This window comes from Dactylosporangium cerinum, assembly GCF_042653625.1.
GTDB classification, from domain to species: domain Bacteria; phylum Actinomycetota; class Actinomycetes; order Mycobacteriales; family Micromonosporaceae; genus Dactylosporangium; species Dactylosporangium cerinum.
In genome coordinates, this window is the sequence record NZ_JBHSIU010000009.1 from 1 (window position 1) to 57,671 (window position 57,671).

Annotated in this window: 42 protein-coding genes, 1 tRNA gene and 2 pseudogenes (1 of these 45 running past the window's edge); 20 read left to right on the forward strand and 25 right to left on the reverse strand. The window is 72.6% G+C overall.

The window, feature by feature from the left end; translation table 11 throughout:
* Positions 1-74: 74 nt before the first annotated feature.
* The gene (locus ACFPIJ_RS05180; protein WP_380113449.1) at positions 75-2,366 is read right to left on the reverse strand and encodes a S8 family serine peptidase; all 2,292 of its coding nucleotides are present in this window, start codon (positions 2,364-2,366) and stop codon (positions 75-77) included.
* A gap of 130 nt (positions 2,367-2,496) precedes the next feature.
* On the opposite strand from ACFPIJ_RS05180, the gene ACFPIJ_RS05185 reads away from it, so the two are divergent.
* Positions 2,497-4,089, forward strand: coding sequence for a phytoene desaturase family protein (locus ACFPIJ_RS05185; RefSeq protein WP_380113450.1), 1,593 nt, complete (start codon positions 2,497-2,499; stop codon positions 4,087-4,089).
* Here ACFPIJ_RS05185 and ACFPIJ_RS05190 read toward each other — a convergent pair.
* Entirely contained in the window at positions 4,086-4,523 is a 438-nt protein-coding gene (locus ACFPIJ_RS05190; protein WP_380113451.1) for an SRPBCC family protein, read from the reverse strand. The two genes, ACFPIJ_RS05185 and ACFPIJ_RS05190, sit on opposite strands and share 4 nt — an antisense overlap.
* A 9-nt stretch (positions 4,524-4,532) precedes the next feature.
* Here ACFPIJ_RS05190 and ACFPIJ_RS05195 point away from each other — a divergent pair, with 9 nt between their 5' ends.
* Positions 4,533-6,413 carry a glycerol-3-phosphate dehydrogenase/oxidase gene (locus tag ACFPIJ_RS05195; RefSeq protein WP_380113452.1) on the forward strand — a complete coding sequence of 627 codons (1,881 nt, stop codon included), beginning with the start codon at positions 4,533-4,535 and terminating at the stop codon, positions 6,411-6,413.
* A gap of 32 nt (positions 6,414-6,445) precedes the next feature.
* Here the strand turns inward: ACFPIJ_RS05195 and ACFPIJ_RS05200 are convergent, their stop codons facing one another.
* Positions 6,446-7,927: a S8 family serine peptidase gene (locus tag ACFPIJ_RS05200; protein ID WP_380113453.1), complete on the reverse strand. Its 1,482-nt coding sequence runs from the start codon at positions 7,925-7,927 to the stop codon at positions 6,446-6,448.
* 223 nt (positions 7,928-8,150) lie between these two features.
* On the opposite strand from ACFPIJ_RS05200, the gene ACFPIJ_RS05205 reads away from it, so the two are divergent.
* Together ACFPIJ_RS05205 and ACFPIJ_RS05210 are read left to right on the forward strand one after the other, a co-directional pair.
* Entirely contained in the window at positions 8,151-11,285 is a 3,135-nt protein-coding gene (locus ACFPIJ_RS05205; RefSeq protein WP_380113652.1) for a diguanylate cyclase, read from the forward strand.
* Positions 11,269-11,880, forward strand: coding sequence for an HD domain-containing protein (locus ACFPIJ_RS05210; protein WP_380113454.1), 612 nt, complete (start codon positions 11,269-11,271; stop codon positions 11,878-11,880). Before ACFPIJ_RS05205 ends, ACFPIJ_RS05210 begins: the two co-directional genes overlap by 17 nt.
* Here the strand turns inward: ACFPIJ_RS05210 and bfr are convergent.
* The 3 genes from bfr to ACFPIJ_RS05225 all read right to left on the reverse strand — a co-directional run bounded on the left by bfr (position 11,855) and on the right by ACFPIJ_RS05225 (position 12,910).
* Entirely contained in the window at positions 11,855-12,337 is a 483-nt protein-coding gene (bfr, locus tag ACFPIJ_RS05215) for a bacterioferritin (RefSeq protein WP_380113455.1), read from the reverse strand. The genes ACFPIJ_RS05210 and bfr overlap by 26 nt on opposite strands.
* 21 nt (positions 12,338-12,358) lie before the next feature.
* Complete coding sequence (locus ACFPIJ_RS05220) at positions 12,359-12,547, reverse strand: (2Fe-2S)-binding protein (protein WP_380113456.1); 189 nt, start codon at positions 12,545-12,547, stop codon at positions 12,359-12,361.
* A gap of 72 nt (positions 12,548-12,619) precedes the next feature.
* On the reverse strand, positions 12,620-12,910 hold the full coding sequence (locus ACFPIJ_RS05225) for a DUF4031 domain-containing protein (protein ID WP_380113457.1): 291 nt from the start codon (positions 12,908-12,910) through the stop codon (positions 12,620-12,622).
* 19 nt (positions 12,911-12,929) lie between these two features.
* Here ACFPIJ_RS05225 and ACFPIJ_RS05230 point away from each other — a divergent pair, with 19 nt between their 5' ends.
* Positions 12,930-14,333 (forward strand): FAD-binding oxidoreductase, encoded by a 1,404-nt coding sequence (locus tag ACFPIJ_RS05230; protein WP_380113458.1) that lies wholly within the window; start codon positions 12,930-12,932, stop codon positions 14,331-14,333.
* A 242-nt stretch (positions 14,334-14,575) separates the two neighbouring features.
* Here the strand turns inward: ACFPIJ_RS05230 and ACFPIJ_RS05235 are convergent, their stop codons facing one another.
* From ACFPIJ_RS05235 to ACFPIJ_RS05250, 4 genes are all read right to left on the reverse strand, one after another.
* Positions 14,576-15,184, reverse strand: coding sequence for a hypothetical protein (locus ACFPIJ_RS05235; protein WP_380113459.1), 609 nt, complete (start codon positions 15,182-15,184; stop codon positions 14,576-14,578).
* 116 nt (positions 15,185-15,300) lie between these two features.
* Positions 15,301-15,374, reverse strand: a tRNA-Pro gene (locus ACFPIJ_RS05240).
* Between the two features lie 61 nt (positions 15,375-15,435).
* The gene (locus ACFPIJ_RS05245) at positions 15,436-16,605 is read right to left on the reverse strand and encodes an alpha/beta hydrolase family protein (RefSeq protein ID WP_380113460.1); all 1,170 of its coding nucleotides are present in this window, start codon (positions 16,603-16,605) and stop codon (positions 15,436-15,438) included.
* Positions 16,602-17,495, reverse strand: a complete 894-nt coding sequence (locus ACFPIJ_RS05250) for a metallophosphoesterase (protein WP_380113461.1) — start codon at positions 17,493-17,495, stop codon at positions 16,602-16,604. The genes ACFPIJ_RS05245 and ACFPIJ_RS05250 overlap by 4 nt, the downstream gene beginning before the upstream one ends.
* 124 nt (positions 17,496-17,619) lie before the next feature.
* Here ACFPIJ_RS05250 and ACFPIJ_RS05255 point away from each other — a divergent pair, with 124 nt between their 5' ends.
* A complete protein-coding gene (locus tag ACFPIJ_RS05255; protein WP_380113463.1) occupies positions 17,620-18,078 on the forward strand; it encodes a GatB/YqeY domain-containing protein in 459 nt (152 codons plus the stop codon).
* 78 nt (positions 18,079-18,156) lie between these two features.
* Here the strand turns inward: ACFPIJ_RS05255 and ACFPIJ_RS05260 are convergent, their stop codons facing one another.
* Positions 18,157-20,598 carry a transglycosylase domain-containing protein gene (locus ACFPIJ_RS05260; RefSeq protein WP_380113464.1) on the reverse strand — a complete coding sequence of 814 codons (2,442 nt, stop codon included), beginning with the start codon at positions 20,596-20,598 and terminating at the stop codon, positions 18,157-18,159.
* 432 nt (positions 20,599-21,030) lie between these two features.
* On the opposite strand from ACFPIJ_RS05260, the gene ACFPIJ_RS05265 reads away from it, so the two are divergent.
* Entirely contained in the window at positions 21,031-21,339 is a 309-nt protein-coding gene (locus tag ACFPIJ_RS05265; RefSeq protein WP_380113465.1) for a WhiB family transcriptional regulator, read from the forward strand.
* A gap of 31 nt (positions 21,340-21,370) precedes the next feature.
* Here ACFPIJ_RS05265 and bagB read toward each other — a convergent pair whose 3' ends face one another.
* From bagB to ACFPIJ_RS05280, 3 genes are read right to left on the reverse strand one after another with little or no spacing between them, the layout of a single operon-like run.
* Entirely contained in the window at positions 21,371-22,492 is a 1,122-nt protein-coding gene (gene bagB / locus ACFPIJ_RS05270) for an ArsA family ATPase (RefSeq protein WP_380113466.1), read from the reverse strand.
* 28 nt (positions 22,493-22,520) lie between these two features.
* The gene (gene bagA, locus ACFPIJ_RS05275) at positions 22,521-23,498 is read right to left on the reverse strand and encodes an ATPase BagA (protein WP_380113467.1); all 978 of its coding nucleotides are present in this window, start codon (positions 23,496-23,498) and stop codon (positions 22,521-22,523) included.
* A 29-nt stretch (positions 23,499-23,527) separates the two neighbouring features.
* Positions 23,528-24,532: an Rv0361 family membrane protein gene (locus tag ACFPIJ_RS05280; RefSeq protein WP_380113468.1), complete on the reverse strand. Its 1,005-nt coding sequence runs from the start codon at positions 24,530-24,532 to the stop codon at positions 23,528-23,530.
* Between the two features lie 145 nt (positions 24,533-24,677).
* On the opposite strand from ACFPIJ_RS05280, the gene ACFPIJ_RS05285 reads away from it, so the two are divergent.
* The 5 genes from ACFPIJ_RS05285 to ACFPIJ_RS05305 all read left to right on the forward strand — a co-directional run bounded on the left by ACFPIJ_RS05285 (position 24,678) and on the right by ACFPIJ_RS05305 (position 31,369).
* A complete protein-coding gene (locus ACFPIJ_RS05285; protein ID WP_380113469.1) occupies positions 24,678-24,836 on the forward strand; it encodes a DUF4177 domain-containing protein in 159 nt (52 codons plus the stop codon).
* Position 24,837: 1 nt separating this feature from the next.
* Positions 24,838-25,299, forward strand: coding sequence for a RidA family protein (locus ACFPIJ_RS05290; protein ID WP_380113470.1), 462 nt, complete (start codon positions 24,838-24,840; stop codon positions 25,297-25,299).
* A gap of 86 nt (positions 25,300-25,385) precedes the next feature.
* Positions 25,386-26,171, forward strand: coding sequence for an MBL fold metallo-hydrolase (locus tag ACFPIJ_RS05295; protein ID WP_380113471.1), 786 nt, complete (start codon positions 25,386-25,388; stop codon positions 26,169-26,171).
* Positions 26,168-29,734, forward strand: a complete 3,567-nt coding sequence (locus ACFPIJ_RS05300) for an adenylate/guanylate cyclase domain-containing protein (protein WP_380113472.1) — start codon at positions 26,168-26,170, stop codon at positions 29,732-29,734. The genes ACFPIJ_RS05295 and ACFPIJ_RS05300 overlap by 4 nt, the downstream gene beginning before the upstream one ends.
* A gap of 36 nt (positions 29,735-29,770) precedes the next feature.
* The gene (locus ACFPIJ_RS05305) at positions 29,771-31,369 is read left to right on the forward strand and encodes a serine/threonine-protein kinase (protein ID WP_380113473.1); all 1,599 of its coding nucleotides are present in this window, start codon (positions 29,771-29,773) and stop codon (positions 31,367-31,369) included.
* Here ACFPIJ_RS05305 and ACFPIJ_RS05310 read toward each other — a convergent pair.
* The 8 genes and pseudogenes from ACFPIJ_RS05310 to ACFPIJ_RS05345 form a co-directional block, all read right to left on the reverse strand.
* Entirely contained in the window at positions 31,323-32,483 is a 1,161-nt protein-coding gene (locus ACFPIJ_RS05310; protein WP_380113475.1) for an acyl-CoA dehydrogenase family protein, read from the reverse strand. The genes ACFPIJ_RS05305 and ACFPIJ_RS05310 overlap by 47 nt on opposite strands.
* A 23-nt stretch (positions 32,484-32,506) precedes the next feature.
* Positions 32,507-34,528, reverse strand: coding sequence for an ATP-binding protein (locus ACFPIJ_RS05315; RefSeq protein WP_380113476.1), 2,022 nt, complete (start codon positions 34,526-34,528; stop codon positions 32,507-32,509).
* Positions 34,529-34,542: 14 nt separating this feature from the next.
* Entirely contained in the window at positions 34,543-36,123 is a 1,581-nt protein-coding gene (locus tag ACFPIJ_RS05320; protein WP_380113477.1) for an acyl-CoA carboxylase subunit beta, read from the reverse strand.
* Positions 36,124-36,127: 4 nt separating this feature from the next.
* A complete protein-coding gene (locus ACFPIJ_RS05325; RefSeq protein WP_380113478.1) occupies positions 36,128-37,228 on the reverse strand; it encodes an acyl-CoA dehydrogenase family protein in 1,101 nt (366 codons plus the stop codon).
* Between the two features lie 173 nt (positions 37,229-37,401).
* Positions 37,402-38,936, reverse strand: a pseudogene (locus tag ACFPIJ_RS05330) (acyclic terpene utilization AtuA family protein); the annotation flags it as partial.
* On the reverse strand, positions 38,933-39,742 hold the full coding sequence (locus tag ACFPIJ_RS05335) for a TIGR03084 family metal-binding protein (protein ID WP_380113479.1): 810 nt from the start codon (positions 39,740-39,742) through the stop codon (positions 38,933-38,935). The pseudogene ACFPIJ_RS05330 and the gene ACFPIJ_RS05335, both read right to left, overlap by 4 nt.
* Before the next feature lies 1 nt (position 39,743).
* Positions 39,744-40,337, reverse strand: coding sequence for a TetR/AcrR family transcriptional regulator (locus ACFPIJ_RS05340; RefSeq protein WP_380113480.1), 594 nt, complete (start codon positions 40,335-40,337; stop codon positions 39,744-39,746).
* 111 nt (positions 40,338-40,448) lie between these two features.
* Positions 40,449-41,126, reverse strand: coding sequence for a Crp/Fnr family transcriptional regulator (locus ACFPIJ_RS05345; protein WP_033363643.1), 678 nt, complete (start codon positions 41,124-41,126; stop codon positions 40,449-40,451).
* A gap of 1,822 nt (positions 41,127-42,948) precedes the next feature.
* Between ACFPIJ_RS05345 and ACFPIJ_RS05350 the strand changes: the two genes are divergently transcribed.
* The 5 genes from ACFPIJ_RS05350 to ACFPIJ_RS05370 all read left to right on the forward strand — a co-directional run bounded on the left by ACFPIJ_RS05350 (position 42,949) and on the right by ACFPIJ_RS05370 (position 47,386).
* Positions 42,949-44,145, forward strand: a complete 1,197-nt coding sequence (locus ACFPIJ_RS05350) for a CapA family protein (protein WP_380113653.1) — start codon at positions 42,949-42,951, stop codon at positions 44,143-44,145.
* Between the two features lie 107 nt (positions 44,146-44,252).
* Complete coding sequence (gene nth / locus ACFPIJ_RS05355; protein WP_380113654.1) at positions 44,253-44,936, forward strand: endonuclease III; 684 nt, start codon at positions 44,253-44,255, stop codon at positions 44,934-44,936.
* On the forward strand, positions 44,933-45,547 hold the full coding sequence (locus tag ACFPIJ_RS05360) for a TlpA family protein disulfide reductase (RefSeq protein ID WP_380113481.1): 615 nt from the start codon (positions 44,933-44,935) through the stop codon (positions 45,545-45,547). The genes nth and ACFPIJ_RS05360 overlap by 4 nt, the downstream gene beginning before the upstream one ends.
* Positions 45,544-46,197, forward strand: coding sequence for an NUDIX hydrolase (locus tag ACFPIJ_RS05365; protein ID WP_380113483.1), 654 nt, complete (start codon positions 45,544-45,546; stop codon positions 46,195-46,197). The genes ACFPIJ_RS05360 and ACFPIJ_RS05365 overlap by 4 nt, the downstream gene beginning before the upstream one ends.
* A gap of 4 nt (positions 46,198-46,201) precedes the next feature.
* Positions 46,202-47,386, forward strand: coding sequence for a MarP family serine protease (locus tag ACFPIJ_RS05370; RefSeq protein WP_380113485.1), 1,185 nt, complete (start codon positions 46,202-46,204; stop codon positions 47,384-47,386).
* Positions 47,387-47,396: 10 nt separating this feature from the next.
* Here the strand turns inward: ACFPIJ_RS05370 and mycP are convergent, their stop codons facing one another.
* Positions 47,397-48,698: a type VII secretion-associated serine protease mycosin gene (mycP, locus tag ACFPIJ_RS05375; RefSeq protein ID WP_380113487.1), complete on the reverse strand. Its 1,302-nt coding sequence runs from the start codon at positions 48,696-48,698 to the stop codon at positions 47,397-47,399.
* Positions 48,699-49,715: 1,017 nt separating this feature from the next.
* Positions 49,716-51,050, reverse strand: a complete 1,335-nt coding sequence (eccD, locus tag ACFPIJ_RS05380) for a type VII secretion integral membrane protein EccD (protein WP_380113489.1) — start codon at positions 51,048-51,050, stop codon at positions 49,716-49,718.
* 131 nt (positions 51,051-51,181) lie between these two features.
* On the opposite strand from eccD, the gene eccCa reads away from it, so the two are divergent.
* Positions 51,182-55,141 carry a type VII secretion protein EccCa gene (gene eccCa / locus ACFPIJ_RS05385; protein ID WP_380113491.1) on the forward strand — a complete coding sequence of 1,320 codons (3,960 nt, stop codon included), beginning with the start codon at positions 51,182-51,184 and terminating at the stop codon, positions 55,139-55,141.
* Between the two features lie 4 nt (positions 55,142-55,145).
* Here the strand turns inward: eccCa and ACFPIJ_RS05390 are convergent, their stop codons facing one another.
* A complete protein-coding gene (locus tag ACFPIJ_RS05390) occupies positions 55,146-55,685 on the reverse strand; it encodes an inorganic diphosphatase (RefSeq protein ID WP_380113492.1) in 540 nt (179 codons plus the stop codon).
* A 79-nt stretch (positions 55,686-55,764) separates the two neighbouring features.
* On the opposite strand from ACFPIJ_RS05390, the gene dacB reads away from it, so the two are divergent.
* Together dacB and ACFPIJ_RS05400 are read left to right on the forward strand one after the other, a co-directional pair.
* A complete protein-coding gene (dacB, locus tag ACFPIJ_RS05395) occupies positions 55,765-57,162 on the forward strand; it encodes a D-alanyl-D-alanine carboxypeptidase/D-alanyl-D-alanine endopeptidase (protein WP_380113493.1) in 1,398 nt (465 codons plus the stop codon).
* 74 nt (positions 57,163-57,236) lie between these two features.
* Positions 57,237-57,671: pseudogene (locus tag ACFPIJ_RS05400) on the forward strand (zinc-dependent metalloprotease); its annotated part runs 609 nt beyond the window's last position; the annotation flags it as partial.

Consider the following 57,671-nt stretch of genomic DNA (forward strand, 5'->3'; position numbering starts at 1 on the left):
GCTGGGCCTGGGAGGTCGCGCAGTCACTGGATCGGGACGGCGCCGGCTGCTGGGTGGCGGTGAAGTGGCTGGGGTCAGGAGGCCGGCTTGGTGGCGACGGCGGTGGCGGCTGTGACGGCGGCCAAGGCGTCGACGAGGCCGGCGCCCGCGGTGTCTGTGGGGCCGCAGGGGGAGCCGGAGGCGTCGACCGGCTGGGTGGTGCGGAGCAGGAGTTGGCGGGTCTGCTCGATGTGGCCGATGAGAGCGGGGTTGGCGGCCCACATGAGGGCGACGACGCCCGCGACGTGGGGAGTGGCCATGGAGGTGCCGCTCAGGGCGCCGTAGCCGCCGCCGGGCAGGGCGGAGACGATGGCGGAGCCGGGGGCCATGAGGTCGGGCTTGGGCACGTTGCCGGGGGCGGGGCCGCGGCTGGAGAAGGAGGCGACCTTCGAGGTCCTGGTCACGGCGCCGATGGTGAAGGTGGCGGGGTAGTTGGCCGGGGGGTCGGTGACGGTGGCGCAGTCCGGGCCGGTGTTGCCGGCGGCGGCGACGAAGAAGATGCCGGCGGCGGCGAAGACGTCGACGGCCTGCTGCAGGGACCGGGTGTCGCAGCCCTCGACGGCCGGGCAGCCCCACGAGTTGGTGAGGACCTGCGGGGCGCGGTCGGGGCGGCCGGCGTGCATGGGGTCGGTGCCGGCGGGATAGGGGGCGAGCATGAACTGCAGGCAGCTCACGTAGTTGGCCATGCTGCCCAGGTTGCGGGGGAGGTTGGCGCAGGCCACCCACAGCGCGCCGGGCGCGACGCCGACGCCCGCGCCGACCGCGGTGGCGAGGGTGTGGGTGCCGTGGCCGTTGGGGTCCACTGGGACGCTGGTGTGGTCGAGCGGGTCGAGCCAGGAGTCGTCGGCGCCGCGGAACGTGGCCTGCAGCGCGGGGTGGGTGCCGTCGACGCCGGAGTCGGAGCTGCCGACGACGATGCCGCGGCCGGTCGTGAACTGGGACCAGACCTGGTCGGCCTTGATGAGCGTCAGGTTCCACGGCGGGGCGGTGGGGGCCGGCAACGTGCCCTCCTCCTCCGGTCCCGGCGTGACGGGCAGCGGGCGCAGGACCGGGTTGAGCAGGACCCGGTCGACGTCGGCGCGGCCCTCCAGCCACTGGCGGGCGAGCGGGCCGGCGTTCACCTCGATGCCGTTGACCAGGTAGAACGGTGTGAACTTGAGGTCCTTGGCGCGCAGCGCGCCGCGCAGGGAGGCCTGGGAGCGCTCGGCGGTGCCGACCAGCCGCTCATAGGTCAGCCGGATGCGGGTGGTGCGGTCGGGCTCGTCGCGCAGGCCGCTCAGGTCGGCCTGCTCCTTCATGATCACGAAGAGGTGCTCGCCGTGGAGGCCCGGCTGGCCGAGGGCCGTGTAGACGATCGCGCCGCCGGCCGCGACGACGGCCGCGGTGAGCGCGGCGAAGCGGGGCCGCCACGGGTCCCGGCCGGTCGCCGGCACGACGGCGGTCGCCGCCAGCAGCGCCAGGACCAGGCCGGCCAGGGCGCCGATCAGCGCCCAGAACGCGACGTCGTGGAAGCCCAGCAGCAGCGTCGTCTCGTCCGGGTCGACCAGGGCGAGCGGGCCGAACAGGGCGGGCGCCAGCAGGGCCGGGACCGCCGGGCGGCCCCGGCGCGCCAGCGCGGCCACCGCGAATGCCAGCGGCGGGACCGCCACCAGCGCGAGCAACTGCACCGCGGGCTCGCCGACGCCGGCGACGAAGGTGACCAGGCCGACGCCCGCGGTCAGGCCGCCGACCGCGGTGCCGGCCCACGTGTTGCGCAGCGGGCCGCCGAGCGCGGCGAGCGCCGAGACCGGGCGGGCCGCGAGCCAGGCGACCGCCAGCGCGGCGAACGGGGCGACGAGCGTCTCCACCAGACCGCCGAACGCGCCGACCCACAGCCACGGCAGCAGCGCGACCAGCCCGATCGCCAGGGACAGCCACAGCAGCCAGCCGTCGGACCGCTCGGCCCGCCCGCGGACGGCGCGCCACACGGACGCGGCGATCGCGGCGGTCACGGCGAGCGCCGCCAGGTAGACCTCGTGATAGGTGTCGGGGATCAGGCGGAGCGTGCCGAGCAGGCCGCCGAGCAGGGCGGTGATCGCCCACTGCAGGCCGGCGGTCCGGGCGAACGGCAGCGGGGACAGCCGCGCGAGCAGCAGCGCCGGCCCGGCGACGAGGACCGCGACCAGCCAGCCCGCCACCGGCCAGAACCATCGGGGCAGGCCCGATCCGAGCGCCACCAGGCCCTGACCGACCAGCCAGCCCCCGCCGTGGACCGCGACGGTGACCGCCACCGCCCACAGACCGAGGACGATGGTCAATGCCAGCGCCAACCCTCGTGATCGAGCCATGGCCGCACTCTACGACCCGCCTCTGACAGTTTCGGATGAGTCGGCGAGCGGTTCCGGATGCGCCGCCAAACAAACCCCGGATGCGCCGCCAAACAAACCCCGGATGCGCCGGCAGGGCAGACTGAGGGGCATGACGGAGACGGTGGACGCGGTGGTCATCGGTGCCGGGCACAACGGTCTGGTCGCCGCCAACATGCTCGCCGACGCGGGCTGGGACGTCGCCGTCCTGGAGGGCACCGAGCACCTGGGCGGCGCGGTCCGCTCGGCGGAGATCACCGCACCGGGGTTCCTCAGCGACCTGTGCAGCGCGTTCTATCCGCTCAGCGCCGGCTCGCCGCCACTGCGGGCGCTCGACCTGGAGGCGCACGGACTGCGGTGGACGCACGCGCCCGAGGTCGTCGCGCACCTGTTCCCGGACGGGCGGTCCGCCGTGCTCAGCCGTGAACTGGACCTCACCGCGGAGTCGCTCGAGCGGTTCGCGCCGGGTGACGGTCAGCGTTGGCGGGAGGTGTACGCCCAATGGCACCGACTCTCCGCCGACCTGCTCGATTCGCTGCTCACCCCGTTTCCCCCGATCCGGGCGGGCGTGAAGCTGGCCGCGCGGGCGGGGCTCGGCGACGCGTTGCGGCTCGGCCGCAGGTTCCTGGTCCCGGCCGGGGTCCTGGGCGAGGAGCTCTTCCAGGGCGACGGCGCCCGGCTGCTGCTCACCGGCCTGGCCCTGCACACCGACCTGGCCCCGGACGACGCGGCGAGCGGTGGGTTCGGCTGGCTGCTCGCGATGCTCGGCCAGCAGCACGGCTTCCCCGTGCCGGTCGGCGGCGCGCAGCAGATCACCGACGCCCTGGTCCGGCGGCTCGGGTCGAGGGGCACCGTCCGCACCGGCGCGATGGTCGAGCGGGTGATCGTCGCCGGCGGGCGTGCCCTGGGCGTCCGGTGCGCCGACGGCCGGTTCGTCCGCGCCCGGAGGGCGGTCCTGGCCGATGTGCCGGCGCCCACCCTGTACCAAACCTTGATCTTGAAAGATCACCTGCCCGCCCGGCTGTTGCGTGACCTGGAGGGGTTCCGCTGGGACAACGCCACGCTGAAGATCGACTGGGCGCTGTCCAGGCCGGCGCCGTGGCTGTCGTCCGACGTCGCCGGTGCCGGGACGATCCACCTTGGCGCCGACCCGCAGCGCTACGCCGCCGACCTGGCCGTCGGCCGGGCGCCGGAGGACCCGTTCCTGCTCGTCGGGCAGATGACCACGGCCGATCCGACCCGGTCACCGGCCGGGACGGAGACGCTGTGGGCCTACACACACCTGCCGCGCCCCGCGAAGCCCGGCGAGGTCGACGCGGAGATGGTCCGCACGCAGGTCGAACGGGTCGAGGACGCGATGCGCCGGCACGCCCCGGGCTTCGCCGACCTGGTGCTCGCCCGGCACGTCAGCGGGCCCGCCGAGCTGGTCGCGAAGAACCCGAGCCTGGTCGACGGGGCGATCAACGGGGGCACGGCGGCGGCGTACCAGCAGCTCATCTGGCGGCCCGTGACCGGCCTCGGGCGCGCCGACACGCCGGTCGACCGGCTGTTCCTGGCGAGTTCCAGCGCGCACCCGGGCGGCGGGGTGCACGGCGCCGCCGGCGCGAACGCGGCCCGCGCCGCGCTGGCCCGGCACCGCCCGCTGCTCGGCGAGGTCTACGCCGCCGGTGTCGGAAAGGCGATGAACGCCGTCTACAGAGGCTAGGCCCGCCGCTCCGCAAGGTCGGCGAGCCGGGCCAGGGCCTCGGTGTTGCGGTAGTGCAGCAGGATGTCGCCGACCTTGTTGCGCACCCCGATCAGCGGCCCGTCGGTGAACTGCTCCTGCATGCTCACCCGGGTCGCCTGGTCGTCCAGCGGGTCGAGCGTGAGGCGCACCTCCCCGGCGCCGAGCGGCCACAGCTGCACCTTGAGCAGCAGCATCCGGTCCGGCTCGCACTCCAGCGACTCGCTGCGGTCCTTGATCGACATAGGCCACGGGCCGGCCTTGTGATGCAGCCGCGAACCGGGCGACGGCCAGGACGGGTCGACGTCGCGGACGTGCGCGGTGCCGACGACCCAGTCGCTGTACGTCCATCCGTCGGCGAGGACGGCGAAGACCCGGTCGGCGGGCGCGCTGACGATACGTTCGGTGATGGACACGATGATGTGATGCCCAATGACAGGCGCGGCTACCGTAGTGAGGTGCGCCGTGAACCCTCCACGTCCCGATTCGAGGCCAGCCGCCTGTCGCCCGGTCGCCGGGCGCAGGACGTCGCCAGGCTGCGCCGCGAGCGTTTCGACGTCCTGATCATCGGCGGCGGTGTCACCGGCGCCGGAGCGGCGCTGGACGCCGCGTCCCGCGGACTGTCCGTCGCCCTCGTCGAGGCCCGTGACCTGGCCTCGGGGACCTCCAGCCGGTCCTCGAAGCTGATCCACGGCGGGCTGCGATACCTGGAGCAGCTCGAGTTCGGCCTGGTCGCCGAGGCGCTCCAGGAGCGCGGCCTGCTCGCCACCCGGCTCGCCCCGCACCTGGTCCGGCCGGTGCCGATCCTCGTGCCGCTGCCCGCCCACCGTGGCCTGACCGGCGCCGTCCACCGCGTCTGGCAGCGGGCCTATTACGGCGCCGGCGTCGGGCTCTACGACGCGTTCGCCACCGCCGCCCAGCTGCGCGGGTCCGCGCCGCGCGGGATGCCGCTGCACCGGCACCTGTCCCGCGCCGAGACCCACCGGCGCTTCCCGTCGCTGCGCGAGGACGCGATCAGCGGCGCCATCCAGTACTTCGACGGCCAGGTCGACGACGCCCGGCTGGTCGCGACCCTCGCCCGCACCGCCGCCAGCCTCGGCGCGGCGATCGTGCCCAGCGCCCGCGCGGTCGGCCTGCTCCGCGACGCGCGGGAGGTCACCGGGGTGCGGGTCCGCGACCTGGAGTCCCGGGAGGAGTTCGAGGTCCACGCCCGCACGGTCGTCGCCGCCACCGGGGTGTGGATGGACGACATCGCCGGCCTGCTGTCCAACGGCGGCCCCCGCGAGTCGGCGGGGATGCAGGTGCGCGCCAGCAAGGGCGTCCACCTGGTGGTGCCGCGTTCCGCGATCACCGGCGAGGCCGGGCTGATCCTGCGCACCCAGACCTCCGTCCTGTTCGTCATCCCGTGGGGCGGGCACTGGATCATCGGCACCACCGACACCGACTGGCACCTGGACCGCGGGCACCCGGCGGCGTCGGCGACCGACATCTCCTACCTGCTGGGGCAGGTCAACGAGGTGCTGGACCGGCCGCTGTCCACCGACGACATCGAAGGCGTCTACGCCGGCCTGCGCCCGCTGCTGTCCCGCGAGGCCCGCCAGCGGCAGCCGCACAGCCGCGACGAGCAGACCTCGGCGCTGTCCCGCACCCACGCCGTCGTCGAACCGATGCTCGGGCTCATGCTGATCGCGGGCGGCAAGTACACCACCTACCGGGTGATGGCGGCCGACGTCATCGACCGGGTCGCGCACCGCCTGGGCGGCCTGCGCCGGCACGGTGGCCTGGTGCCCGCCTCGCGCACCGCCGACCTGCCGCTGCTCGGCGCCGACGGCTACCACTCGCTGTGGACCAACCGCGCCGACCTGGCCCGCCGGCACGGGATCTCGGTCGGCGTCCTGGAGCACCTGCTGGAGCGGTACGGCTCACTCGCCTTCGACGTGCTGTCCCTGGACCCCGCGCTGCGCCGGCCGTTGCCGGGTGCCCCCGAGTACCTGGCAGCGGAGGTGGCCTACGCCGCCCTCGCCGAGGGTGCCCTGCACCTGGAGGACGTGCTGACCCGCCGGACCCGGATCTCGTTCGAGACCGACCACCGCGGCGCCGCCTCGGCCGCCGAGACGGCGGCGGTCATGGGAGCGGTGCTGGGCTGGGACGCGGCGACCAGGGCCCGGGAGATCGAGCACTACCTGGCCCGGGTGGCGGCGGAGCAGGAGTCGCAGCGCATGCCGGACGACCTGACCGCCGACGCCGCCCGGCTCGGCGTGCCGGACGTGCGCGGCTTCCAATCGGACCGCACCGCCATCGCGTGACGGTGCGGCCGACTGACAAAACGAACGGAAACCTACTTCCACTTCTTCGCGGACCAGGTGCTGGAGCTCCAGTAGTGCCCGCTCCAGTAGTGCCCGGACCAGGCCCCCCCGGACCAGTAGTGCCCGGACCAGGTGTCGTCGTACCAGGCCTCGTCGGCCCAGCTCTCCCCGGACCAGGCCGCCGACGCCCACGTCTTCGACGCCCACGAGGTGCCGGTCCAGGCGTCGCCGGCCATCCGGCGGCCCATCCAGACGCCGCCGTTCCACGCCGTGCCGTTGCGCGTCTCCTGCGCCCAGACCGCCGGGTTGAACCCGCCGAAGATGTCGAACTCGCCGACGAGCTGCTGGTTGTCGTGCACGACGTGGTTGCTGCCGCGGGCGGACTCGAGCGAGCCGACGCCCGCCGACGTGCCGGCGCCCTGGACGGTGGTCGGGGTGGCGGCCTTCACCGCCGCGGCGAGGTTGAGCTCGCCGACGCCGCCGGCCAGGGGCGTCGCGGTGCTCTTCAGCAGGGCCTTGACCTGGTCGGGGGTGAGGGTGGGGCGCTTCTGCAGGAGCAGGGCCAGGCCACCCGAGACCACCGCCGCGGCCTGGGAGCTGCCGCTGCCGCGGAAGAACTTGTCGCCGACACGGGCCCCGGGGTAGTTCTGGTCGAGGTAGGAGCCCGGGTCGCGCAGCGACACGATCTGCTCGCCGGGTGCGAGCAGGTCCAGGTTGCGCGTGGTGCCGCGGGAGTTGAACGTCGACGCGGTGTCGTCGGTGTTGGTGACGGTGTTGTTCACCGCGGCGGAGCCGACGGACAGCACGGACGGGTCGTTGGCCGGGTTGGTGAGCGTGGCGACGGTGCCGGTGTTGCCGCCCGCGGCGACGACGACGATGCCGTTGCGCCAGGCGTTCTCGACCGCGTAGTTCAGCGGGTCGTAGAAGGTGGACTGGGTGCTGTCAGTACCGTAGGCCAGGGTGATGATCCGGATCGGGCTGGCCTTGTCGTCGTTGCGGTGCTGGACGACCCAGTCGATGCCGGCGATCACCTGCGAGACGTCCACGGCGCCGCCGGACGCGCCGACCTTGATCGAGGTCAGCTTCGCCTTGGGGGCGATGCCGCAGAAGCCGGTGGCGGTGTCGTTGCCGACGATGATGCCGGCGAGATGCGTGCCGTGGCCGAACGTGTCGAGGTAGCGCAGGTTGGCCGACTGGGACTCGAACGAGAGGTCCGGGCCGTTGACGATCTGCGCCGCGGGCAGGCCGGACACGTTGACGACGCCGGTGTCGATGAGCGCGACGCCGACCCCGCCGCCGTCGCCGCCGCCGACCTGTGAGGAGTAGGCGTTGCCGAGGTTCGTGGCGGTGAGGCCGGAGCCGCCCGCGTTGGACCAGGCGTCGGCGTGCCACAGCCGGGAACCCTGATCGTGTGCGTAGGCAACCGTCGGTGCTGAAACCGCCGATCCTGCAACAACTGGCGCTATGAGACCGAGCGCTACGGCACCTGCGACGACAGTCCTGTGAGCTGCCACCAGTGCTCCTTCCTGGGGTCCGGCCCGATCGGTACCGGCTCACCAAACATGCAGGACCGTTTACAGATAGTCACGCCCCGGCGACGCAACGGCACCTTCGGTGGCGACGAATGGCCACCGGGTGGACACCGGACGGCCAAAACCCGCTGAACACCTCATCGGCGACCTCGGTAGGCCGATCAGTTTGACAATGAACGTGCAGGGCGGTCCGGCACCGGTGACGATGGATCCAGTCACCGGTGCTCATTCGCGTGCCGCTCTGGACGTCGCTCTGCACGACGTCGCGGGGTGCAGCCTGCTGCTGTTCGACGTCGACCACTTCAAAACGGTCAACGACGCCTTCGGCCACCTCCGCGGCGACCTGCTGCTGCGCCAGCTCGCCGACCGCATCGCCGAGCTCATCCGCACCGACGACGTGCTGTTCCGCTACGGCGGCGACGAGTTCGTGCTGCTGCTGCCGAACACCGGCGCCGACGAGGCGCTGCGCCTCGCGATCCGACTGACGGACGAGATCCGGGCCAGGGAGTTCGCCGGGACCCCGCCGCTGCACCTGTCGATCAGCCTCGGCGTGGCCACCAGCCCCGTCGACGGCACGGACGGCGAGACCCTGATCGCGGCCGCGGACCGGCGCAACTACCTCGCCAAGCGCCGCGGGCGCGGGCAGGCGGTCGGCGACGACGTCGAGGCGTCCGCCGCCGCCGGATCCTCCCGCCTCTGGGAGCGGGACGCGGCGTTGAGCGCCACGCAGGAGTTCCTCACCCGGGTCGCCGCCGGCGGCCACGCCGCCCTGCGGATCGTCGGGCCGCCCGGTGCCGGGCACACGCGGTTCCTCCGTGAGGTCGCACAGATCGCCCGGTTGCGCGGTTTTCCGGCGGTACTGGCGGCAGACCGCGCGCCCGGCTGCATCCTCCTCGTCGACGTCGGCGACCCGCTGCCGGAGCTGGGTGACGCCGCCGCGATCGTCTACGCCACCACGAGCGTGCACGACGACGACCCGCGCCGCACGGGCCTGCGGGAAGCCGTCGTCGAGCTGACCCCCTGGTCCCCGGCGACGCTGCGGATCTGGCTGCGCATCGCGCTCGCCGGCGAACCCAGCACCGCCCTGGTCGACCGCCTCGTCGAGCGCTCCGGTGGGCTGCCGGCCCGGGCCGAGGCCGAGCTCGGGCGGCTCCGGGCGCAGGGCGAGCTGATCGGCTCGGCGGACGGCACCTGGACCGTCAAACCACAGCAGGCCAGACGACGGCGCAGCCGGCTGCCCGTACCCATGACCAGACTTGTCGGAAGGGACCGGGAGACGGCCAAGGTCGCCGCCCTGGTCCGGGACGGGCGCCTGGTCACCCTGGTCGGACCGGGCGGCATCGGCAAGACCCGGCTGTCCCTGGCCGCCGCGACCGTGCTCGCCGACGAATTCCCCGGCGGCGCCGTGTTCGTGCCCCTCGCCGACAGCACCGACGCCGAGCTGATGACCGCCGCCCTGGCCAGGGCGCTGCACGTCAGCGAACTGCCTGACCAGCACCTGTTCGACACCGTCCTGGACCAGCTCACCGACGCCGAGCTGCTGCTGGTGCTGGACAACTTCGAGCAGGTCGTCGACGACGGCGCGGCCCTGGTCAGTGACCTGCTGGCGGCGGCGCCGGGGGTCCGGGCGCTGGTCACCAGCCGGGAGCGGCTGTCGCTCTACGGCGAGCAGGTGTACCAGGTGCCGACGCTCGCCGACTCGCCCGCGGTGACGTTGTTCGAGCAGCGGGCCCGGGCCGTCGACGCCGACTTCGAGATCACCATCGACACGGCGCTGCCGGTCGCGGCGCTGTGCCGCCGCCTCGACGGCCTGCCCCTCGCGATCGAGCTGGCCGCCGCCCGCATCGACCGGTGGACCCCGGACGAGCTGCTCAACCACCTCACCGAGCACCTCGACCGGGACCTCGACTCGCTCGGCGGCGCCGGACCGCGGGACCTGCCGGCCCGCCAGCAGACCCTCCGCGGGGCGATCGACTGGAGCTTCGTCCTGCTCGACGCCGAGGAGCAGCGGCTGCTGACGGAGCTGTCGGTGTTCGCCGGCGGCTGGACGGCCGCGGCGGGGCTCGCGGTGACCCTGCCCGGCGGCGACCTGGACCTGCTGGTGAAGCGGCTGTCGGCGCTCGTCGACAAGCACCTCGTGGTCCGCGACGAGGACGACGGGCGATACCGCCTGCTGTCGACGATCCGCTCCTACGCCCGGCACCGGCTCGGCGACGCGGTCGAGCCCCTCGACCGGCACGCGGACTTCTACGCGGCGTTCGCGGAGGCGTCGGCGGTCGGGCTGTCCGGCCCGGAGCAGGTCGAGTGGACCGGCCGGATCGAGACGGACTACCAGAACGTCCGGGCCGCCTTCGCCCACGCCGATGTCGCCACCAAGACGCGGATCTGCCTGGGACTGTGGCGGTACTGGCGCAACGGCGCCCACATCAACGAGGGCCGGGACTGGCTCTCGGCACTGCTGTCCGCCCCCGGACTGGAGGACGGCGCCCTCGCCCGGCTGCTGCACGCCGCCGCGATCCTCGCCGCGACCCAGGACGAGCACGAGGAGGCGCTGCGCTTCGGCGCCTCGGCCCTGGAGAAGGCGACGGCGGCCGGCGACCGCGCGACGGTCGGCCACGCGCACAACGCGATGGGGATCGCGGCGATCGGCGGCGGCGACCACGCGGCCGCCACCGGGCACTTCGGGCACAGCCTGGCGATCTGGCGGGAGCTGGACGTGCCGCAGGGCGTTGCCGCGTCGCTCGGCAACCTCAGCAAGGTGTCACTGTCGCAGGGCGAGATCGCCGGGGCCGAGCGGTACGCCACCGAATGCCTGGCACTGGAGCGCGCCGCCGGCAACACGCGGGGCATCCAGCTCGCCCTGGAGTGCCTCGGCCAGATCATGCTCGCCCGGGGCGACGTCGCCGCGGCCCGCGAGGCGCTCGACGAGAGCCTCACGCTCAGCCGGCAGATCGGCGACGCGTTCGGCGCCGCGATGGCCCAGCACCAGCTGGGTCTCGCCGCCCGTCTGGAAGGCGACCGGGTCGAGGCGCTGCGGCTGCTGGTGACCGCGCTCACCACCCGGCACGAGGTCGGCGACCGGCTCGACCTGGCGATCTCCCTGGACGTGGTCGCGGCGCTGGTCGCGGCCGACGACCCGGCGCACGCGGCGCGGCTGATCGGCGCGGCGGACGGACTGCGGGCCAGGCACCGGCTGGCCGAACCACCGGACGCGCAGACGTTGCGCGCGGTGACCCTGCCGCTGCTGCTGGACCATCAGCGGGACCGGGCGGCGGGCCGGGCGGTGAGCATCGAGCACATCGTCGAGGCCCTACAGTCGTCCTATGGTGTCGTTGGTTGACTGGCAGCGCCTGTTTCCCGCGGACTCTCTGATCGGGGCCGATCTGATCGTGCGGTGGTCCGAGCCGCACCGGCGATATCACACCCTCGATCACCTGACGGTCATGCTGGGCGTGATCGACGAGCACGCCGAGGTCGCCGACGACCCGCTCGCGGTCCGGCTGGCGGCGTGGTTCCACGACGCGATCTACGAGCCGAACACGGCCGACAACGAGGAACGCAGCGCGGTCCTGGCGATTTCCGTGCTGCCCGGGTTGGGGGTTCCGGCCGACCGGGTGGCCGAGGTGGCCCGGCTCGTGCGCCTGACGGCGGGGCACGCGGTCGAGCCCGGCGACCGCAACGGCGCGCTGCTCGCGGACGCGGATCTCGCGATTCTCGCCGCGCCGCCGGCGGACTATGCCCGGTACGCGGCGGCGGTGCGCGAGGAGTACGCCGCCGTGCCCGAGGACGCCTTCCGGGCCGGACGGGCGCAGATCCTCGGGACCTTCCTGGCCGAGCCGGACCTGTTCCGGGCGGTGCCGGCGCGGGCGGAGTGGACCGCCCGCGCGCACGACAACCTGCGGACCGAGATCACGACGCTTCTGGGTGCTCCGTGACGTTCTGCAGGTACAGCGGCTCACCGAGCTTCTCGATGAGACCCAGCTGCGTCTCGAGGTAGTCGACGTGGTGCTCCTCGTCCTCGAGGATCGACTCGAAGATGTTGGCGGACGTGACGTCGCCGATCGAGCGCATGTACTCGATGCCGCGGTGCAGCCGGTCGACGGCCTCGACCTCGACCTGCATGTCGCACTTGAACTGCTCCGGGACGGTCTCGCCGATGCGGATCGGGAAGAGCCGCTGGTAGTTGGGCAGACCCTCCAGGAACAGGATCCGGTCGGTCAGCACCTCGGCGTGCTTCATCTCGTCGATCGACTCGTGCCGGGTGTATTTGGCCAGGACCGTATATCCCCAGTTCTCCTGCATCTTCGCGTGTAGGAAGTACTGGTTGATCGCCGTGAGCTCGGCGGTCAGCTGTTCGTTGAGAAATTCAATGACTCGTGCATCCCCCTGCATGTGGGCAGGGTAGCCGCTTTTCTAGGCCAAAGCGGGCAATACCGCATTAGGCACCTCGGCTTCAATCAGGTCAGCCACCCGATCGAGGCATGTGCCGCACCCGGTGCCGGCGCCACACTCGTCACCGACGGCGTCCTCGGAGTGCGCGCCGGCGCGGATGACCCGCCGGATCTCGCACTCCCGTACCCGGGCGCAGATGCAGACATACACGTTTGTGCTCCTCGCTTAGCCTTACCTAAGCAAGGGTCGCCTAAGTTACCTCTGAAAACAACCCCTGAGCAGCTATTTCACAGCCCTGGATGGGCGCGCTGATTCGGACAAATGACGTGGTCGGCGCAGGCCGGCAGCTTTCAGGCGCGCCACGATCTCCTTGCCGGTCACCAGGCTCGCACCCAGCCAGATGGCGGTCTGCACCCGATGCGCCGGCACGTCGTAGTGATCCCGCTCGAACGCGCGCCGCGGCACGCCCAGCAACTCCGCGAACACGTGCAGCTCTGTCACCGAGACGTCGCTGATCAGATGGGACCAGAGGCGGCCGTGCGCCGGCCACCGCGGCGTGTCGATGTAGAGCACGCCTACTAGCCTGCCAAACATGGATCTCAACTCGGATCTCATTCATGAGCTGCGCGCCGCGCTGCCCCACGAGGGCGGTGTGCTCACCGACCCGGACCTTTTGGTTTCGTATGAGCACGACGAGGCCGACCTCTGCGCGTACGGCACCCCCGCGGTCGTCGTGCGCCCCCGCACCACCGGCCAGGTCTCCGCCGTGCTCCGCGCCGCGAGCCGGTTCCGCGTCCCCGTCATCCCACAGGGCGCCCGCTCCGGCCTGGCCGGCGGCGCCAACGCCATCGACGGTGCGATCGTGCTGTCCCTGGTCGCCATGAACGAGATCGTCGACATCGACGCGGCCAACCGCATCGCCGTCGTCCAGCCCGGTGTCGTCAACGCCCAGCTGCGCCGCGCGGTGGCCGCCAAGGGCCTCTACTATCCGCCCGACCCCGGCTCCTGGGAGCAGTCGACCATCGGCGGCAACGTCTCCACCGACGCCGGCGGCATGTGCTGCGTCAAGTACGGCGTCACCAGCGACCACGTCATCGGCCTGGAGGTCGTCCTCGCCAGCGGCGAGGTCCTCAACTGCGGCCGCCGCACCGCGAAGGGCGTCGCCGGCTACGACCTGACCAGCCTCTTCGTCGGCTCCGAAGGCACGCTCGGCGTCATCACCGAGATCACGGTCAAGCTGCGCCCCGCGCCGGCCTCCTCCCTCACCCTCGTCGCCGTCTTCGACACGCTCCCCGCGGCGGGCGCCGCGGTCGAGTCGATCATCACGGCCGGCATGCAGCCGAGCATGCTCGAGGTCATCGACCGGGTCACCCTCAGCGCCATCGAGGCGTTCCGCCCCATGGGCCTGCCCACGACCGCCGCCGCCCTCCTCATCGCCGCCGTCGACTCCGGCACCAGGGCACCGGACGACCTCGCCGCGATCGCCGCCCTCTGCCGGCAGGCCCAGGCCGCCGACATCCACGTCGCCACCGACGCCACCGAGGCCGATGCGCTGCTCACCGCCCGGCGCCTGGCCCACCCCGCGATGGAGCAGTTCGCCGCGCAGCTCTTCCCCGCCGGCGGCGGCATCATGGTCGACGACGTCGCGGTGCCCCGCACCCGCCTGGTCGAGCTCATCGAAGGCATCGAGGGCATCGCCTCCGCCCATGGCGTCGTGGTCGCCACCGTCGGCCACGCCGGCGACGGCAACCTCCACCCGATCATCGTCATCGACCGCTCCGACCCCACCAGCCTGGCCCGGGGTCAGAAGGTCTTCGACGCCATCATGTCCCTCGGCCTGTCCCTCGGCGGCACGTCCACCGGCGAACACGGGGTCGGCCTGCTCAAACGCGACTGGCTGGCGCGCGAGATCGGCCCCACCGGGCTGAAGGCGCACCGCTCGATCAAGGCCGCCTTCGACCCCGACAACATCCTCAACCCCGGCAAAATCTTCTGAAGCTGTCCTGTTACCCGCCGGTGGCTTCGCCATAGCTCGCTGCCCCACCGCTTCGCGGCGGGTCCCGCCGGGGGATTCTCACCCCGGACCCCCAATGCTCGCTGCGCTCGCACAGCCGCGCGTTCCGCGCTGGCTGGGATGGCGCATACGCGCCCGTCCCGTGGCCGGCCGCCGTCTCCCGCGTCGCGTCCCGCGATCCTGCGGCCCGCCGGGTCCGGTGGCCGGCAAGCGTCGTTTGCCGGCTACGACGAGTTGTTGGTCCAGGTGTACCAGCCGCCGCCCAAGTGGTGGAACGACGGCCGCACCAGCCAGCCGGTGTTGAGTTCTGCGGTTGGGCCGCCGGGCAGGTAGGCGAAGCCGGCGAGGTCGAGGAAGGTGCCTTGATCTTCGAGGAAGATCGCGCCGCCGGGCACCCAGGAGGCGCCTTCGATGATGTAGCTGCCCAGATAGCGAGGCACGGTGAAATCCTGCTGCGCACTGCCCGGTGGTGGAATCGGGTGTCCGGCAATGACGGCGGCGAACGCGTCCCGGTTGGCCGCCCACCGCAGCTTCAGCGGTGTGCCGGTGCAGAACAGGACCATGGTCAGCCCGCCGACGACCGGTCCGACCAGGAACCATCTCCGCCACCTGCCGGTGGCACCGGCGACGTAGAGGATCAAGGCGAGCCAGCCGCAGGCGACGACCACGGATGCGAAGCCGCTGACCACCAGCAGTGAGACGTGCCAGCCCGGGTAGCTCGAGGACCAGAGCACGGCACCTGCCACCGCAACGACGACCAGGTGGAATGCGCAGATCCACGAGGCCCGGATCAACCGCCAGCCAGGTCCATCCAGCGCGGTGTCGGCCGACATGGTGACATCCTGCACCTCGATCGGGCTCGGACTGCGGGCGTGCACTGAATCTTCACACCGGTCCCAGAGACGGAGCAGGGCCGGTCTTCCGTGTGGAAGACCGGCCCTGGACGCTGTCGGGGTAGCCGGATTTGAACCGACGGCCTCTTCGTCCCGAACGAAGCGCGCTACCAAGCTGCGCTATACCCCGAGCGTGCCGGGTAATCGTAGCCCACGCCCGGCAGCGCTCCAACTCGGCATCCCCTGTGGCGTCAGAGGGACTTGAGGAAGGTGCTCACCGTCGACTCGTAGGCGGCGGGATCGAGGTTCCAGCTGCGGCAGTGGCCGCCCTCACGGGTCTCGACGAGCTGGATGGACGGCGAGGTCGCGGCCAGGGCGACGGTCGGCTGCGGGGCGACGGTGCGGTCGTCGTGGTCGACGTAGAGCAGGGTCGGCACGTCGAGGGCGACGTCGCGGTAGTCGAGGTCCGCGGCGCGCACGCCGAGGCGGTGCTGGATCAGCTTGAGAGCGGTCCAGGTCCACAGGGGCGGCACGTTGAGCTGGCGGGCGTTCATCCGCAGGGTCGCGGACCAGTCGACGACGGGGCAGTCCAGGACGATGCCGCTGACGAAGCCGCCGTGGTCCCAAGAGCGCATGAGGTTGAGGATCGCGGCGCCGCCCATGGACCAGCCGACCAGGATGACCTGGCGGGCGCCGGCGGCCCGGGCGTAGTCGACGGCGGACAGGACGTCGCGCCATTCGGTGTGGCCGAGGTGGAAGCGGGCGTCGGGGCTGGGGAACGCCTCGGGGTCGTTGCGGTAGGTGACGACGAGGGTGTTGTGACCGGACGCGGCGAGGGTGGGCAGGATGCGCAGGGCCTCGCCGCGGGGCGCCCCCCGGCCGTGGACGGCGATGATCCAGGTGTCGTCGGCGGGGCCGCTGGTCGGCGGGACGAGCCACGCCGGGCAGTCGCCGAGCTCGGCGGGGACGAGCACCTCCTCGAAGGGCAGGCCCCGGGCGGACAGCGGGTCGCCTTCGAAGACATACCCGGTGGTGTACCCCTTGAGCCCGCTCGTCAGCGTGCCGCGGGTGAGGCTGGCGATCTCGCGGGTCACGCTCGTGCGGTCCGTGGCGATGACTGGGCCGAGGACGGCGTGACCCGAGGGCCACACGAAGGCGAGCGGCATCGAGCGGGCCGTGTCGGGGGTGCGGGTCAGGGTGACCCGGTTGCCGGCGTGGGCGCGGACCCGCACCGGATAGGCCCGCATGGCGTTGGCGTTGAGGACCTGCCCGGCGAGGAACCAACCGGCGCCCGCGGTGCCGGTCGGCAGCAGCACGGCGAGCCCGGCGGCGCCGGCCACCCCCGCGTACGCGGCCCGGCGCGGCCACTTCCGGGCGGTCGCGGGTGGTGCCAACGCCGCAGGAGCAGACGCGGCGGTCATCGCGGGACGAGGGTCAGGATCGACGCCTCCGGCGGGCAGGCGAACCGGACCGGCGCGGTCGGGTGGGTGCCGAGGCCCGCGGAGACGTGCAGGAACGCCGAGGAGAACGGCCAGCGGTGCAGCCCCTTCGCCATGCGCCGGTCGAGGCCGCAGTTGGTGACCAGGGCCCCGAAGAACGGCAGCGCGACCTGGCCGCCGTGGGTGTGGCCGGCCAGCAGCAGGTCGAAGCCGTCGTCGGCCATGCGGTCCAGGACCTTTGGCTCGGGGGAGTGGGTGAGGCCGATGCGCACGTCGACGTCGGCCGAGGCCGGGCCGGCGACGCTGTCGTAGTCGTCGCGGCCGACGTGCGGGTCGTCGACGCCGACCAGCTCGACCGTGCGGCCGCCGGCCTTGACCGTGGTGCGGGCGTTGTTGAGGTCGGCCCAGCCGGAGCCGGTGAGCACGTCGCGCAGCTCCTCGGTGGGCAGGACGGCACCCTGCACGTAGGGCTTGTCGCGGTTGAAATACCCGAACGGGTTCTTCAGCACGGGTCCGCGGTAGTCGTTGCTGCCGAACACGAAGGCGCCGGGGCGGTCCAGCAGCGGCGTCAGCGCCCGCACGACGGCCGGCACCGCGTCCACGTGGGCCATGTTGTCGCCGGTGACGACGACGAGGTCCGGGTCGGTGCCGGCGAGCTCCGCGATCCAGCGCTGCTTGCGGTGCTGGCCCGGGGTGAGATGGAAGTCGCTGAGGTGCAGGATCCGCAGCGGCTCGGCGTCGGGGGCGAGCACCGGCACGTCGAACCTGCGCAGGGTGAACATGTTGCGCTCGACGAGCGAGGCGTAGGCAAACGCGGCAGCACCGGCCGCGGCGGTACCGGCAGCGAGTCGCCGGACAGTCTTCGAGCGCATGAGCAAAGCGTACCGGGATGGCTGTTTCCAGCTCCCCTGGCTGCGCCCGAGGTTCCGTGGGGGTTCCCACTCGAGCCTTCCCGCCTTCTACAACCGAATATGACCAAAGTCCCGCAGATAGACTTTGTTCATGTTGAAGGAGCGTCTGGAGTCCGACTTGCGCGAGGCGATGAAGGCCCGCGACGAGTTGGTGACCTCGACCCTGCGGATGGCGATCACCGCGGTGCGCAACGCCGAGGTCGCCGGCAAGGCCGCCCGCGAGCTGTCCGACGAGGAGATCCTCTCGGTGCTCACCAAGGAGGCGAAGAAGCGGCGTGAGGCCGCCGAGGCGTTCGCCGGTGCCGGGCGGGAGGCCCAGGCGGCGAAGGAGCGCGCCGAGGAGGAGGTGCTCGCCGGTTACCTGCCGGCCCAGCTCTCCGACGAGGAGGTCGCCGGCATCGTCCGCGACGCGCTCGCCGCGGCCGGCCTGAGCGGGATGGGGAGCATGGGGCAGGCGATGAAGGCCGCGCAGGCCGCCGTCGCCGGCCGGGCCGAGGGGGGCCGGGTGGCCGCCGCGGTCCGCGCCCAGCTGGCGAAGGGCTGACCACCGGAAACCCTCAGCCGAAGACCACAGCGGCCGCCCCGGACATCCGGGGCCGCCGCTTTCGTTGTGTGGTGCGGGTCAGCAGACCCAGGGCAGCGGGCAGTCCGCGTCGTCGCGGATGCCGTCGCCGGTGCCCGGGTCATTGCCCAGGTACGGCGGCGCCGGTGCGCCCGGGCCCTTGCTGATGATCAGCGCGACCGGCCCGCCCTTGACCGTGGCGCCGCCCGGCTCGGTCCGGGCGACCGTGCCCGCCGGGCAGTCCGAGGCGACCTGGGTGCCGGAGACCGTCACGCTGAACCCGGCCCGGCTGATCCGGCTGCGGGCCTGGTCGACCGGCGCGCACTTGACGGACGGGATCTCCACCAGCTTGCCCATCGACTTGTCCTTGGTGGGCGCGACGAACGGCACCACCGGCTTGCCCGCCAGGCCGTCCTTGAGCGTGCCCAGGGTGGCGTAGTTGATCTGCGGGTGCTTCATGTCCTTGTTCGTCTCGGGCCAGTCCGGGTCGGTGAGGAAGCCACTGACGGCGAGCTGCTTGGTCATCGCGACGAACGTGGCGCTCTTCTCCGAGTCGGTGGTGCCGGACTTGCCGGCGAGGGGGCGGCCGACGTACTTGCGGGCGTATCCCGCGGTCGCGCCGGCGCACTTGCCGCTGGCGGACTGGTCGCCGACCGGGCAGCGGGCCATGTCGACGGCCGCGCGCGCGACCTCCTTGTCGACGACCTGCTTGCACTTCGGGTCGAGCCCCTCGACCTTCTTGCCGCTGTTGTCGCGGACCTCGAGGATCGGGGTCGGCTCGCAGTACAGGCCGTCCGCGGCGAGCGTGCCGTAGGCGTTGGCCAGCTGCAGCGGCGTGGTCGCGCTGACGCCGAGGGTGAAGGCGCCCCAGCCCTTCGGGTTGGCGGCCAGGTCGGCGTCGCCCTTCGCGTTGAACTGGATGCCGAGCCGCTTCGCCACGTCGACGACCTTGTCCGCGCCGACCTGCTGCTCCAGCGGCACGAAGAACGTGTTGATGGAGCTGCCGAACGCGGTCCACATGTTGTAGGGACCGGACTGGCCGCCGGCGTTCTTCGGGCAGTACCAGGGGCCGTTGCAGGCCGCCGGGCTGCCAGGCTCGATCTTGAAGGTCGACTGGAACTGCTTCTCGGTGTTGATCGTCGTCGCGAGGGGCAGGCCCGCCTCCAGCGCCGCCACCGCGGTGAACATCTTGAACGTCGACCCGGCCTGATACCCGGGGATGTCCGAGTCACCGGTGATGATCGGCACCGTGGTGTTGGGGTAGTTGCCCTTCTGCCCCTTCTTGTCAGGGTTGGTGTTGGGCCCGTTCTTGCTGTTGTCGTTGCTGAACGTGCGGTTGGTCGCGATCGCGGTGACCCGCCCGGTGCCCGGCTCGACCGCGGCGAGCATGACCGCGTTCTGGTTGCCGATCCGGATCTTCTCGTTCTTGCCGACGTTCGGCTGGTCCTGGGCGTACTTGGCGGCGGCGGTCTGGGTGTTGACGTCGAGCGAGGAGATCACCGTGTAGCCGCCGGCGCGGAGCCGGTTGGCGCGCTGGTACTGGTCCTCACCGAAGATCTTCTGGTCCATCCACCAGCGGCGCAGGTAGTCGCAGTAGAAGCCGGCGCCCAGCTCGACCTTCTGGATCGACTCGCAGCCCTCGGGGGTGCGCTTGCCGATGATGTTCAGCTTCACGGCGGCGGCCGCGTCGGCCTCCGGCTGCTTGATGTAGCCCATCGCGACCATCTGGTTCAGCACGTACTTCTGCCGGTCCAGGGCGCGGGGCAGGCCCTCGGCGGTCGCCGGGTCGCTCGTGCCGGGCGCCTTGACCAGGCCGGCGATGAGCGCGGCCTCGGGCAGCGTCAGGTCCTTGGGGTCCTTGTCGAAGTAGACGTGCGACGCGGCGAAGACGCCGTAGGCGCCGTGACCGTACGCGGCGATGTTGAGATACCGCTCCAGGATCTGGTCCTTGTTGAGCTTCTTCTCCAGGTCGATCGCGTACTTCATCTCGCGCAGCTTGCGCGTCGGCGTCTTGTCGGTGGCGTCCACGACGTCCTGCGGCGTCTTCGCCGAGTAGGAGATCGCCTGGCGCACGTACTGCATCGTCAGCGTCGAGGCGCCCTGCTCGGTCTGGCCGCCGGCGTTCTGGTTGGCCACGAACGCGCGGGCCACACCCTTCACGTCGACACCGCGGTGCTCATAGAAGCGGTTGTCCTCCGCGGCGACGATCGCCTTGCGCATGACGTCCGCGACATCGGTCAGCGGGACGTCGCGCCGGTTCTCGTCATACATCATCGCCAGCAGGGTCTTGCCGTCGGATGCGTAGACATAGCTGATCTGCGGCGACGGAAGCACGTCGATGTCGGTCGGCAGATTCTCGAACGTGTCGGCGCCGGCCTTCGCGGCGAGGCCCGACATGGCCACCGCGGGGAATGCGGCGGCAGCGACCACCAAGCCCGCGAGCAGCCCACACAGCAGGAGTGATGCTGCATTGGGCAGCAGGCCGTGTTCGCGTTTGCGCATCCAGGTCACTTCCTCAGACTACGGGACGGCGTCATGAGGCCGCGTCCAGATGGTGGCGGCCTCGTTGTCCTAGACGCGTGACACCGGGCGTGAGGTTGACCCGTAGCCGAGTCTGATACACGGATCACGGGGGTGCAGGCATTTTGGGCAAATCACACCCGGTCGTGACGCTGCGGTACCACGCTCCACCCTTTGGTGGATCGCCAAAGTGGCGGTTAACCTGGTGCAACAACGTTGCGTAACTGGATGACTACAGAGCATGATGTTCCGGAAAGCTCCTCTCGGGGTTCCCGTGGCCGGGGACCCTGCCGTCGCGCCGGGTAGCCCGGCGAACAGCATCCAAATGCCATGGGGGGACGTGGTTTGGGTGCTATTCGCTGGGGCAAGCACGGCGGATGGACCCGGGGGGAGTCCAAGGGGGGAAGAGGAAATATGAGCATGGTCGTCGACTGGCCCAGCATCGCCGCGTGTCGCAATGGCGACCCGGACGCTTTGTTCGTCCAGGGTGCCGAGCAGAACGTGGCGAAGCGGATCTGCCGGAGCTGCCCCGTGCGGTACGAATGCCTGGCGGACGCCCTCGACAACCGGATCGAGTTCGGAGTCTGGGGCGGCATGACCGAGCGCGAGCGCCGTGCGTTGCTGCGCCGTCACCCGCAGGTGCCCAGCTGGCGCAAGATGTTCGAAGCCGCCATGGAACGTAATGACAAGGACGCCACCAAGGAACTCGTTCCGACCGGCTGAGGCACCGGCGGCACGAGGGCCAAGGACAACTTTAGAAGCTGGTTCCGATCGAGCGCAGCCCGTCGAGGTCATGGACGTCGGCGGGCTGTGCCGGGATCTTCACCACCGGCACACCGGGATGGGCGCGCAGGAACCGGCCGGAGACTGCCGCCTGCCGGTCCCGCTGGTCGGCGAGTTCGGCATGGACCCGGAGCACCTCCGCGGTCGCCGGGTGACCGCCCAGCTCGTCGAGGCGACCGGCCGCGGCCCGGGCGTCGTCGGCCGTCAGGCCCGCCGCCGGCACGGCCACGACCCGGTTGAGCACCAGCCCCGCCAGGGGCATCCGGTCGGCGGCGAGCCGGCCGGCGAAGTAGACCGCCTCGCGGACCGCGTCCGGCTCCGGGGCCGCCACCACCAGGAACGCCGTCTCCGGGGCCTGCAGCACCCGGTAGGTCTGCTCGGCCCGCTCCCGGAAGCCGCCGAACATGGAGTCCAGGGCGCCGACGAAACCCGACAGGTCGGTCAGCAGCTGTGCCCCGAGGATCTTCGTGACGGTGCGGCTGAACAGCCCGAACGAGGCCGACACCAGGTTGAACACGCTGCGCCCGCCGGCCCTGGCCGGGGCCAGCAGCAGCCGCAGCATCTTGCCGTCGAGGAAGCGCGACAGCCGGGCCGGCGCGTCCAGGAAGTCCAGCGCGGAGCGGGACGGCGGCGTGTCGACCACGATCAGGTCCCACTCCTCGCGGGCCCGCAGCTGGCCGAGCTTCTCCATCGCCATGTATTCCTGCGTGCCGGAGAACGTCGAGCTCATGGCCTGGTAGAAGGGGTTGGTGAAGATCTCCTCGGCCCGCTTCGGGTCGGTGTGCTCGAGCACGACCTCGTCGAAGGTCCGCTTCATGTCCAGCATCATCGCCTGGAGCTCGGCGGAGTCCGGCTGCAGTCCCTTGACCATCCGGGGCGTGTTGTCCAGCTCGGTCAGGCCCAGGGCCTGCGCCAGCCGGCGGGCCGGATCGATGGTGAGCACGACCGTGCGCCGGCCGTGCCGCTCGGCGGCGCGCACCGCGAGGGCCGCCGCGGTCGTGGTCTTGCCGACCCCACCGGAGCCGCAGCAGACGACGATGCGGATCGCCGGGTCGGCGAGGATCGCGTCGACGTCAAGCTTGGGAGTCCCCACCTAGCGAGCGTATCCGCTCGGTGCTCGCTCAAGCCGAGGTGAGCAACAGATCACCGAGCGACTCCAGCGACCGGGTGGTGACGCCGCCCGGCAGGACCGGCAGCTCCACCACCGGCCGGCCGAGACCCTGCAGGTCGGCCCGCAGCGATGCCTCCGCGGCGACCCTGGTCTGGTATGCCTTCGCCTCGCCGGCCAGGCCGGCGAGGGTCTCCTTGTCGGCGGCGACCCCCGCCGCGGTCAGGCCGCGGCGCAGGTCCGCCTGGGTCACCTTGGCGCCGGCCAGCATCGGCGGCCGGGTCGCGTTGACGATCACCGTCCCGATCGGGATGCCCAGCCTGGTGAGCTCGTCGATCGCGTCCGCGGTCTCCTGGACCGGCATTTCCTCCAGGAGGGTGACCACGTGCACCGCGGTCATCGGCGAGCGCAGGATCGCCGCCACGCCCTCGCTCTGCGTCTTGATCGGGCCGACCTTCGCCAGGCGGGCGGTCTCGGCCGTGACGTTGAGGAACCGGCCGATCCGGCCGGTCGGCGGCGCGTCGAGCACGACCGCGTCGTAGACCCGGCGGCCGTCGACGGTGCGCGTCACCGCCTCCTTGATCTTGCCGGTCAGCAGCACGTCGCGCAGTCCCGGCGCGACCGTCGTGGCGAAGTCGACCGCGCCGACCTTGCGCAGCGCCCGGCCGGCCACGCCGAGGCGGTAGAACATCTCCAGGTATTCCAGCAGCGCCTCTTCGGCGTCGACGGCGAGCGCGCGGACCTCGCCGCCGCCGCTCGCCGCCGCGATCCGCAGCTCCTGGTAGGGCAGCGGGTCACGGTCGAACAGCTGCGCGATGCCCTGGCGGGCCTCGACCTCGATGAGCAGCGTGCGCCGGCCGTCGCGGGCCAGCGCCAGCGCGAGGGCCCCGGCGACCGTGGTCTTGCCGGTGCCGCCCTTGCCCGTGACCACATGAAGACGGGCGGGCCAGCCGTAGCCGGTCCGCCCGTCCTGAGACTCGCGCGTTGTCACTCCTCGACGCTACAGGGCGCCGTCCATGACTACGCGGCAGTGATCTCGCACACCCACCAGCCGTTGTCCTTCGTCGCGAGGAACTTGTACTTCGTCTCCGCGACCTTCTCGTCACTCGTGGCGACCTTGATCTGCACGAGGAACGTCGCCGAGGAGGTGTCCTTCTTCTCCTCCGCCGGCGCCGGCCAGGTATAGGTGGGGCTGCTCAGGCCGGCGTCGTACTTCTTGATCTCCTCGACCCGGGCCGCGAGCTTGTCCTTGTTCCGCGAGCTGGCGCACACGTACTTGAGCGCCTCGGTGGTGTTCTTGTCCTTGTAGACGGCCTTGAGGAAGCCGTTGACCGCGTCGAGCGCGGTCGTCTGCCCCTTGCCCTGGTTGTTCTGGGTGACGAAATACGCGGCCGCGCCGCCGCCACCGCACAGGACCAGCACCACCGCCAGCACGATCAGCGTGATCATCAGACCGCGCTTCTTCGGCGGCTGCGGCTGCTGGTAGCCGGGCTGGTAGCCGGCCGCATACGGGTCGGCCGGGAACCCGGTGGTGGGCTGACCCGGGAAACCACTCGTCGGCTGAGCCGGGAAGCCGGTGGTCGGCTGGCCGGGGAACCCGCTGGTCGGCTGGCCCGGGAAGCCGCTGGTCGGCTGCTGCTGCAGCGGACCCGTCGGGAACTGCCCGGTCGGCTGCGGCCCGGTCGGGAACGCGCCGGTCGGCGGGTACTGCTGCGGGTAGCCTTGCTGCGGGTACTGGTTGGGGTCGGGCTGCCCGTACTGCGGCTGCTGCCCGTACTGCGTCGGGTCGGGCTGCTGCTGGGGGTACCCCGCCTGCTGCGGGAACGGCGGCTGGACCGGCACCGCATACGGCTGGCCGGACGTCGGCGGGGCCGAGGTGGGCGGCGCGAACGGGTCCTGCACCGCCGGCGCGGGCGGCCAGCCCTGCCCCGGAGGTGCCTGTGGTGGCTGTCCCGGCGCGGCGTAAGGGTCACCCGGCTGGCCCTGATATTCGGGCTGCCCTGGGTACTGGGGCGGTTGTGTCATGTCTCCACCTCGTGTGCGACGGCCGGTCCGCCGGCGGTCCGGCTCCCGGGACCCGTGCGGCGCGGCCCTTAGGGTAGCCGCAGCACGCACGCATTGGGGGACCCGATTCGGTCGGTGTGCACCAGGCGACCGATAGGCTCGCGTCATGCAGAAATGGGAGTACCTGACCGCGCCGCTGCTGGTCCACAACACCAAGATGATCCTGGACAACTTCGGTGACGACGGCTGGGAGCTGGTGGCGATCGTGCCCGGCCTCAACCCGGAGAATCTCGTCGCCTACTTCAAGCGGCCGAAGGCCGGCTGACATGGGTAGTGAGGTGTTCGCCCGGCTGGAGGAGCTCGGGCTGACGATCCCCCCGGTCGTGCCGCCGGTGGCCGCCTACGTGCCGGCCCTGCGGACCGGTAACTACGTGTATGTCTCCGGCCAGCTGCCGATGATCGACGGCAAGCTGCCCGCCGCGGGCCTGGTCGGCGAGGACGTCACCGCGGAGCAGGCCAAGGACCTCGCCCGGCAGGCCGGGCTCAACGCCCTCGGGGCCGTGCACGCCCTGGTCGGCCTGGACAAGGTCGTGCAGGTGGTCAAGATCGTCGGGTTCGTCGCTTCGGCGCCGGGCTTCACCGGCCAGCCGGGCGTCGTCAACGGCGCCAGCGAGCTCTTCGGTGAGGTCTTCGGCGAGGCCGGCAAGCACGCCCGCAGCGCCGTCGGCGTCTCCGTCCTGCCGCTGAACACCCCCGTCGAGGTCGAGGCGATCTTCGAGGTCGCCTGACGCGGTCGCCCGGCCGGCGCACAGGACGCGGTCCCTGGCCGGTCGGGTGACGTGTCGAGCGAAGCGGCCCGCCGTACGATCACTTCGTGGTAAGCCACGTCACCGCCCCGACCGCCGAGGTCCTCACGTCGTTGCCCGACTGGGTGACGCTGGTCCGCGCGCCCAACCCGGGCCCGATGACGCTCGACGGCACCAACACCTGGCTCCTGCGGGCGCCGGGTGGCGGCTGTGTGGTCGTCGACCCGGGCCCGCTGGACGAAGGCCACCTGCGGGCGGTCGCCGGGCACGCCCCGATCGCGGCGATCATCCTCACGCACGGCCACGAGGACCACACCGAAGGTGTGCCCCGGCTCGCCGAGCTCACGGGCGCGCCGGTGCACCAGCCACCCGTACACGCGACGCTCGACGTGGACGGAGTGCTGATCGAACCGGTCATCACGCCCGGTCACACCGCCGACTCCGTATGTTTCGCCGCCCGGCACGGCGACCAGCGGCTGGTCCTGACCGGCGACACCATCCTCGGTCGCGGCACCACGATCGTCGCCTGGCCCGACGGCGACCTCGGCGACTACCTGCACAGCCTGGACCGGCTCGCCGGCTTCGAGGGCGTGCCCGCCCTGCCCGGTCACGGCCCGGCGCTCACGGACACCGCCGTGGCCGCCCGCTTCTACCGCCAGCACCGCGTGGCGCGGCTGCAACAGGTCCGCGAGGCCCTGGCCGCGGGCGCCGAAGAGCCCGCCGAGGTGGTCGCCCGGGTCTACGCCGACGTCGACCGGAGCCTGTGGCCCGCCGCCGAGTGGTCGGTGCGCGCGCAACTTGCCTACCTGAGGCGGGAATCACAACCACCCCACTTAGGGTTGGACGCAACGTGACGTGTTCGGTGTGTGGGACCGTGGCCGTTCCCGGTGCGCGGTTCTGCCACCATTGCGGCTCGGCGCTGCCGGCCGCCGCCACCCTCCCGGCCGCCGAGCGGCGGATCGTGACGGTGCTCTTCGGCGACCTGTCCGACTTCACCGCCTGGTCGGAGGACCTCGATCCCGAGCGGGTCGGTGCCGTCACCGACCGGGTGCTCGCCGCGCTCGCCGGCGCGGTCAAGACCTTCGGTGGTCACGTCGACAAGCTCACCGGCGACGGCATCATGGCCGTCTTCGGCGCCCCGGTCGCGCACGAGGACGACGCCGAGCGGGCCGTCCGCGCGGCGCTGTCCATGCAGCGGGCGGTGCGCCGGGTGCTCGACGACGAGCGCGGCGGCGGCGCCCCCCTCGGGCTGCGCATCGGGCTCAACACCGGCACGGTCGTCGCGGGCGTCCAGGCCGGCATCGAATACACGGTCATCGGCGACACCGTGAACACCGCCGCCCGCCTCGCCGACGCCGCCGCGATCGGCGCCATCTACGCGGGTGACCGCACCTCCGCCACCACCCGGCGACTTGCCTCCTGGCGCGCGCTGCGGCCGCTGCGCCTCAAGGGCAAGCGGGAGCCGGTCGAGGCGTTCGAACTGCTCGGCCTCCTCGACGCCCCCGGCACCCGCTCCGGCCTCGGCGACGAGGCCCCGTTCGTCGGCCGCGAGGCGGAGCTGGCCCGCGTCTCCGGCCGGCTCGCCGAGATCGCCGACCGGCAGGAGACCCGGGTCCTGGTCTTCACCGGTGAGGCCGGGCTGGGCAAGTCCCGGCTGGCCGGCGAGATCGAGCGCTTCGCCGCCGGCTACCTCGGCAGCGCCGGCTACACGCCCAGCGCCGGGTTCGCCTCCGGCGGCGGCGCCCGGGTGCTCTCGGTGCACTGCGCCGCGTTCGGCGAACGCCGCCGGCTGGCCCCCCTCGCCGACCTGGTCCGGGCCGCGATCGGCCTGCCGCCGGACGCCACCAACCTCACCCGTGAGGCGGTCGAGGAGCGGCTGCGCCGGCTGGCCCAGCGGCTGGCCCGCGCCGCCCGCGGCCGGCCCGAGCCGCCCCGCTTCGCCACCGACCTGCTGCTGAGCCTGATCGGCTACTCCGGCTCGTTCGCCGAGGCGTCCTGGGTCGCGCCGGGTGCCAAGGCCGACGAGCTCGACCTGCACGCCGTGCCCAACGCGGTCGCGGAGCTGCTGTCCGGCATGGCCGCCGAGACGCCCCTGGTCGTCATCGTCGACGACCTGCACGACGCCACTGCCGAGACCGTCGACGCGCTGGGCGCCGCCATCGAGCGGATCACCGGCCCGGTCCTCATCGTGCTGCTCGGCCGGCCCGAGCTGGTCCGCTCGGCGGGTGTCCTCACCCGCGTCCCCGACGCCGAGCTGGTGCCGATCCCGCCGCTGCGCGGCGCCGACGCGGCCCGGCTGCTCACCGCGTATCTCGGCGGCGGGCGGCTCGCCGCGCCCGACGAGGACCGGCTCCTCGCCACGGCCCAGGGCAACCCGTTCTACCTGGCCGAGCTGGTCACGCTGCTGCAGGAGCGGGGCGCGCTGAGCACCGTGCCCGGCAGCGACCCGACCGGCTGGCGGCTCACCCCGGGGTCCCTCGGCGGCCGGCTGCTGTCCCGCGACCTGGCCGCTGTCCTCGCCGCCCGCATCGACGCGCTGCCCGCCGACACCAGGGCCGTGCTGCGCGACGCGGCCGTCATCGGCGACACCGTGCCCGGCCGGGCCCTCGAGGCGCTGCGGTTCAACCCGCCCGGGCAGCCGGCCCGGCCGGCCGTCGTCGCCGCGGTCGAGCTCGAACGCGCCGTCGAGGAGCTGCTCCAGCGGCGCATGCTGCGGCGCGCCAGGGGCGGGTTCGCGTTCGCCACGCCGCTGCTGCGGGAGGCCGCGTATGCCGGCATCGGCAAGGCCGACCTCGCCGAACGGCACGCGGCGCTGTCCCGCTGGGCGGCCGCGGCGATGGCCGCCCACCTGAGCGCCGGCAACGTGGCCGGCACCGTCACCGGCATCAACATGACCGCCGGCGCCGCCGACGCGTTCATCGCCGAGCACGCCGAGCGGGCCTCGCGGCTTGCCGACGTCGTCGGGTTGCGCCCCGACTCCCTGGCCCGCTCCGCCGCGCCGCTCGGCGTGCAGGCGCTCGGCCGGGCCGCCCGGGAAGCCCTCGCGACCGGCGAGCCCGCCCAGGCCGCGCAGGCCGCCGACCGGGCCGCGGTGCTCGGCGGCGGCGTCGTGCCGCCCGCCGACCGGCTCGTCCACGCGCGGGCGCTGCTGCAACTCGGCCAGGTGCCGGAGGCCCTCGCCAACGCCGAGAAGGTGACGGCCAACGCGCCCGACGACCCGGCGGTGCGGGTCGGCGCGCTCCTCGTCGCCGGCCGCGCCTACCGCGCCACCGGTGACCAGCGCCGCAGCTACCAGATCCTGAATGACGCCCTCGACGCGGCGACCGAGTCCCGTCTCACCTACGAGCGCGGCGACGCGATGCGCCGGCTCGGCATGGCCGACTTCCTCGAAGGGCGCCTCGCCGAGGCCGGCGGGCGCTTCGCCGAGTCCTTCCAGATCGCGGTCAGCGCCGGGGACCGGCGGGCGCAGGCGTGGTCGTTGCAGCACCTGGCCTGGGTCACCACGACCCGAGGTGACTTCGCCGGCGCCGACGCGGCCCTCGGCCGGGCCGCCCGCCGCTTCGCCGAGCTCGGCGACCCTGTCGGCCGGGCCTGGCTGCGCGGCACCACCGCCTTCGTGCGCCTGCTCGCCGGGCGTCTCGGCGAGGCCCGGCGCCTCGCCAAGGCGTTCCTGCCGTTCGGTGAGCGGGTCGGCGACGCGTGGGCGGTCGGCACGCTGCGCGCGGTCGAGGCGTTCGCGGCCGCGGAGAGCGGCGACCTGGCCGACGCGGACCGGGAGGCGCGCCGGGCCTACCGGGACTTCGCCGCCGCCGGTGACGACTGGGGGCGCGGGCTGGCGCTCGTGGTCCGCGGGGTGGTCGCGCGGGAGCTGGCCGAGCCCGCACACGCCTACGACCTGCTCACCGACGCCACCGAATACGGCGAGAAGACCGGCCACCCGCTGCTGATCGGCATGTCGCGGACCATGCGCGGGTTCGTCAGCCTGGACCGCGGCGACGCCGTGGCGGCCGAGGACGACGCCCGCGCGGTGCTCCAGGTCGTGGAGACCCACGACGTCCTGGAGGCGGCGAAGGTCGCGCCGCGGGTCCTGTTCGGCCTGGCCCGCCAGGCGCAGGGGGACCTGGCGGCGGCCCTGGAGGTGCTCGGCTGCGTGGCGGCGGAGCGACCGGGTCCGTCGGTGATGTTCTCCCGCCGGCACGCGGTCGCGGCCTACGCCGGCGCGCTGCTCGCCGCCGGCCGGCAGGTCGAGGCACTCGACTGGGCCCGGCAGGCGCAGACCCTCGCCGGGGAGGACGTCCGCAGCCGGGTCTACGCGGCGCGGGTTCTCGCCGAGGCGCTCGAGGCCAACGGCCAGTGCGACGAGGCCGCGGTCGTCACCGCGGCACTGACGACGGCGGGCGTTGTGGCCGATGCGTGACGGCGAATATCCGGTGGCTGTCGTACCGTTCTAGCCGTGACCGCAGCCGCCCCCTTGCCGACGGTGCCCGGGATGACCGGGTTGTCCGTCTTTGCGCGTGGCGGGTACGCGACCGTCTACCGGGCCACCCAGGAATCGGTCGGCCGCGAGGTCGCGGTCAAGGTGGAGAACCGCACCCTGGAGACCGACCGGGACCGCCGCCGCTTCCTGCGCGAGGCCCGCGCCGCCGGGCGGATGTCCAGCCACCCGCACGTGGTCGACCTGTTCGACGCCGGCGTGACCGAGCTCGGCCACCCGTACCTGATCATGGAGCTCTGCGACGGGTCCTACGCGGAGCGCATGAAGGACACGCCGCTCACCGCGGCCGAGGCCCGCGACGTCGGCTTCAAGATCGCCGACGCGCTCGCCGACGCCCACGCGCTCGGGGTGCTGCACCGCGACGTGAAGCCGGCCAACATCCTGTTCAGCCGGTTCGGTGAGCCGGCCCTCGCCGACTTCGGCCTGGCCATCCTCGCCGAATGGCGGGACGAGTCCATGACGCTCGACACGCTCACCCCGGCCTACGCGCCGCCCGAGACGTTCCGGCAGTCACCGCCGGCGGCCGCCGCGGACGTGTATGCGTTGTGCGCCACGTTGTATGCGCTCATGCGGGGCCGCCCGCCGCGCTGGCGGGACGACCAGGCGCCGAGCCTGCTGTCGCTGGTCGACATGTTCAATGAGCGGATCCCCGACCTGCCCGGCTGCCCCGAGAACCTGATGGCGGTCCTGCGGGCCGGCATGGCCAACGAGGAGGCCGACCGGCCGAGCGCGATCGAGCTCCGCGACCTGCTGATCGGCCTGCGGCTGGAGCCGCCGCCCCCGGTGGTCGCGCCGCCGCCGGTCGCGCCGGTCCCGCTCCCGAAGGCGGCACAGACTCCTCCGGTGGCGCCGGACCGCATCCTCGCCTCGCCGTTCATGGCCGGCGAGGCGTCGGCGGATCCCGAGCAGACCGTCCAGCACGCGGTGGAGGCCCCCTGGCTGGGCGGCGGCCCGCCGCCGGTCGGTCCGCCCGTCGACGGCGTGATCCTCGACACGCCGCAGCGCCCGCCCGGCGCCCGCAAGTTCATGCTCATCGTCGCCGCGGTGGTGCTGCTCGTCGTCGGGCTCGCCGGCGCCGGCATCGCGTACAACCTCAACGCCGGACCCGGCCCCGGGCCGACGAAGAGCCCGTCGACCGCGCCGACCTCCGCACAGAGCCAGGCCGCCGGCGCGGTCGCGTGCCCGCCGACCGTGACGAAGCTGGCCCGCTGCTCGCCGACGGTGGAGTGCCTCGACGCGGACAAGCAGGCGGTCCCGTGTGCCGGCGTGCACACCTGGGAGGTGTTCGCCTACGGCGACCTGGCCAAGGGCAGCCAGGTGAAGACCGGCAAGGACAGCCCGGTCGACGAGGTGTGCAGTTTCAAGACCCTGCTGCTGCTGGACCTGCGGACGGTGAACTGGAGGGTCGACGCGCTCCTGCCGGCGCTGTCCGAGCAGCAGGCCGGTCCCACCGTCTTCCGCTGCCTGGCCGGGAACCCGCCGAGCACGTTCACCGGCCAGCAGCTGCACGTCAGTAAGACTTCTCCTGCCCCATCAGGTGCTGGGCGACGAAGTTGAGGATCATCTCGCGCGAGACCGGCGCGATGCGGCCGGCCCGCGTGGCGCCGAGCAGCGTCGCCACGCCGTACTCGGTGGTCATGCCGTTGCCGCCGTGCGCCTGGATCGCGGTGTCCACGGCGAGCGCCGACGCCTCCGCCGACGCGTACTTCGCCATGTTCGCGTTGACGCCGGCCTCCAGGTCCCGGCCGGCGTCGTAGAGGGCCGCCGCCTTCGCCACCATCAGCCGGGCCAGCTCCACCTGGATGTGCGCGTGCGCCATGGGGTGCGCGACGCCCTGGTGGCTGCCGATCGGCCGGCCCCACACCGAGCGGGTCGCGGTGTAGGTCGAGGCCCGTTCCAGGGCATACCGGGCGGTCCCGCACGCCATCGCGGCGACCGTGATCCGCTCCGGGTTCAGGCCGGAGAACAGCGCCGGCAGGCCGGCCTCCGGGTCCTCGCCGATCAGGTTGGTGGCCGGGACGCGCACCTCGTCGAAGAACAGCAGGAACTGGTTCTCCGGCGACACGATCTCCATGTCCAGTTTGGACAGTGTCAGCCCGGGCGCGTCGGTCGGGACCATGAACAGCGCCGGCTTCAGCTTGCCGGTGCGCTCGTCGGCCATCCGGGCCACCACGACGACCTGCGAGCACTCGTCGACGCCGGAGATGTACACCTTGCGCCCGGTGATGACGTAGTCGTCGCCGTCCCGGCGGGCCACTGTGGACAGTTTGTGGAAGTTGGAGCCGGCGTCGGGCTCGGTGATGGCGAAGCAGACCTTCCGCGTGCCGTCGGCGAAGCCGGGCAGCCAGCGGGCCCGCTGCGCCGCCGTGCCGTGCCGGTTGACGATCGTCGCCGCGATCGCGGGCGACACGACGAGCAGCAGCAACGGCGCGCCGGCCGCGGCCAGCTCCTCGCAGACGATCGCGAGCTCGGTGATGCCGCCACCGCCGCCGCCGAACTCCTCCGGCACGCTGACGCCGAGGTAGCCGAGCCTGGCCGCCTCGTCCCACAGCTCGTCGGAGTGCTCGCCGGCCTTGGCCTTGCGCACGAAGTATTCGTGCCCGTAGCGCTTGCCGAGCTTCGCCACCGCGTCGCGGAGGTCCTGCTGTTCCGATGTGTAGTCGAAGTCCATGAGGGGTGGGCTCCAATCTGAGGCTACGCGGGGGTCAGCACCGCCAGCAGGGCTCCCGACTCGACCTGCGAGCCGGCCGTGACCCGCAGGTCGCTGATGACCCCGTCGGTGGGTGCGTGGACAGGGTGTTCGAGCTTCATGGCCTCCACGGTCAGCAGCAGCTCGCCGGCGGCGACCCGCTGACCGGGCACGACGAGGACCCGCCCGACCGCACCGGGCAGCGGCGCGATCAGGGAGCCTTCCGGCTGCTCGGCGACCGGCAGCGGGTATCGGGGCAGCTCGGTCAGGGTCACCGAGCCCTCGGAACTGTCCACGAAGGACACCGGGCCGACCTCGTGCACGGCGAACTGCAGCCGGACCCCGGCGACGTCGAGCACCACCTGGTCGCCGGTCGCGGACAGGATCTGCGCCGGCGGGTGGTCGGGCGCGCCGGCCGGATCGAGCGCGGCGCCCGGCAGGCCGATGTCCTCGGGGTCGATGCGGCGCACCGCCCAGGCCGCCAGGTCGTTGGAGCGGTCCAGCCGGTAGCCGACCTCGATCGTGCCGGTCGGGCCCTCGTACACCACCGTCTGCAGCGCACTCGGCACGTTGCGCCAGCCGGAGGGCAGCCCCGGCAGGGTCGCCGACTTGGCCCGGCGGGCGGCGCCGGACAGCGCGGCGGCCAGGCACGACAGCCGCACCGCGTCCACGGAGGACAGCAGCGGCGCGAACACCTCGGGGTGCCGGTCCAGGAAGCCGGTGTCGGTCCCGCCGGACAGGAACGCCGAGTGCCGCAGCACCCGCACCAGCAGATCCCGGTTGGTGGTGACGCCGTGGAAGCGGGCGCGGGCGAGCGCGTTGGACAGCATCCGGGCCGCCTCGGCGCGGGTCGGCGCCCAGGCGATGAGCTTCGCGAGCATCGGGTCGTAGTGCACGCCGACCACGGAGCCGTCCGCGACCCCGGAGTCCAGGCGCAGGCCCGGCGCGGGCAGCGGGCCGAACGCGTGCGCGACGCCCGGCACGTCGAAGCGGTGCAGCGTGCCCGTCGAGGGCATCCAGGCGTAGGCGGGGTCCTCGGCGTACAGGCGGACCTCGATCGCGTGCCCGCGCAACGGCGGCGGGCCGTTGAACGGCAGCGGACCGCCCTCCGCGACGACCAGCTGGAGCCGCACCAGGTCGACGCCGACCACGCACTCCGTGACCGGGTGCTCGACCTGCAGCCGGGTGTTCATCTCCAGGAAGAAGAACTCGCCCGACGGCGCGAGGAGGAACTCGACCGTGCCGGCGCCCACGTAGGACACCGCGCGGGCCGCCGCGATCGCCGCCTGGCAGAGCCGGTCCCGCAGCTGCGGGTCGACCGCCGGCGACGGCGTCTCCTCGACGATCTTCTGGTGCCGCCGCTGGATCGAGCACTCCCGCTCGCCGAGCGTCACGACGTTGCCGTGCGAGTCGGCCATGATCTGGACCTCGACGTGGCGGGCCCGCTCGACGTACCGCTCGCAGAACACCGTCCCGTCACCGAACGCCGAGGCGGCCTCGCGCCGCGCCGCCGCGACCGCCTCGGCGAGGGACTCCCGGTCCCGCACGATGCGCATGCCCCGGCCGCCACCGCCGGCGGAGGCCTTCACCAGCACCGGGAACGTGTCGACCTGCTCGGGCTCGACCGCGGTCGGCAGCATCGGCACGCCGACGTCCGCGAGCAGCGCCTTCGCCTCCAGCTTCGAGCCCATCATCGCGATCGCCTTCGGCGACGGCCCGACCCAGGTGAGCCCGGCGTCGATGACCGCCCGGGCGAAGTCGGCGTTCTCCGACAGGAACCCGTAGCCGGGGTGCACCGCGTCGGCGCCGCACTTGCGGGCGGCCGCGATGAGCAGGTCGCCGCGCAGGTAGGTGGCGGTCGGCGCGTTGCCCGGCAGGTGCACCGCGTAGTCGGCCTCGGCGACGTGCGGCGCGTCGGCGTCGGAGTCGGAGTAGACGGCGACCGTCTCGACGCCCATCGCCCGGCAGGTGGCGAACACCCGCCGGGCGATCTCGCCGCGGTTGGCGACAAGGAGCCTGCGAATCACGGCTGTTCCTTTGCTTAGAGGCGGAAGACGCCGAAGTTGGGGTGCTGTTCACCTGAGCGGACGAGCGCCAGGCACATGCCCAGCACGGTGCGGGTGTCGCGGGGGTCGATCACGCCGTCGTCGTAGAGCCGGCCGGACAGGAACAGCGCCGCCGACTCCTGCTCGACCTTGTGCTCGACCATGAACCGCATGGTGCGGTCCTGCTCCTCGTCGTAGGTGTGCCCCTTGGCCTCCGCGGCCTGCCGGGCGACGATCGACAGCACCCCGGCCAGCTGCTGCGGGCCCATCACCGCCGACTTGGCGTTCGGCCAGGTGAACAGGAACCGCGGCTCGAAGGCGCGTCCGCACATGCCGTAGTTGCCGGCGCCGTAGGACGCGCCGATGTTGACCGTCAGGTGCGGCACCGTGGAGTTCGCGACCGCGTTGATCATCAGGGCGCCGTGCTTGATGATGCCGCCCTGCTCGTATTCGCTGCCCACCATGTATCCGGTGGTGTTCTGCAGGAACAGCAGCGGGGTGCCGGCGGCGTTGGCGAGCTGGATGAACTGGGCCGCCTTCTGTGCCTCCGCGGAGAACAGCACGCCGCGGGTGTTGGCGAGCACCCCGATGCGGTGGCCGTGGATGGCGCCCCAGCCGGTGCACAGGGCCTGGCCGTAGGCGGGCTTGAACTCGTCGAACTCGCTGCTGTCCAGGACTCTGGCGAGGATCTCCCTCGGGTCGAACGGAACCCTGAGGTCGGCGCTCGGGATCCCCAGCAGGTCGTCGGCGTCGTACTTGGGCTCGGGACCGTATCCGGCTTTGACGGATCGTCCGAAGTTCCGGACACATCCGCGCGCGAGCCTGAGCGCGTCCCGCTCGTCCTCGGCGATGTGGTCCGCCAGCCCTGACTTCGAGGCGTGCATCGCCGCGCCGCCCAGGGTCTCGTCGTCCACCGTCTCGCCGGTGGCCATCTTCACCAGCGGCGGGCCGGCGAGGAACACCTTGGCCCGGTCCCGCACGAAGATCGTGTAGTCCGACATGCCGGGCACGTACGCGCCGCCGGCCGTCGCGTTGCCGAAGACCACCGCGATCGTCGGGATGCCCGCCGCCGACAGCCGGGTCAGGTCCCGGAACGCCGCCCCGCCGGGAATGAAGATCTCCGCCTGTTGCGGCAGGTCCGCGCCGCCCGACTCGACCAGGTTGATCATCGGCAGCCGGTTCTCGCGGGCGATCTGACCGGCCCGCTGGGTCTTCTTCAGCGAGAACGGGTTGACCGCGCCGCCGCGGACCGTCGGGTCGTTGGCCACGATCACGCACGGCGTGCCCTCGACGATGCCGATGCCGGTGACGACGCTCGCGCCGACCGGGTAGTCGGTGCCCCACGCGGCGACCGGGCAGATCTCCAGGAACGGCGAGTCGCGGTCGACCAGCAGCTCGATCCGCTCCCGGGGCAGCAGTTTGCCGCGGGCGTGATGGCGGGTCACGTACTTCTCGCCCCCGCCGCCGCGCGCCTGTCGCAGCGCCGAGTCCAGCTCGGTCAGCCGCTCCAGCATCGCCTCCCGGTTGTCCAGGTAGGCGGGCCCGCGCGGGTCGAGGGCGCTGTTCAGGATCGGCATGCCTCTAGACCCCCAACTGCTTCGCGATGATCTCGTTCATGATCTCCGTGGTCCCGCCGCCGATACCCATGATCCGAGCGTCCCGGTAGTGGCGCTCGACCTCGGCGTCGCGCAGATACCCGAGGCCACCGTGCAGCTGCACGGCCTGGTCGACGACGTGGTCGCAGGCCGCGACCGCCGTGTTCTTCGCCATCGCCACCTCCGTAACGAGTAGCTCGCCGCTTGCGACACGTCTCGCGGCGTGTCGCACGTAGGTCCGGGCGACGTCGACCTGCCGGGCCATCTCGGCGAGCCGGTGCCTGACCAGCTGCCGGCTGGCGAGGGGCCGGCCGAACGTGTGCCGGTCGCGGACCCAGGCGAGGGTCAGGTCGAGGCAGCGCTGCGCGGTGGCGTAGCACTGCACGGCGAGCGAGAGCCGCTCGGCGGCGAAGTGCGCCAGCAGCGTGTGGATGCCGCCCACCTCGTGGCTGCGCGGCACCCGCACGTCCACAAAGGACAGTTCGGCGGTGTCGGAACAGTGCCAGCCCATCTTCTCCAGGGTCCTGGTGACGGTGAACCCCTGGACCACCAGCAGCTTGAGGCCGTCCGCGGTGCGCACCGCGGTGGTCGCGAAGTCGGCCCGGGCGCCGCTGGTGATGAAGAGCTTCGTGCCGTTGACGATGTACTGGTCGCCGTCGGCCGTCGCGGTGGTGCGGATCCCGGCGACGTCGGATCCGCCGTCCGGCTCGGTGACGGCCAGGCAGCCGATCAGCTCGCCGCGCAGCGTCGGCCGCACGAACCGGTCGATCAGGTCCCGGTCACCGCCGGCGACGATGTGCGGCAGCGCGATGCCGTGGGTGAACAGCGCCGCGATCAGCCCCGACGAACCACCCGACTGGATGATCTCCTCGGTGACCACGATCGAGTCGATCAGGTCGCCGCCCTCGCCGCCGACCTCCTCCGGGAAGCCGATGCCGAGCAGTCCGACCTCGGCGGCCCTGCGGTGCAGGTCTCTGGGCACCGCGCCGGCCCGCTCCCAGTCGGCGAGGTGCGGCACGATCTCCCGGCGGGTGAAATTGCGCACCAGGTCCCGCAGTTCGGGCTTCGCGAAGTCGTCGGTCGTCACATCAGGTCCTGGTGCGCAGCATGGGGGGTGTGGGGTGGCGCAGCCCCCCACGAAACCGCCGGCGGAGCCGGGGGAGCTGGAAACAGGTCCTGGTGCGCAGCATGGGGGGTGTGGGGTGGCGCAGCCCCCCACGAAACCGCCGGCGGAGCCGGGGGAGCTGGAAACAGTTCGTCCGGGATGTCGACGACCCGCGAGCGCAACCATTCGCCGAGCGCCTTGCCCTGCGGGTCGAAGCGGGTGCTGGCGGCGACGCCGTCGCCGAGGATGCCGCGCACCACGAAGTTGAGGGCGCGCAGGTTGGGCAGCTCGTAGCGCTCCACGGTGGTGACTTCCGGCAGCAGGCCCTTCAGGAGGTCCTCGGTCAGCGTCTCCCGCAGCCAGGCGTAGGCCTCGTCGGTGCGGGCCCAGACGCCGATGTTCGCGTCGCCGCCCTTGTCACCCGACCGGGCGCCGAACAGTGTCCCCAGCGGCACTCTCATCGGACCTCCACCGTCGTGCCGTCCGGCAGGACCGCTACCTGCTGGACGGCGCTGCGCGGCACCAACTCTGCTTGAAAAATCCCGAAGGGCGTCGCGTCGCCGGGCGGGCTGGTCAGGGTGAGGCCGGGATAGGACGACAGGGCCAGCTCGACCGCCGCCTGCGAGAACGCCCGGCCGGCCTGTTTCTGATCGGTGCTTTTGATGTGTACGGCCAGCAGCGCGCTCGCCCGTTGCTCGTCGTCGGAGTCCGGGTGGTCGGTCCTGGCGAGGGTGAACTCCAGCTCGTGGTGCAGTCTTCTGCGCAGTTGGCGCTCGACGAGGGCGGCCTTCTCCTCGATCTGCAGTCCACACAGGACGAAGGTCATGCTGTTGCGGAAGCCGGCGAACGTCGGGGTGCCGACCTTCAGCGTGTCCGGCGGCGGGCTGCCCTTGACGCCCCGCACCTCGACCCGGTCCCTGTCGGGCTGGCTGAGCCGGATCGTGTCGAAGTGCGTGGTGACGTCCGGGCCCAGGTAGTTGGGGGCGCCGATCTCGTAGAGCAGTTGCGCGGTGACCGTGTCGACGGTGACCGCGCCGCCGGTGCCGGGGTGCTTGGTGATGACGGACGAGCCGTCCTCGTGCAGCTCGGCGATCGGGAAGCCGGGATGGTCCAGGTCGGGCAGCTCGGTGAAGAACGCGTAGTTGCCGCCGGTGGCCTGTGCGCCGCACTCCAGGATGTGCCCGGCCACGGTGGCGCCGGCGAGCGCGTCGTAGTCCTCGGGTCTCCAGCCGAAGTGGGCAATGCCGGGGCCGACGACCAGCGAGGCGTCGGTGACCCGGCCGGTGACCACGACGTCCGCGCCGGCCCGGAGGCACTCGGCGATGCCGGAGGCGCCGGTGTAGGCATTCGGGTCGCTCGCCGTGACGTGGCCGACCCGGACGCTGAGCCCCAGCCTCGCCGCGAGCGCCTCGATCGCCGTTCTGAGGCCGGCCGGGTTGAGACCGCCCGCGTTGGTGACGAGCTTCGTGCCCTTGTCGAGGGCGGTGCCGAGGGTCTGTTCGAGCTGGCGCAGGAACGTCTTCGCGTAGCCCGTGTCCGGGTCCTTCATCCGGTCCTTGGCCAGGATCAGCATGGTCAGCTCGGCGAGGTAGTCGCCGGTGAGCACGTCGAGCGGGCCGCCGTCGAGCATCTCCTGCCAGGCGGTCGCGCGGTCGCCGTAGAACCCCGAGGCGTTGCCGATGCGGATCACTGCGCTTTCGCTTTCGCCGGCTCCCGCTTGCCTCCGGGCGGCCCGGCGAACGCCTGGGCCAGGGTCGTCCACTCCCGGGCCTCGTCGCCGGTGGCCTGCAGCGCGAGGTCGGCCGGGTTCCTGCGCTGGGTGACCAGCAGGCAGAAGTCCTCGGCCGGGCCGACGACCCGGTTCGGCGCGTCCTCGGGGCCGAACGTCCACACCTTTCCATCCACAGTGGACAACTCGACGCGGAACGGTGCCTTTGGAGCGGGCCTGCCATGGCTCAGGAAGCTGTGCCCGATCGTGCGGAAGCCGAGGTTGGCCACGTGCCGCAGCCGGTCCGTGGGGCGGCGGTGCTCCTGGGCGGCGGCGCGGTCCGGGAACGTCTCGGCCACGTCCTGGCCGTGTGCCCAGGTCTCCATCATCCGGCCCGTCGCGCTGGACAGCGGCGACATCGCGGTGCCGAACCACGGCAACTTCTCGTCCTTGGGCATCTCGCTCAATGCCTCGGCCAGCGCCTCCCGGCCGACCCGCCAGCGGCGCAGCAACTCCTGCGGCGGGGCGATGTGCTCCGCCGCCGCGCGGTCCACCATCGTGTGCGGATCCTCGATCGCGCTCATCTGCCGGATGAACTCCGCCGGGTCGGTCGCGGCGAGCGTCGCCACGCCGTCCGTCCAGTGCAGGTGGGCGATCTGGTGGGCGACCGTCCAGCCCTTCGCGGGGGTCGGCTGGCTCCAGTCCTTCTCGTCGAGGACCGACACGAGCCGGTCCAGCGACTCGGACTCTGCGTTCAGGTCGTGCAGGACCTCGCGCAACGTCACCATGTCAGGTCCCCAGGATCGTCGTGAGCTGCAGCTTCCACGCCGCGAGCAGCAGGCCGCGGCGGTGGCTGTCGTCGGTGAGCAGGTTGGCCACGCCGAGGCCGCGCAGCAGGTCCAGGGTGGCCTGGACCGCCTCGCGGACGCCCGGCCGGCGCTCGTCGGCGCCGAGCACCTCGACCGTCAGGCGGTGCATCTCCCGGCCGACCCTCGCCTCCAGGGGCACGAGCGCGTCGCGCAACTCAGGGTCGGTGCGGGCGGCGACCCACACCTCGAGGGCGGCCACGAACAGCGGCCCGGTGAACGCCGCCGCGAGGATGTCGAGCACCCGGTCGAGGCGCTCGTCGCGGTCCCCGGTCAGCGCGGCGGCCTCTGTGCGGATCTCGTCGGCGCGCCGCTCGGCGAGGTGCGTGACGGCGGCGAGCACCAGGGCGGCGCGCGTGGGGTAGTGGTGCAACTGGGCGCCGCGGGAGACTCCGGCGCGCTCGGCGATGACCGTGGTGGTCGCGCCCGACCAGCCGTGCAGCACCAGGCAGTCGACGGTCGCCTCCAGCAGGCGCTGCTGGGTGGCGCGGCTGCGCTCCTGTTGCGGTGCTCTCACCCTTCCGAGAGTGCTGCCCGAAAAACAAACAGTCAAGACTGACTTTTTTGGTGGCAGACAAAAAGGCACGCGGCGGGCGTGCCTTTTTGGGGTGTCTGCGCTGCTTGGTGCTCAGACGCGGGCGCGGCGGGCCAGGCGCTCCGGGTCCATGATGATGACGCTCTTGCCGTCCAGGCGGAGCCAGCCGCGGGAGGCGAAGTCCGCGAGGGCCTTGTTGACCGTCTCGCGGGAGGCGCCGACGAGCTGCGCCATCTCCTCCTGGGTCAGGTCGTGGTTGACCCGCAGGACGCCGCCGTCACGGGTGCCGAAGCGGCCCGCCATCTGCAGCAGCGTCTTGGCCACCCGGCCGGGCACGTCGGTGAAGATCAGGTCGGCGAGGGCGTCGTTGGTGCGCCGCAGCCTCCTCGCGAGGACCCGCAGCAGCTGCTCGGCGATCTCCGGCCGGTTGGTCAGCCACGGCCGCAGGGCCTGTTTGCGCAACCGCGCCAGCCGCGTGTCGAGCACCGCCGTGGCGGTTGCGGTCCGCGGACCCGGGTCGAACAGCGACAGCTCACCGACCATGTCGCTCGGGCCCATCACGGCGATCAGGTTCTGCCGGCCATCGGCGGCCCGGCGACCAACCTTGATCTTGCCGGACAGCACGATGTACAGACTGTCGCCCGGCTCGCCCTCACTGAACACGATCTCGCCCTTGCGGACGTCGATCGTCTCCATCTCCTTGGCGAGGGATTCGGCAGCCTCGGGCTCGACACCCTGGAAAATGCCGCTGCGCGCCAGTACCTCGTCCATCGCGTCCACCTCGAATCCGTCGGCGTGTCACTCGCCATGAGCAATCACGCGAACGTCAGTTTATGCACACGGGGTCGTGTCCCGGGCGTCGGGCAGGATGGTCACGATACATGCCGACCTGCGGCGCGGTGCCTGTCTACGGTACCCGTAACGCATCGGAGCCGGACCATCACGAGGTCGCGCGGGTGCGATATGTTCGCCGCGGGGCGACTTGACCCCACAGCTGAAAGACCGGTGGGGTGGGAAGCGCATGACGGTGTACGGCGGACCGCCGAGCGACCCGTCCCGTTGGCCGGACGATCGCGATCAGCCTCCACACGATCAACCGCCCGGGCCGGGCCAGGGTTACGGGCCGGACGGCGCTGACCCTCGTGGTGCTGACCCCCGCGGTCTTGATCGGCGCGGAGACAGGGCGCCGGACCCGCGGACCGCGGCCTGGGGCGACGGGCGGGGCCAGGAGCCCGGCACGGCCGCCTGGGGCGCCGATCCCGGGGCCGCCGCGTGGGGCGGGGACGGGCGGGGCGCCGATCCCGCTACGGCCGCCTGGACCGGTGACGACCGTCGTGACGACGTCGGGCCGCCCGCCTGGAGCGGCGACACCCGGCCCGGCGATCCGCGGGGCGCCGAGCTGCGCGGTGGCGACTTCCGCGCGGGGCAGCCCTCCGGCGACATCCACGGCGGCCAGCAGGCCGACCGCGGCGGATGGGCGCCCGCCGACACCCGTGGGGCTCAGCCGCCCGGTCCGACCTTCGGGGGGTCCGCTCCGGTCCGTGGGAGCGCGTCGCCGACCGGTTCATTGTTCGACCCGGCCTCGCCGGCGCGCGGCGGTGCGGCACCCGGATACGACGGCGGGCCTCCGGCGCGGGGCTCGGCCTCGCCGCCGGCCTCGTTCGACGCCGGCCACCAGGCCCGGGGGAGCGCCTCGCCGACCGGCTCGCTGTTCGACACCGGTGGGGCGGGCGCCGGCCCGGTCCGTGGGAGCGCCAGGCCCGCCGGCGGCACCTATGGCGCCGCGGCCGTGCCCGGCCCGAATTCCGAGCCGACCGGCTCCGCCCGCGACACCGGGCCTCAGGCGACCGGCACCTTCCGGGACGCGGGCGCTCCGCCCACCGGCACGTTCCGCGACGGCCAGCCGCCCGTGACGGGGACCTTCCGGGATGGTCAGCCTTCTGCGACGGGCACGTTCCGGGATGGTCAGCCGCCCGTGACGGGGACCTTCCGCGATGGTCAGCCGCCCGCGACGGGCACGTTCCGCGACGGTCAGCCGCCCGCGACGGGGACCTTCCGGGATGGCCAGCCGCCCGCGACGGGCACGTTCCGTGACGCGCAGCCGCCCGCGACAGGGACGTTCCGGGACGGTCAGTCCTCTGCGACGGGCACCTTCCGCGATGGTCAGCCGCCCGCGACGGGCACGTTCCGGGACGGCGGCCCGGCCACCGGGACGTTCCGGGACGGCGCGACGGGGACCTTCCGCGACGGCGCCACGGGGACGTTCCGCGACGGTCAGCCCCCTGCGACGGGGACCTTCCGCGACGGTGCGCCGGCGGCGGGTGGGGCGATGTTCGGCGCCGGTGGGCCGGTCAGTGGTCCGGCGTATGGCGAGGGCCCCGCGTACGGTGACGGCCCGGGATACGGCGGCCAGCCGGCCGGTCCGTCGTTCGGCGCCGGGCAGGCCAGCGGGCCCGTCTACGGCGCGCAGACGAGCGGGCCCGTCTACAGCGCCTCGCGGGCGCCGGACCCAGGGGCGACCCGGGGGCCGGAGGACCTGTTCGCGGCGCAGGCGTATCAGCCCGAGGAGCGGGCCGGACGGCGCAAACTGCCGCTGCCCGGGGAGGCGCCGTCGCCGAAGAACGGGAGTGGGCGCCGCACGGCGATCATCCTGGGCGCGCTCGCAGCCCTCATCATCGGTGCCGGGACGGCGGGGGCGGCGACGTTCCTCAGCGGTGACGACCCGGCGCCGGCCACCAGTTCCGCGCCGGCGGCGCAGCAGGGCAGCGAGGCGCCGAAGCCAGGTGGCACCTCCGCGCCGGCCGCGGCCGGACCGGCCGAGGGCATCACGATGACCGCCACCGGTGACATCGTGATGGGTATGGCGCCCGGCGGGCTGCCGCCGAACAACGGCAAGGGGTTCTTCGACCCGGTCAAGAGCTTCCTCGCGGCGGACTTCCAGATGGGCAACCTGGAGCAGGTGCTGACCGACGACACCGGTGTCGGCAAGTGCTCCGCGGAGTCCGCGGGCAAGACGTGCTTCGCGTTCCGGACCCCGCCGGGATACGTGAGCAACCTCAAGGACGCCGGGTTCCACATGATGACCATGGCGAACAACCACGCGTACGACTTCGGCGAGGTCGGGTACAAGAACTCGCAGAAGGCGCTCGACGGCGCCGGGATCAAGTACACCGGCTGGCCCGGGATGATCTCGGTCGGCGAGGCCAAGGGCGTGAAGATCGCGGTCGTGGGGTTCGCCTCGTACAAGTGGTCCAACCTGTGCAGCGACCTCGACGCGGCGGAGACCATCATCAAGGAGGCCGCGACCAAGGCCGACCTGGTCGTCGTGCAGGTGCACCAGGGCGCCGAGGGCTCCGACAAGACGCACACCAAGCCCGGCACGGAGTTCTTCCTCGGGGAGAACCGGTGCGACACGATCGCGTTCGCGCACAAGGTCATCGACGCCGGGGCCGACCTGGTCGTCGGGCACGGGCCGCACGTGATGCGGGCGATGGAGTTCTACAAGGGCCGGCTGATCGCGTACAGCCTCGGCAACTTCGCCGGATACCGGGCGCTGAGCTACAACGGCGTCGTCGGCATCGGCGGGGTGCTCAAGGTGACGCTCGGTGGCGACGGCTCGTACAAGAGCGGCTCGCTGACGGCGACGTACATGGTTGCGCCCGGCCTGCCACAGCCCGACCCGAAGAAACAGGCGATCCCGTTCGTGTCCAACCTGACGAAGCAGGACTTCCCGACCACGGGGGCGAAGATCGCCGCCGACGGGACCATCACCGCACCGGCGGGTGGCTGATCCGTCGATCACTCCTGCCGGGCGGGCCGAGCCGCCCCGCGCGGGCGGCGACGTAAAGTCGGAGCGTGACAGAGACTGCGCTGGGGCTGAAGCGGCGTGCCCGCAGGATGGGGCGGGCACTCGCGACGATCCACCCGGACGCGCACTGCGAGCTGGATTTCAGCACCCCGCTGGAGCTCGCCGTCGCCACGATCCTGTCCGCGCAGACCACTGACGTGCGGGTCAACCAGGTGACCCCGAAGCTGTTCGCGCGCTACCCGGACGCCGCCGCCTACGCGGCCGCGGACCGGACGGAGATGCAGGACATGCTGGTGCCGCTGGGCTTCTTCCGGAACAAGACCGACTCGCTGATGAAGCTGGGCCAGGCGCTGATCGAGCGGCACGACGGCGAGGTGCCGGGCACGCTCGACCAGCTCGTCGCCCTGCCCGGGATCGGGCGCAAGACCGCCAACGTGATCCTCGGCAACGCGTTCGGGGTGCCCGGCATCACCGTCGACACCCACTTCCAGCGGCTCACTTCTCGGTGGCACTGGACCACGGAGACCGACCCGGTGAAGATCGAGCGCGCCATCGGTGCACTGATCGAGCGCCGCGACTGGACGATGCTGTCGCACCGGGTGATCTTCCACGGCCGCCGGGTCTGCCACGCCCGCAAACCGGCATGCGGTGCGTGCACGTTGCGGCGCGACTGCCCGTCCTACGGGATAGGCCCCACCGACCTGGAGACGGCGATCGGACTTTTGAAAGGCCCTCGGGTCGCGGAGCTGACGGAACTGGCCCTGGCCTCATGAGACGCGTCCTCGCCGGGTTGGTGGCCGGTGCGCTGCTCGCGCTCGCTGGGTGTACCGACGAATCCCCGAAGATCGATGACGCCGCGGCGGCACCGACCGGCCCGCCGTGCCTGCAGGCCGCCTCGCCCTCGCCGGCCCAGTCGCCGTCGGCGGGTGTCGCCGGCAAGCCGCTGCCCGCGATGGCCGTGCGGTGCTTCGACGGCGGCCGGTACGTCGATGTGGCGCAGCTCGGCAGCACCCCGACGATCCTCAACCTGTGGCGGTCCAACTGCGAGCCGTGCCGCACGGAGCTGCCCGCGCTCCAGCGGTTCGTGACCGCGGCCGGGAGCAAGGTCAGGGTCGTCGGCGTGATCGTCAAGGACTCCCGGCCCGCCGCACAGTCGGTCATCGACGACAAACAGTTGACGTTTCCGATGCTGGAGGACCGCGACCAGCAGTTCTCGATCGCGTTGAGTCAGGTCGTGGGCAAGTCCGTTGCCAATGCGCTGCCGGCGACGCTGTTCATCGCACCGGGAGGTCGCATCGTCTACACGTACCAGGGGATCGCCCTCGACGACGAGAAGATCAGGGCCCTCACGGCGGACCATCTCGGGATCGAGGTGGCGGCATGAGTGACGTTCCTGACTGGTTGGAACCGCTCCTGACCCGCCTGCGTGACACCGAGGCGGGCGACTTCACGCGCCTGCCGACCCCGGACGACGAAGGGCAGCGGCAGAGCGCGGTGCTGGTCCTGTTCGGTGAGCAGCCGGAGAGCGGCCCCGACATCCTGGTGCTCCAGCGCGCCGCGACGATGCGCAACCACGCGGGGCAGCCGGCGTTTCCCGGCGGGGCGGTCGACCCGACCGACATCGACACGATCGCGTGCGCGCTGCGGGAGGCGGAGGAGGAGGTCGGGCTCGACCCGGCCACCGTCGAGGTCGTCGCGACCCTGCCGACCCTGTGGATCCCGGTGAGTAATTTCCTGGTCACGCCGGTGGTCGCGTGGTGGCGCTCGCCGCACCCCGTCGGGCCCGCCGATCCGGCCGAGGTGGCCCGGGTCGAGCGCCTGCCGATCCGCGATCTGGTCGACCCGGCGAACCGCCTGCGGATCCGCCACCCGAGCGGATGGATCGGTCCGGCGTTTCGGATACACGACATGTTGGTGTGGGGATTCACCGCCGGCGTGGTCTCTACGCTGCTGGAACTCGGCGGATGGGCGGTCGACTGGCCGACAGACCGGGTTGAGGAACTGCCGGCACCTGGTGCCGCCACCGTAGGCTGAATGCGTGTCTGGCAGCGTGATCGATATCGTCCTTGTGCTCCTCGTGGTGATGTTCGCCGTCAACGGCTACCGCCAGGGGTTCCTCGTTGGTCTGCTGTCATTCGCTGGCTTCTTCGGCGGTGCGCTCCTAGGCCTGCAGATCGGGCCCGTCATAGCCCAGCAGTTCGACGACGACCCGATCCGGGTCGTCGTCTCGTTGGCGGCGGTCTTCGGCCTCGCGGTCGCCGGCCAGGCCCTCGCGAGCTTTGTCGGCAACCGGCTGCGCAGCGCGATCGTCAACCGCACCGCGCAGGGCGTCGACAACGCCGGCGGCGCGGTCGTCTCCGTCGTTGCGGTGCTGGTCGTGGTCTGGCTGGTCGCCGCGCCGCTGAGCCAGTCGTCGCTGCCGTGGCTGGCCAGCTCGGTGAGCAACTCGTTCATCCTCAACGGCGTCGACAAGCTCATGCCGCAGCAGGCCGACCGGCTCTCCGCCGCGCTGCGTGACACCGTCGACACGCGCGGCTTCCCCGACGTGTTCGACGGCCTGTCGCCGACCCGCGTCCGGGAGGTCGAGGCGCCGGACCCGAAGCTCGCCGGCTCCGAGCTGGTGAAGAAGTCCGAGCGGTCCGTGGTCAAGGTCCGCGGCATCGCGCAGAGCTGCTCCCGGCGCATCGAGGGCTCCGGCTTCGTGTACGCCACCGACCGCGTCATGACCAACGCCCACGTCGTCGCCGGCACGAAGTCGACCACCGTCGAGGTCAACGGTTCGCAGAAGAAGGCGATCGTCGTCGCGTACGACCCCGACCGCGACCTCGCCGTCCTCTACGTCAAGGGGCTCAACGCGCCCGTCATGCCGTTCGCGACGAAGAAGGCCGAGACGAACGCCGACGCCATCGTGATCGGGTATCCGCTGGACGGGCCGTACAACGCGCAGTCCGCCCGCATCCGCGACCACCGCGAGATCACCGGCCCCGACATCTACGAGGACGGCAAGGTCACCCGCGAGATCTACACGATCCGGGCGCTGGTCCGCAGCGGCAACTCCGGCGGCCCGCTCGTCTCGCCCGACGGCACCGTCCTCGGCGTCATCTTCGCCGCCGCCGCCGACGACCAGAACACCGGCTTCGCCATCACCGCCGACGAGGCCGCCGTCGTCGCCGAGGCCGGCAAGACCCACAACGACCCGACCGGGACCGGGAAGTGCGCCTGAGCACCTTGGCTTAGCAGCGGTCGTGGCGTCTGGTCCGGTGGCGGACCAGTACCCCGGCCGCACCGAGGATCAGGATCAGCAGCGTCGCCGCGAGACCGACGGTGACGCTGCTGCCGACCGGCTCGGCGTCCGGTGACTGCCGGGCGCCGGACAGGCCGGCCGCCTCGCTGACCGGCTGCGGGGCCGCGCCGCCTTCGTCCGTTTTCTGCGCCGCCGCGCTCGGCTTCGCCGGCTTCCCGCTCTCCGTCTTCGGCGCGGCGACGGTCAGCGGGTTCGCGACGACCTCCGCCACCGGCTCGCGCAGCGCGGCCAGGGGGTCGACCTCCCCGTACCCGTACCGGTCGTCCCGCCCCTGCGCACCCAGATCCTTCGCGGTGCCGATCAGCCGGTTGATCACGTTCGCGGCGCTCATCCTGGGATACTTCGCCCGGATCAGCGATGCCGTCGCGGCGACCAGGGGAGCGGCGAAGCTGGTGCCCTGCACCTGCCAGTACCCGCCGCCGGGGCGCGCACCGGTGAGATTGTCGGCCGGGGCGGTCAGCACGGTCTCCGGACCTGTCAACGATCCGGCCCACAGCCCGCCGCCGTTGCCACCCGCCTTCGACGCACTCGGGCTTGCCGCCGGCGTGGCGCTCGGTGGCGTACCCCCGCTCAAGCCGGCGACCGCGACAACCCCCGGCTCCCGGGCCGGATACCACACCTCGTGGATCGACGGGTCGGTCGCGATGTTGCCGGTGCACGCGACGACCACGACGTCCTGGGCCGCCGCGTATCGCAACGCCTCCGCGATCTCGTCACTGCGCAGCGCGCCGCCGAGCGACAGGTTGAGCACCGTCGCCCCGTGATCGACCGCCCAGCGCATTCCCTCGGCGATGACGGCCGGGTCGTCGTACTTGTTCAGCTTGTCGAGCACCCGCACCGGCAGGATCTTCGCCCCCGGCGCGATCCCGGCGACGCCGGTGTTGTCGTCGGCCCGCCCCGCGATCAACCCGGCGACCGTCGTGCCGTGCCCGACCGGATCGACCCGGCCGTCACCGCCGTCGACGAGATCCAGCCCGGGCAGCACCTGTCCGGCGAGATCGGGATGCGTCGCGTCGACTCCGCTGTCGAGGACTGCGACGATCACCCCGCGGCCCGTCGACACCTTCCAGGCGTCCTTCGCGTCGAGCGCGTTGAGCTGCCACTGCGCCGACCTGGTCTGGTCAGCGGCGGCCGGCTGCGCCGCGACCAGGCACGCCAGCAGCGCGAAGACCGCCGTAACGAGGCCACGGGCGGCGGCACGGGGGAGGGAGGCGGGTGCGATGGCACCCATTCTGGACCGTGTTGGCCGGGTCTGTCAGCCTCCCGTCCCGCCGCCGGGCGATTCTTAACCAACCCCTAAACGTGCGTCGCGGAGTACGCCCCTGCCCGCCTTCGATCGGGTGATGGCGGCGGTGGCAACTCGAGATCCGCACTTGCCGCGGTGAGCCTGAGCCCTGTGGCCGATCTTGCGACCGTGATCGAAGGATGGGCCTGGTCGTGCGGACGACCAGCCCGCGACTTCGATCACCGGAAAGATCCACTCTGGTGGCGGAACAAGCTCGCAAAGGGCCTCATCCGGACATCGGGAGCGCCGAATCGACGCAGCCGGCACCCGGCGCCGCACTCCAGCATCCGGCGCCCGAGCCCCAGTCCGTCCGGACCAGTGGTCGGGAGTCTTCGCTCGGCGGCATCTGCGTGTGGGCGTCCCTCACGCTTCACGCTTTCGCTGGTAGGTCGCGCCTGGCGGCGTGGTGCAGGACCGACCGGGCCAGGACTTGGATCATTGACAAGCTGTCGTGCCCGGCTGCCTCGGTGAAAGCTTGCAGCGCAAGGGCGTCCCACGCCTCTGTCGCGGCTCGGTGGGAGCGCCGACGTCGCGCTGCGGGCGTCGGGCCGCGCGTTTCGCGTCGCGTTCCGAGCTGCGGGCGGCAGCCGCGTGTTCCGTGCTGCGGGCGTCGGGCCGCGCGTTTCGCGTCGCGTTCCGAGCTGCGGGCGGCAGCCGCGTGTTCCGTGCTGCGGGCGTTGCGCGTTCCGTGCTGCGGGCGTTGCGCCCCGTGTTCCGTGCTTCGGGCGGCAGCCGCGTGTTTCGTGCTGCGGGCGTTGCGCCCCGTGTGCCGTGCTGCGGGCGTTTGCGCCGCGTGTGCCGTGCTGCGGGCGTTTGCGCCGCGTGTTCCGAGCTGCGGGCGTTGCGCCGCGCGTTTCGTGCTGCGGCGTCGTGCAGGCGGCGCGCCGCGTTTACGTGCGAACGTCGGTGTCGGAGAGCAGTCCCGGTGGCTGGGGACGTCCCGGGCACATGGCGGTGGACAGGTCAGCTGAGCAGGCCGTACAGGCCCAGCACGGCGCAGGCGAGCGGCACCGCCGAGACCAGGCAGAGGATGTCGAGGATGTCGGCGGCGCGGCCGGCGTACGGAGAAAGCGGGCGCAACGCCGCTCGAGCGCCGGTCAGGGCCACCGCCGCGCCCACGACCGCGATCAGCGACGTCAGCGCCGGTGTGGGTGGGGCTGACCCGGCCAGGGTCGCCAGGCCGCAGCCGCCGGCCGCCAGCAGGGGTAACCGGTGGCGGACGGTGACGAACATGCGGGCGCGCAGGAGCAGGGCCGCGCCGGCGACCGCCACCAGGACCAGGCCGGACACGTCCCGGGAGTGGGTCAGAACGGTGGTCGCGGCGGCGGCGGTGAGGGCGCAGCCGAGCAGAAGGCCGGTGAGCATCTCGTCGGTGCGGGCGACGGCGGCGAAGACGCGGCCGCGGTCCGGGGGTGTGCCGAGGCCGGCGCCGGTCGCGGTGAGGTCGCCGGGGAGGGCGACGACGGGCATCGGCAGCTTGCCGAGGCGGATGGCGAGCAGCGGGGTGCCGGCCACGCCGGCGACGAGTGCCGCGAGGACGACGGCGGCGGCCGCGGCGGGGCGCAGTTGCAGGGCGAGGAAGGCGCCGGTGACGCCGAGCAGGGCGGTGGTGGCGCCGGCCACGAAGAGCCGGAGCAGGTGGGCGACGCCGGCGCCGGCCAGGAGTGAGGCGATGAGGAGGGCGGTCGAGGCCAGCAGGGTCCGGCCGGCGGCGTCGGTGAGCGGCGGAGCGGTGAGCCAGCCGGCGGCGGCCGCGAACGGCAGACCGTATCCGGCGAGGGTCGCGCCGGTGAGCGCGTCGCCGTAGGCGCGGGACGCGAGCGTGCCGGTGAGGATCAGGACCAGGGCGGCGACCGCGGCCAGCAGCGGCAGGTCGCTGCGGACGGTGGCGGTGAGGGCGACGAGCAGGCCGGCGCCGGCGGCGGTGAGGGCGGCGGCGCGGGTTGCGGCGGGGCTCCAGGCGACGCCCTGGCGGCGGGCGCCGGCGGCGATCGCGTCGACCACGTCGTCGAACTCGAGCTCGGGCCAGCTCGACCGGGCCGGGACCAGGTGCAGGACGGCGCCGTCGCGGACCTCCTGGCCGGCGAGGCCGGTGGTGGCGGACAACGCGGTGCCATCGCCGCGGCGCAGGAGCCAGCCGCCGTGGCGCTCGCCGTCGTCGGCGAGTCCGACGCCCGCGTGCTGCAGCAACTCGGGCAGGAGCTCGGCTATGGGCACGGCGTCGGGCAGCGCGACGTCGACCCGCCGCTGGGGCGAGTTGATCGTCACGCGGGCCAGGCCGGGCGAGGCTGCGGGCATGGATTCAGAGGTACCACGGTCGATGGGTGAGTGTCGCCCTGCCGGCACGAATCGGACGTTGTGTGATGGAGTTGTCACGCAGGATGCATCAGGGGTCCCGCGTCGACTGTGCCGGACTTACAGTCTCTGGCGTGAGCACGGTCATCATGAAGCGGTCGCCTCGGCGGCCCGCGCCCGAGATTCCGAGCGGTGACCTGGTGGTCCAGGCGCCGCCGGAGATCCCGCCGGTGCCGCCGTCGCGCTGGCAGCAGATGGTCCAGGTGGTGCCGATGCTCACCGGCACCCTCGCCACCGCGCTGCTGTTCGCGGGGCGGGACGGCGGGACGTATTCGTACGTGATCGGGGCGGTGTTCGGGTTCTCGACGCTGGGCATGCTGCTGACGTCGGCGGGTGCGGGCGGCGGCCCGAAGAAGGCGGAGATGATGGCCGCCCGCCGGGACTACCTGCGTCACCTGGCGGCGCTGCGGCGGCAGGTCCGCGACACCTCCGCCAAGCAGCGCACCGGGCTGCACTACCGGCATCCCGACCCGGGTTCGCTGTGGTCGACGGTGGACAGCTTCCGGCTGTGGGAGCGGCGCCCGACCGACGGTGACTTCGCGGTGGTGCGGGTCGCGGTCGGCCCGCAGACCCTCGCGACGCCGCTGCATCCGCCCCTGACCGGGCCGCTGGAGGACCTGGAGCCGCTGACCGCCGGGGCGCTGCGCCGGTTCCTCGACGCCTGCTCGGTGGTGCCCGACCTGCCGGTGGCGATCTCGTTGCGCAGCTTCGCCCGGGTGCACCTGAGCGCCGAGGCGCCGCACGACGCTGCCGCGGCGCTGGTGCGGGCGATGCTGGCGCAGCTGGCGGTGTTCCACGCGCCCGAGGACCTGCTGATCGCGGTCTGCGCCGGGCCGCACCGCCGGGAGCGGTGGGAGTGGACGAAGTGGTTGCCGCACGCGATGCATCCGGCGCGCACGGACGCGGTCGGGCCGGTGCGGCTGGTGGCCGGTTCCGCGGTCGAGCTGGAGGCCCTCCTGGACGACCTCCTGGCCAACCGGGCCAGGTTCGACGCGGGTCGCCCCGCCGGGCGCGGTGCCGCGCCGCACCTGGTGGTCGTGCTCGACGGTGGTGACCTTGACGGTGGCGGCCACCTCGGTGCCGACGGCGGCGTGGACGGCGTGACCCTGATCGACCTGGACGGCGCGCCGTCCAGGCTGCTCGATCCGGCCGCGATCGTGCTCCACCCGTCGGGTGGGGAGCTGGTGACGACGTCCGTGGCGGCCGACGGTGCCCAGGCCGGGCCGGAGGGCTCGATCGGCGTGCCCGACGCCCTCGCGATCGCCGAGGTCGAGGCGCTCGCCCGTCGCCTGGCGCCGATCAGGTTGGCGGTTGCCGGTGGCACCGACGACGAAACCGGTCAGCGGGACACCGGCGCCGACCTGGCGGCGCTGCTGGCGCTCGACGACCCATGGTCGCTGGACGTGGCGAGGGCGTGGGCACCGCGCCCGCACCGCGCCCGGCTGCGGGTGCCGATCGGGGTGGGGCCGCAGGGACAGCCGGTGGAGATCGACCTGAAGGAGTCGGCGCAGGACGGGATGGGCCCGCACGGGCTGCTGATCGGCGCGACCGGGTCCGGCAAGTCGGAGCTGCTGCGCACGCTGGTGCTCGGCCTGGCCGCCACGCACTCGTCCGAGACGCTCAACTTCGTGCTCATCGACTTCAAGGGCGGCGCGACGTTCGCCCGGCTGGACCGGCTGCCCCACGTCGCCGCGTTCATCACCAACCTGGCGGCGGAGCTGCCGCTGGTCGACCGCATGACCGACGCGATCAACGGCGAGGTCGTGCGCCGCCAGGAGCTGCTGCGTCGGGCCGGTGAATACGACTCGGTCCGCGACTACGAGCGGGCCCGCGCCGGCGGTGCGCCGCTCGCGCCGCTGCCGAGCCTGCTCGTGGTCTGCGACGAGTTCAGCGAGCTGCTGGAGGCCAAGCCGGACTTCATCGACCTGTTCGTGCAGATCGGGCGGGTCGGCCGGTCGCTCGGTGTGCACCTGCTGCTGGCCTCGCAGCGGCTCGAGGAGGGCCGGCTGCGCGGCCTCGACACGCACCTGTCCTACCGGGTAGGGCTGCGGACGTTCTCGTCGCTGGAGTCGCGCACGGTGCTCGGCGTCCCCGACGCCTACGAGCTGCCGCGCTCGCCCGGCCACGGCTACCTCAAATCCGGCACCGAGCCGCTGACCAGGTTCAAGGCTGCGTACGTGTCGGGCGTACACCATCAAGCGGGACGAGCCGGTGCGGCTGCGGAGCCGGGGCGGCGGGTCGCGGTCTACGACACTCGGTTCGCGCCGCCCCGGGCGCCCTCGGCGGAGCCGCCGGATTCGCAGGAGCCCTCGGGAAGTCTGCTCGACATCCTCGTCGACCGGCTGGTCGGTCAGGGTGTCCCCGCGCACCAGGTGTGGCTGCCGCCGCTGAGCACGCCGGCGTCGATCGACGAGCTGCTCGGCCCGGTCGCGATCGAGGCGGGCCGCGGCCTGAGCGTCGCCGACCCCCGGTTGCGCGGTGCGTTGCAGGTGCCGGTCGCGCTGGTCGACAAGCCGCTCCTGCAGCGCCGCGACGTGCTGTGGTTCAACCTGGACAGTGCCAACGGGCACGTCGCCGTCGTCGGCGGCACGCAGAGCGGCAAGTCGGTGGCACTGCGCACCCTGATCGTCGGGCTTGCGCTGACCCACACGCCCGCCGAGATCCAGGTGTACTGCCTCGACTTCGGCGGTGGGCAGCTGCTCGGCCTGCGGGACCTGCCACACGTGGGCGGGGTGGCCGGGCGGCTCGACCCGGCCGCGGTCCGCCGCACCGTCGGCGAGGTCGCGGCCCTGCTCAACGACCGGGAGCGGCGCTTCGCCGAGGCCGGGATCGACAGCATGGCCACGTACCGCCGCCGCCGCGCCACCGTCAGCGCCGCCGCGGCCGCCGACGCGTGGGGTGACGTGTTCCTGGTGATCGACGGCTGGGCGACCGTCCGAGGTGACTACGAGGACCTCGAGAGCGCGATCACCGACATCGCGACCCGTGGCCTGTCCTACGGCATCCACGTCGCCGCGTCCGCGTCGCGCTGGATGGACTTCCGGCCGGCGCTGCGGGACCTGCTCGGCTCCCGGATCGAGCTGCGGCTCGGCGACGAGAGCGACTCCCTCGCGTCGCGCAAGGCCGCCGCGAACGTGCCGAAGGAGGCACCGGGCCGGGGCGTCACCTCCGACGGGCTGCACCTGCTGGTCGCGCTGCCGAAGCTGACCAGCGGCGACCAGGCGGACCTGGTCAAGGCGGTCGCGGCGGGCTGGACCGGCGACGCGGCGCCGAGGGTGCGGCTGTTGCCGGTCCTCGTGCCGTATGCGGCGGTGGCCGGCGACGCCGATCCGGCCAACCCGCTCGACCTGCCGGTCGGCATCGCCGAGACCGACCTGCGTCCGGCCCGGGTCGACCTCGGCGCGGAGCCACACCTGCTGGTCTTCGGCGATGCCGGCTCGGGCAAGTCGACGCTGCTGCGCGGCCTGGCCACGACGATCAGCGACCGGTTCACGCCCGAGGAGGCGCGGATCGTGCTCGTCGACCATCGGCGCAGTCTGCTCGGCGCGGTGCGCACCGAACACCTCATCGGCTACGGCACCGGCGCGCAGCAGACCGAGGACCTCGTCGCCTCGGTCGCCACCTACATGCAGCGGCGCCTGCCGGGGCCGGACGTCACCCAGGACCAGCTGCGCACCCGCGGCTGGTGGACCGGGCCGGAGTGTTTCGTGCTGGTCGACGACTACGACCTGGTCGTCACCGGACCCGGCAACCCGATCGATCCGCTGCTGCCCTACCTCGCGCAGGCCCGCGACGTCGGCCTGCACCTGATCGTGGCGCGGCGCAGCGGCGGCGCGTCACGCGCCCTGTTCGAGCCGGTGCTGCAGCGGCTGCGGGAGCTGTCCTCACCTGGCCTGCTGCTGTCCGGGGACAGAGAGGAGGGCGCGCTGCTCGGCAACGTCCGCCCCGGTCCGCTGCCACCGGGGCGGGGCTGGCTGGTCACCCGCCGCGACGGCGCGCGCCTGATCCAGGTCGCGCACGTCGAGGCGGGCTGAGCCACTACTCGGTCGGGCGCACGGTCGGGGCGACCCCCGGGTCGTGATAGGTGCCGTCCGCGATCGCGTCCTGGTAGCGCTTGCGGGAGGCAGCGATCTCGGCCTCGGCCTCGACCCGGCCCACCCACGTGGCGCCCTCGACGCTCTTGCCCGGCTCCAGGTCCTTGTAGACCTCGAAGAAGTGCTGGATCTCCAGCCGGTCGAACTCGCCCAGGTGGTGGATGTCGCGCAGATGCTCCAGGCGCGGGTCCTCCGCGGGCACGCAGAGCACCTTGTCGTCGCCGCCCTTCTCGTCCGTCATGCGGAACATGCCGATCGCCCGCGAGCGGATCAGACAGCCCGGGAACGTCGGGGACTGCACCAGCACGAGCGCGTCGAGCGGATCCTCGTCCTGGCCGAGCGTGCCCTCGATGAAGCCGTAGTCAGCCGGGTACTGCGTCGAGGTGAACAGCGTCCTGTCGAGCCGGATCCGGCCCGTCGCGTGGTCAACCTCGTACTTGTTGCGTTGACCTTTCGGGATTTCGACCGTCACGTCGAAGTCCATCTGATGACTCCTCACCCTCGCACCGCTGCGCCGACCATTAGTCTCCCTGACAGCACCACGGTGGAACGGGGAGGGTCCGTTGGCGAGGGAAAGACCACAGGTTGGCACCGTTGTCGCGGTCATCGCGCTGGTCGTGGCGCTCGTCGCTGCGCTGGGCTCGGTGTACGCGGGACCGCAGACCATCCGTCTGCTGGGCCTCGCCGGGTCGGACGGACAGGCCAGATGGACCGCCGGCGTCACGCCCGAGCTGCCGCCCGCGGTCCTGGCCGCGATGGACAGCCAGGCGCCGCTGCCCTCGCCGGACGGGGTGAAGGCCGCCCTGACGTCGCTGCTGGCCGCGCCCGCGCTCGGCCCGCACATCACCGCCTCCGTCGTGGACGTGGCCACCGGGCAGGTCCTGTTCTCCTCCGAGCCCGACGCGGCGATGACCCCGGCCTCCACCACGAAGATCGTCACGGCCGTGACGGCCCTGGCGGCGCGCGGACCGGCGTACCGCATCCCGACCCGTGTCGTCGCCGGCGCGCAGCCGGGTGAGGTCGTGATCGTCGCGGGCGGCGACCCGACCCTCGCCGTGTTCCCGAACCCGTACTACCCGGGCTCCGCCCGGCTCGACGACCTGGCCGCGCAGGTGAAGAAGGCCCTCGGTGACACGGCACCGACGAAGGTCAGCTACGACAACTCCGTGTTCACCCCCGGATCCGGGATCGGCCCGGGCTGGGACGCCGACGCCACCACCGCCGGCTCCGGCGCGGTGATCACCCCGCTGATGACCGAGGGTGGCCGGCCGAACCGGGCCCCGTATGCCGTGCGGTATCCCCAGCCCGACGTGCAGGCCGCCCAGGCGTTCGCGAAGCTGCTCGGGCTGGCCCCGGCCGCCGTCGCCGCGGGGACCGCGCCCGCGGGCGCGCAGGAACTCGGCAAGGTCGAGTCGGCGCCGATGATCCGGCTGGTCGAGTTCATGCTGACGGAGAGCGACAACGTGCTCGCCGACATCCTCGCCCGGCAGGTCGCGCTGGCCAAGGGACAGCCGGCGTCGTTCGAGGGCGGTTCCGCCGCCATGCGGGCCGTGCTGGAGGAGCTGAACCTGCCCGTGACCGGGTACGGGCTGGTCGACGGCAGCGGATTCTCCCGCAACGACCGGCTGTCTCCGGCACTGCTCACCACGCTTCTGGCGACCGCCGCCCGCTCCGACCGGGCCGACCTGCACGGGATCTTCAGCGGCCTGCCGGTTGCCGGGTATTCGGGGACCCTGACCGGACGGTATGTCAAACCGCAGGAGGGTGCCGGCGCGGCCGGGCTGGTCCGGGCCAAGACGGGCACGCTTTCCGGCGTCAACTCGCTCGCCGGGATCGTCGTGGACGCCGACGGGCGGACCCTCGCGTTCGCGTTCATGGCCGATCAGACCACGGACCGTGACAAGGCCGTCGTCGCGCTCGACCGGGTCGCCGCCGCGCTCGCCGCCTGTGGCTGCCGGTAGCTGACCCGTCGCCGAGGGTCGACTCCGGGTCTTCTCAGCGGCAGGCGGTGGTCGGGCGCGGGTACGGTGGGTTCATGGCGCAGTTCGTCGATTGGGATCTGGCCGCGGCAACCGCAGCGGCGTTGGGCAAGAGCGGCCCTGCCGTGTCCTACGAGGAGGCCGCCGCCGCCGTCACCAACCTCCGGGGGCTGGCGGACGAGGCGACCGAGCACGTCAGCTCCTTCACCGGCCTGCGCACGAAGCTCCTGGCACCACCGGTGCGCATCGTCGACCGCCGGGACTGGGCGGCGACCAACATCGAAGGCCTCCGGCAGGTGATCCAGCCCCTGGCCGAGCGGCTCGCCGGCGGTAAACAGCCGGGGCCGGTCGCCAGCGCGATCGGGTCACGGTTCACCGGCGTGCAGGCGGGCACCGTGCTGGCGTACCTGTCGGGCAAGGTCCTCGGGCAGTATGAGGTCTTCTCCGCGGACCCTGGCCAGCTGCTCCTGGTCGCCCCCAACATCGTCGAG

Bases quoted from the DNA above. Each gene is read 5' to 3' on its own strand.
- ACFPIJ_RS05180 (WP_380113449.1), bottom strand. From the start codon at position 2,366: ATGGCTCGATCACGAGGGTTGGCGCTGGCATTGACCATCGTCCTCGGT.
- ACFPIJ_RS05185 (WP_380113450.1), top strand. From the start codon at position 2,497: ATGACGGAGACGGTGGACGCGGTGGTCATCGGTGCCGGGCACAACGGT.
- ACFPIJ_RS05195 (WP_380113452.1), top strand. From the start codon at position 4,533: ATGCCCAATGACAGGCGCGGCTACCGTAGTGAGGTGCGCCGTGAACCC.
- ACFPIJ_RS05205 (WP_380113652.1), top strand. From the start codon at position 8,151: ATGGATCCAGTCACCGGTGCTCATTCGCGTGCCGCTCTGGACGTCGCT.
- ACFPIJ_RS05210 (WP_380113454.1), top strand. From the start codon at position 11,269: ATGGTGTCGTTGGTTGACTGGCAGCGCCTGTTTCCCGCGGACTCTCTG.
- bfr (WP_380113455.1), bottom strand. From the start codon at position 12,337: ATGCAGGGGGATGCACGAGTCATTGAATTTCTCAACGAACAGCTGACC.
- ACFPIJ_RS05230 (WP_380113458.1), top strand. From the start codon at position 12,930: ATGGATCTCAACTCGGATCTCATTCATGAGCTGCGCGCCGCGCTGCCC.
- ACFPIJ_RS05235 (WP_380113459.1), bottom strand. From the start codon at position 15,184: ATGTCGGCCGACACCGCGCTGGATGGACCTGGCTGGCGGTTGATCCGG.
- ACFPIJ_RS05245 (WP_380113460.1), bottom strand. From the start codon at position 16,605: ATGACCGCCGCGTCTGCTCCTGCGGCGTTGGCACCACCCGCGACCGCC.
- ACFPIJ_RS05250 (WP_380113461.1), bottom strand. From the start codon at position 17,495: ATGCGCTCGAAGACTGTCCGGCGACTCGCTGCCGGTACCGCCGCGGCC.
- ACFPIJ_RS05260 (WP_380113464.1), bottom strand. From the start codon at position 20,598: ATGCGCAAACGCGAACACGGCCTGCTGCCCAATGCAGCATCACTCCTG.
- ACFPIJ_RS05265 (WP_380113465.1), top strand. From the start codon at position 21,031: ATGAGCATGGTCGTCGACTGGCCCAGCATCGCCGCGTGTCGCAATGGC.
- ACFPIJ_RS05280 (WP_380113468.1), bottom strand. From the start codon at position 24,532: ATGACACAACCGCCCCAGTACCCAGGGCAGCCCGAATATCAGGGCCAG.
- ACFPIJ_RS05285 (WP_380113469.1), top strand. From the start codon at position 24,678: ATGCAGAAATGGGAGTACCTGACCGCGCCGCTGCTGGTCCACAACACC.
- ACFPIJ_RS05290 (WP_380113470.1), top strand. From the start codon at position 24,838: ATGGGTAGTGAGGTGTTCGCCCGGCTGGAGGAGCTCGGGCTGACGATC.
- ACFPIJ_RS05310 (WP_380113475.1), bottom strand. From the start codon at position 32,483: ATGGACTTCGACTACACATCGGAACAGCAGGACCTCCGCGACGCGGTG.
- ACFPIJ_RS05320 (WP_380113477.1), bottom strand. From the start codon at position 36,123: ATGCCGATCCTGAACAGCGCCCTCGACCCGCGCGGGCCCGCCTACCTG.
- ACFPIJ_RS05335 (WP_380113479.1), bottom strand. From the start codon at position 39,742: ATGGTGACGTTGCGCGAGGTCCTGCACGACCTGAACGCAGAGTCCGAG.
- ACFPIJ_RS05345 (WP_033363643.1), bottom strand. From the start codon at position 41,126: ATGGACGAGGTACTGGCGCGCAGCGGCATTTTCCAGGGTGTCGAGCCC.
- nth (WP_380113654.1), top strand. From the start codon at position 44,253: ATGGGGCGGGCACTCGCGACGATCCACCCGGACGCGCACTGCGAGCTG.
- ACFPIJ_RS05360 (WP_380113481.1), top strand. From the start codon at position 44,933: ATGAGACGCGTCCTCGCCGGGTTGGTGGCCGGTGCGCTGCTCGCGCTC.
- ACFPIJ_RS05365 (WP_380113483.1), top strand. From the start codon at position 45,544: ATGAGTGACGTTCCTGACTGGTTGGAACCGCTCCTGACCCGCCTGCGT.
- mycP (WP_380113487.1), bottom strand. From the start codon at position 48,698: ATGGGTGCCATCGCACCCGCCTCCCTCCCCCGTGCCGCCGCCCGTGGC.
- eccD (WP_380113489.1), bottom strand. From the start codon at position 51,050: ATGCCCGCAGCCTCGCCCGGCCTGGCCCGCGTGACGATCAACTCGCCC.
- ACFPIJ_RS05390 (WP_380113492.1), bottom strand. From the start codon at position 55,685: ATGGACTTCGACGTGACGGTCGAAATCCCGAAAGGTCAACGCAACAAG.